The sequence below is a fragment of the Devosia sp. MDV22-iso42 genome (genome assembly GCF_058629155.1).
Genome location: NZ_JBZVWR010000015.1, coordinates 1 through 55255, shown reverse-complemented (window position 1 = coordinate 55255; position 55255 = coordinate 1). Strand labels below are relative to the sequence as shown.

The following is a 55255-nucleotide window of genomic DNA, read 5'->3' as shown; positions in this document are numbered from 1 at the left end:
CGCCCGTCCCAATGGCGATCGTGGCAAGACGCTGGGCGTGGCCTTTCTCGTCGCCCTGGTCTGCGGCCTTGCCATCTCGACCGCGGCCGTGAGCCTGCGTCCGCTGATCGCCGCCAATGTCGACGCCGAGCGGCAGGCCCGTATGGCCGCCATGCTGGCCGACCTGCCCGGCATTGGCGACATCCTGGCCGAGACCGGCGCCGGGGCGGTCGATCTGCAACTGGTCGACCTGGCCAGCGGCACCCTGGTCAGCGACCGCGACCCGGCCAGCTATGACCCGCTGGCCGCCGCCGCCGATCCCGCCATGAGCACGGAACTATCGCGGGCCGAGGACTTTGCCGGGCTCGGGCGGCGCGAAAACATTGCCCCGGTCTATATCGTGCGCCGCGACGGGGCGCTGGCTCTGCTCGTGCTGCCGGTGCGCGGCGCCGGCTATGGCGGCATGATCAAGGCCTATCTGGCGCTGGAGGGTGACCTCGATACCGTGGCGGCCTTCACCGTCTATGAGCAGAGCGAAACCCCCGGCCTGGGCGGCCGCATCACCGAGCCGGACTGGCAGGCCCAGTGGGCCGGCAAGCAGCTTGCCCAGGATGGCGCGGTGGTCATCGAAGTGGTGCGCGGCGACGCCAGCGGCCCCCATGAGGTTGCGGGCATTTCGGGCGCCTCGGTCACCGGCTATGCCGTCACCGACATGGTCCAGTTCTGGCTCGGCCCGGCCGGCTATGGTCCTTTTCTCGAACGCCTGCGGGCAGGAGACACGCCATGATCAAGAGTCTGCGCACGCTCACCGATCCGCTCGTCGAGAACAATCCCGTCACCGTCCATATTCTGGGCATCTGCTCGGCGCTGGCCGTCACCACCGCGATGTCGACGGCCCTGACCATGTCGATCGCCCTGACCCTGGTGCTGGTTGCCGCGGCCGGCATCATCAGCCTGATCCGCGCGCATATTCCTGGCGCCATCAGGCTGATCGTCCAGATCACCATCATCGCCGCCCTGGTCATCGTCGCCGACCAGCTGTTGCGCGCCTTTGCCTATGAGATGAGCCAGCGGCTGACGGTCTTCGTCTCGCTGATCGCCACCAATTGCATCGTGCTCGGCCGCACCGAGGCCTTTGCCCTGCACAACCCGCCCGGCCCCAGCATGCTCGACGCCCTGGGCAATGGCCTGGGCTACAGCGCCGTGCTGCTGCTGGTCGCCTTCATCCGCGAACTGTTCGGCTCGGGGAGCCTGTTCGGCATCAACCTGCTGCCCCTGGTGGCCGATGGCGGCTGGTACCAGCCGCTGCGCCTGATGCTGCTGGCGCCCAGCGCCTTCATCATCCTGGGCCTGCTGATCTGGGCCATACGCAGCCTGCGGCCGCACCTGGCTGAAGGGCGCGAATTCGTGCTGCGTCATGCGCCGCGGGAGACCCGCACATGATCGAGCTCTTCCAGCGGTCGATCTTTGAGGAAAATCTGGCGCTGTCCTTCTTCCTGGGCATGTGCACCTTTCTGGCGGTGTCGCGGCGCATCGAGACTGCCTTTGGCGTCGGCCTGGCGCTTATCGTCGTGCAGGCCATCAGCGTGCCGCTCAACAACCTGCTCTATACCCATATCCTGGCCGATGGCGCGCTGGCCTGGCTGGGCCTGCCCGATACCGATCTGGGCTTCATGCGCCTGATCACCTTCATCGCCATCGTCGCCGCCCTGGTGCAGGTGCTCGAAATGCTGCTCGACCGCTTCGTGCCGGGCCTGCATCGCGCGCTGGGCATCTACCTGCCGCTGCTGACGGTCAACTGCGCCATTCTGGGGGGCAGCCTGTTCATGGTCGAGCGCCAGCTCGACCTGCCCGAAAGCGTGGTCTTTGGCCTCGGCACCGGCATCGGCTGGGCCCTCGCCATCGTCACCCTGGCGGCCATCCGCGAGCGCCTGCGCTATGCCAATGTGCCCAGGGGGCTCGAAGGGCTGGGCATTGCCTTCATCGTCGCCGGTCTCATGTCCATGGGCTTTTCCGCCTTTGTCGGCGTGCGGGTGCTGTGATGGAGATTCTTGTCGCCGCCGGGTTCACCGTCCTGCTCATCGTCATTCTGGCCGCCCTGCTGCTGCTGGTGCGCGCCGTGCTGCTGCCGTCCCGCCCGGTGACCATCACCCTCAATGGCGACCGTCCGATCGAGACGCTGACCAATCTGCACTTGCTCGAGGCGCTCAATGCCAATGGCATAGCCGTACCCTCCGCCTGCGCCGGCGCCGGCAGCTGCGGCCTGTGCCGGGTCACGGTGACGGGCGCCGAGCCGGCTTTGCCGACCGAACTGGCACTGCTGTCGCGCCAGGAGCTCCGGGACAATGTCCGGCTGGCCTGCCAGGTGGTGGTGCGCGGCCCGCTCGCCGTCACCGTGCCCGACGACATCCTCAATGTGACGCGCTTTGACTGCACGGTGGTCTCGAGCATCAGCCTCACGCCGCTGATCAAGGAAATCGTGCTGGCGCCGCCGGCGGGACTGGATTTTGCCCTGCGTCCGGGCGGCTTCGTGCAGGTGACCGCGCCGCCCTACCGGCTCGACTTTGCCGATATCGCCCTGGCGCCGCCGCACGCCGCCCATTGGGAGCGCCTCGGCCTGCGCCGGCTTGCCGTCCACAGTACCGAACCGGTGACCCGCGCCTATTCGGTGGCCAACCGGCCGCAGGACCAGGGCAGGATCGTGCTCAATATCCGCCTGGCCGAGCCGCCCCCGGCCCGCCCGGACGTGATGCCGGGCATCGTCTCGTCCTACCTGTTCGGCCTGGCCGCGGGCGACAGCGTCGCCATCTCCGGCCCCTATGGGCATTTCGGCGCCACCGACACCAGCAAGGAAATGATCTTCATCGGCGGCGGCGTCGGCATGGCGCCGCTGCGGGCCATCATCCACGATCAGCTCGAAGCCCGCGCCTCGGGGCGCACCATCAGCTTCTGGTATGGCGCCCGCAGCCGCAGCGAGCTCTATTATGCCGACCAGTTCGAGGAGCTGGCCCGCCGCCACGCCAATTTCCGCTTCGTGCCGGCGCTCTCCGAGCCGAGCCCGGCCGACCTCTGGGACGGCCAGGTCGGCTTCATCCACGATGTCGTGCTGCGCGCCTATCTCAGGGATCACCCGGCCCCCGAAGACTGCGAATATTACCTCTGCGGCCCGCCCCTGATGATCGGCGCCGTCTATGCCATGCTCGATGCCTGCGGCGTCGAGCGCACCGCCATCTTCAACGACGATTTCGGGAGCTAGCCATGTCTTTGACCCGACGCCGCCTGCTGCTGGGAGCCGCCGCCACGCTGCTGCTCCCCGCTCTGCCCGGCCAGGCCGACGAAATCCGCCTTTCCGGCCGCGCCTATGGCACGTCCTGGCAGGTCCGTCTGCATCTGGCCGGCGATGTCACGGCCCTGGCGCATGAGCTCAAGGCCCTGCTCGACCGGGTGGACGCCGCCATGAGCCCGTTCCGCCCCGACAGCGCCCTCTCCCGCTTCAATCGCGCCCCGGCCGGCTGGCATGAGGTCGATCCCGATCTGGCCTTGGTCACCGCCGAGGCGCTGCGCATTGCCGCCCTCACCGCGGGCGCCTTTGACCCCAGCGTCGGCCCCGATGTCGGCCGCTACGGCTTCGGCCCGATCCTGGGCACACGCAGCGGCACTTTTGCCGATTTTGCTGTCGCCGGCACGGCCATCCACAAAAGCCGGCCCGACCTGACCCTCGACCTCTGCGGCATCGCCAAGGGCTATGCGCTCGACCTCATGGCGCAGTGCATTGCCGCTGCCGGCTTCCCCGCTTTCGTCGCTGAACTGGGCGGCGAGGTCATCGCCCGCGGCGCCGATCCCACGGGCGCGCCCTGGCGCATCGGCATCAGCGATCCGCTGGGCGGCAAGCTGCGCGCCGTGGTCGATACAGGCGGCCTGGCCCTGGCCACCTCCGGCGACGCCATCAATGCCTATGAGGTTGCCGGCCGGCGCTATAGCCACATCATCGACCCGGGCACCGACCAGCCGCTGCACAACACCGTGGCCTCGGTCTCGGTCTTTGCCGACAGCGCCATGACCGCCGACGCACTGGCCACCGCCCTGATGGTGATGGGCACCGGGCCCGGCCTGCGCTTTGCCGATGCCCAGGGCCTGGCCGCCCTCTATCTCGACCGCGTGCCGACCGGCCTGCATGCCACCGGCAGCCGCGCCTATGCCCGTCACGTCAGCAGCTGAGGAGCGCCGCCATGTCCACCATCCTTGCCGCCATCGTCCTTGTCGCGCTCGCCATGCTGGGCCTGGCCATCGGGCTGGCTTTCGGCAAGCCGCCGCTGCAGCGCGACTGCGGTGGCCAGGACTGCCAGAAGGCCTGCGCCGGCTGCGACCGGATCAAGGAGGCGCTGTCTCATGACTGAACCGCTGCTCACCGTGGGCGATTGCATGAAGGTCGATCTGGTGACCCTCTCGCCCGGCACCGAAATCGTGCGTGCCGTCGCCATTCTGCTCGACAACAAGGTATCGGGCGCCTGCGTGCTGGATGAGGCTGGCACGCTGCTGGGCGTGCTGTCCAAGCGCGATTGCCTCAAGGCGGCGCTCAATGCCTCCTATTACAAGCAATGGGGCGGCGTCGTCGCCGACTATATGTCGCCCGATCCGACCACGCTGGATGCCGAGCTCGATCTGGTGGATGCCGCCGAGGCCATGATCGCCAGTTCCTTCCGCCGCTTCCCCGTGCTGCGCGAGGGCCGCTTTGTCGGCCAGATCAGCCGCACCGACGTGCTGGCCGCCCTCAGCGCGCAGTGGCGCTGACGCCTGCGGTTTTTTTCGCCCTGGCGGGTTCGCTGCGGCGCCTGGGGCGTTGTGTCCGGCTGGCAGCGACGCCGGGGCCCGGCTGGACAAGCCGCGCCGCCCCTGCCAGGCATGAGACAACAGGATGGAGATCAGCCGTGAGTGTAGCGTTCACCAAGGAAGACAGTGCCGAGACGGCGGCCGAAACCATGCTGCCCGACCGCCCCATTTCGGCGGCGCCCAACCTGGTCACCGCCGCCGGGCTGACCGCCCTGCAGGAGCAGTTCGATGCCGCGCGCGCCGCTTATGACGCCGCCAGCGCCATCGAGGATGTCAATGAGCGGCGTCGCCAGGGGGCCGGGCCGCTGCGCGACCTGCGCTATTTCGCCGAACGGCTGCGCACCGCCCAGCTCATGCCGCATCCGGCGACGACCGATGTGGTGGCCTTCGGCCACAGCGTGACCTATCGCCGCGACGACGGCGTGGTGCAGACTTATCGCATCGTCGGCGAGGACGAGGCCGACCCGGCTTCGGGTTCGATGTCCTATGTGGCTCCGGTGGCCCAGCGCCTGACCGGCAAGGCGGTCGGCGACATCGTCGAGCTGGGCGACCGCGAGCTCGAGATCATCGCCATTGCCTAGAGCGACTGCAGCAAGACTGGCGCCGCTTTTGCGGTTCGAACACGCCACAAACCAACAGCCAGAGCTATTGAGCCGTTTCACAGCAACGGTGAGACGATCTGGCGCAGGCCTGCCGTGATCGGCCGGCCGGTCCTGTCAGGCGCTCTGGTGAATATCGCCGGCCGGGGCGGACCGGCGCTTTTCCACCTTCTGGTCCAGCGCAGTGCGCAACTGGGCGCTGGGCGTGAACACCACCGTGCTGCGCGGCAGGATGCGGTGTTCCGTGCCGGTGCGCGGATTGCGGCCCAGCCGCTCGGCGCGTTCGCGCACCTGCAGCGAACCGAACGCCGTCAGTTTGACATTTTCACCGGCCATCAGGGCCTCGCCCATCATGGTGAACATCGCCTCGGCCACCGTGGCGACGTCGGCCTTGGCCAATCCTGTGCTTCGCGCTGCAGCCTCGACAAGCGCAGCACGCGTAATGGTCTGGGTCACGCTGCTATTCTCCTCCGTTCTTAAATTCATAGGAAGAATTTAAGCCGCTGTCCAGAGTTTGGCTACGCGAAGAAACATGAACCGACCCATCATGTTTATTGACATATCTTAGAATGATTATAAGCTGGCGCCACATTCTGATCCCGTGATTCAGCTATCGGACAGCGGCACAGTCCCGCCGCCGCCCTTAGAAAGGTCCAAAGTGCGCCTGACCCGCCAGTCCAACTATGCGATCCGTGCCCTGGTCTACTGTGCCGTCAACGAGCCCGGGCTCAGCCGCGTGGCCGATATCGCGCGCGCCTACAATATTTCCGAGCTGTTCCTGTTCAAACTGATCAAGCCGCTGGTGGAAAATGGCCTGCTGGCCACGGTGCGCGGCCGCCATGGCGGCATCAAGCTGGGCAAGCCGGCCGAAGACATCACCCTGCTCGATACCATTCGCCTGACCGAGGAGAACTTCGCGCTGGCCGAGTGCTTCGAGGACGGCGCCGATTGCCCGCTGATCGGCGAATGCGATCTCAATGGAGCGCTGCGCGAAGCCCTGGGCGCCTTCTTTGAGGTCCTGGCCGGCTATACCATTGCCGACCTGGCCAGCAAGAAGCGCTCGATTCGCGACCGCCTCGGCCTCACCACCATGGCCGCGGTGATGGAGCCGGCCCACTAAGGCCGCTGCGCCATCGCGTCCGGGCGATCATCGCCCGGTTTAATATGAGTTTGACACTCATGATTGTTTGTGGTTCTCTGTCTTCATCAGAGGCGACGCCGTGGTTGAATTCTCGACCGCCCCAGTCGCCGCCGAGTTGACGGGGCTTGCTGCTACCGTCTTCCCCGGCTGGTCAGGGTCCTCAACGCCCTGGCCAGCCTTTTTGCTTGCCGGCGATGCAGGGCAGGGCGGCAGCAAACCAGCCTTCCCTTTGTTCCTGTCCTGTGCTCTATCCGCGCCATGGCTGCAGCACCCCTTCTTTCGCTTCAAAATATCAAACTGACCTTCGGTGGCACGACCCTGCTCGAGGGCGCCGAACTGATTGTGTCGCCCGGCCAGCGCATCGCGCTGGTGGGCCGCAACGGCTCGGGCAAGTCGACCTTGCTCAAGATCGCCTCGGGCGATGTGGCGCATGACTCCGGCCTGCGCTTTGTCGAGCCCAGTGCCACCCTGCGCTACCTGCCGCAGGAGCCCGATCTCTCCGCCTATGCCACCACGCTCGACTATGTCGAAGGCGGTCTCGGACCCGGCGATGACGAATATCGCGCGCAATATCTGCTGAGCTCGCTCGGCCTCACCGGCGCCGAGGATCCCAAGACCCTCTCGGGTGGCGAAGGCCGCCGCGCTGCCTTGGCGCGCGTGCTTGCCCCCAAGCCCGATATCCTGCTGCTCGACGAGCCCACCAACCATCTCGACCTGCCCGTCATCGAATGGCTGCAGTCCGAACTCGATTCCATGCGCTCGGCCATGGTGCTGATCAGCCATGACCGTCGCTTCCTCAGCGACCTGACGCGCTCGACCGTCTGGCTCGACCGCGGCGTCACGCGTCGCCTCGACAAGGGCTTCGGCCATTTCGAGGAATGGCGCGATACCGTGCTCGAGGAAGAAGAGCGCGACCGCCACAAGCTCGACCGTCAGATCGTCCGCGAGGAGCACTGGGTGCGCTATGGCGTCACCGCCCGCCGCAAGCGCAATGTCGGCCGCATGGAGCGCCTGGCCGGCCTGCGTACCGATCGCCGCGAGCAGCGCAAGGTCACCGGCTCGGTCAATATGCAGGTTGCCGAGGGCCGCACCTCGGGCGCCCTGGTGGTGGAAGCCGAAAACATTTCCAAGACCTATGGCGACCGCACCATTGTCGGCGATTTCTCGACCCGCGTGCTGCGCGGCGACCGCATCGGCATTGTCGGCCCCAATGGCGCCGGCAAGACCACGCTGATCAAGATGCTGACCGGCTCGCTCAAGCCCGACACCGGCACCATCAAGCTGGGCTCCGCCCTGGAGCTGGCCATGCTCGACCAGGGCCGCGCCAAGCTCGATCCCGATACGCGGCTGCGCGATGCGCTGACCGGCGGCGGCTCCGATACGCTGCAGATCAACGGCCAGCCCAAGCATGTCGTGGGCTATATGAAGGACTTCCTGTTCAACCCCGAACAGGCCAATACCCCGATCGGCAAGCTCAGTGGCGGCGAACGCGCCCGCGTCGCCTTGGCCCGGGCTCTGTCATTGCCGTCGAACTTCCTCGTGCTCGACGAGCCGACCAACGATCTCGATCTGGAAACCCTCGACCTGCTCGAGGAAATGGTCTCCGAATATGCCGGCACCGTCGTCGTGGTCAGCCATGATCGTGACTTCCTCGACCGCGTCGCCACCTCGGTCATCATTGCCGAGGGCAATGGCGGCTGGACCGAATATGCCGGCGGCTATTCCGACATGGTGATCCAGCGGGGCGAGGGCGTGCAGGCCCGTAGCGTCGCCAAGGCGCACCGCCCCGGCAAGACGTCGATGGCGCCCATTGCCGCAGCAACGCCCATGGCCAAGCGCAAGATGAGCTTCAAGGAAAAGCATGCCCTTGAAACCCTGCCCAAGCAGATCGAGGACATCGAGGCCCAGATCGCCGCCATCAATGCGACGCTGAGTGGCCGCGATTTCTATACCAGGGACCCCGAGGGCTTTGCCCAGAAGTCCAAGGATCTGCTCGCCGCCGAAGCCAAGCGGGCCAAGGCCGAAGAGCGCTGGATGGAACTTGAGCTGCTGCGCGAGGAACTCGAAGGCTAGGGCTTAGCGTCCCAGTCGAATACCGGCTCGAGCAGCGCCTGCAGCCCCTCGGTTTCTCCGCCGATGCGCCGCAGCAGCAGCGAGCCGAGCAGCCTTCCGGCGCCGGCAAAGTCCTCGAACACGGTCTCGGCGCCCGGCCGGAACTGCGCAAACAGCTGCGATGACTGCTTGGTCACCACATGCACGTCGCGGCCCACCGTCCGGCCGGCCTCGGTAATGCCGCTCAGCACGGCCAGGGCCGAGACTTCCGAGGCGCAGACCCAGCCATCCGGACCGTCCGGGCGCTTGGTGCGCTTGATCACATAGCTGCGGATGGCGTCGGTCGGGCTGCCCAGATTGACGTCGGCGGCAAACTGATGCTCGATGCCCGCAGCGGCGGCGGCCCGGGCCACCCCGGCCTTGAGATGCTCGGTATAGGTCAGGGCGCTGTCGGGCAGCACGATGGAAACGCGTCGGCAGCCCTTTTCCACCAGCCGCTGCACCGCGCCATAGGCATAGGCCTCATTGTCGAAATCGACATAGGGATGGGCCTCCGGCCAGTTGCTGCGGCCATGGCTGACAAAGGGAAAGTCACTGTCGATCAGGAAGCGGATGCGCTCGTCAAACGCTTCCGACTTGGAAAAGATCACCCCGTCGGCCATGCGGTTGCGCACGATATGCTTGATCGGCTCGATCGGCGCCACATTGCGGAACAGCGGGGTGATGACCAGGTGAAAGGCGGTGCCGCGCAGCGCCTCGGTCAGCCCGCTCACGATGGAGCTGCCAAAGCCATAGATCTGCTCGTCCGGTTCGAGCACCAGGGCAATCACATTGGTGCGGCCGGTCTTGAGCCGCAGGGCGGCGCGGTCGGGCAGGTAGCCCACTTCGGCGGCGACCTTCTGCACCCGGTCGCGCGTTTCCTGGCTCAGTTCGGGCGCATTGTTGAGGGCGCGCGAAATGGTGGTGACGGCAAAGCCGGTCATCTGTGCAATCGTCTTGAGCGTTGGCTTGCCCGATGGCTTGACGCCGCGCGAACCCTTGTCGGCGGGTATATCGTCTTCAGACACTCTCGATTCCCCTCGGCTCGCCTTGCCCGGCGAGACATATTCTGAGCCACGACATCACCAGATTGTGCAGCCCAGCACAAGCGTTTGCAACGTTTGCATATGCCCGGCGCCATTGTGGCGAAACATGAGCCAATGTGTCCGGTTTGCGTTCTGCGACGAAAGTCGAGCAGGTTTTTTCCGCTTTTGTGCTTTCTGCGGCGCGTGGAGTGCTAGCTTTGCCGCGCAAACGGGCTTATGTTTTGCCCATTGCATCGGTAACCACCGATGTTGTGTCGACGCCAACCCGCAGGAAAGGAATGAAGATGACCCCATCCAATACCTTCACCATCCATGCTGGTACCTCGCGCGTACGCACCCACCTGCAAAGCGTAAAACGCTGGCAAGGGTTCTGTCTCAGCAAACGAATGTAACGCGTCACGCATTCGTCTCACTAATCCGATAGACCCCAAGCGTCGCCGGCCCGGATGGAGCACCAGCTGCCCATTCCGCCTCGTCGTCCCGACACGCAAGTAGAGATTCTACCATGCAGGAAAGCAAGTTAGACCGGGCCAAGGCCCACAAGCCCATCGTCATTGCAGTGGCCGGCGAGCCGCTCGGTGTCGTGGTTCCCCATGAGAGCGGCTATCGGTTTCTCGCCGTCAAGCTGCCCGCCTTTGCCATCGATGGCCAGGTCTTTGCCACCGTCGAGCAGGCCCATCTTGCTGTGTCCCAGGCCGTCGGCCAGACCGGCACGGCCGCCTGAGCGCAGGCACAAATAGCAACGCCGGAACCCAGGGGTTCCGGCGCGCTTTCAGTCATCATTGGTCGAATTGAGCTCGCTGGGCCGCTTGCCCTCCGCCATGGGCGGCGGCGGGTCGAGCGCCACCTCGACCGCATCGGCCAGGGCGTCGATATCGATCGCCCCGTCCTGGCCCTGCCGCTGCAACTCGGCGGCCAGCGCCGTCGCTATGGCCTGTCGGCGCAGGCCCGGTTCGCTATCCATTGCCATCGATGGAAATTCCCTGTTCGTTCATGCGGATCTCAACGCCCGGCTGGGCCTGCTGCTGCTGGTAAGAGTAGATGGCAAAGCCGACGATCGCGATCAGCAGGATGGCGATCACGGCATATAGTCCATTGCGGGTCATTGAGAACTCCTGACGCTTGTTCGAAAAGGAACAACGCTCCGATCACGCTTTGGTTCATCCCCGCCGCGTTGGTCATCATGCGTTCATACTTGTGACGAAATGGCGACCAAAGCCATGACAAAGGCGGTCACGCCAATGGCCAGCCGGCCGGAATTGTCGATGATGATCGGATCTATCCCCCGCGGGACGGCCGGGCTCTCGCGCGCCAGCCGGGCGGTGATCTGGTCGCCGCCTTCCCGGCCCAGCCCGATCAGCCTTTGCGCCCGCAGCGAGATTTCTGCCGTCACCAGCACCACCGCGCAGCCGGGATATTTGGCACAGGCCTCGGCGACGGCATGGCGCGCCACGCTGGCCACCACCACCTTGCCCAGGCTGAGATCGGTATCGACACTGATCGGCAGGCCGTAGCGCCGGTTATGCGCATCCCAACACAGGCAGAACCGCCCGCCGAGCTCGGCTCTGGCAAAGTCCTCCGGCGCCATGCCGTCATGCTCGTCGGCATCTGTTCCCGCCGGCCGGGCCACCACGCGCTGCACGAAGACAAAGCGCTTGTCATTGTTCAGGGCGTTTCGTGCCCCCTCGATGATCGTCTTCTTGCCAACCCCCGAAGGGCCAACCACCAGCACCAGTGAACCGAGGGGTCGCGCCATGGACTAGCTGACCCTCTGGCCTTGTCGCCACACGCCGCGCACCATCGGCAGCCCGCCGATCACCCGCACCCGCACCAGATCGGCGCGCTTGCCTACGGCGATCTCGCCCCGGTCATGCAGGCCCGCCGCCCGGGCCGGATTGACCGTCACCGTCGCCAGCGCCGCCGGCAGGCCAAGCCCGTCCACCCGCGCGGGCAGCACGAAGGCAGCCTGCAGCAGGGCATAGGGCACATAATCTGAACTCAGAATGTCCAATAGTCCCGCCCGCACCAGATCGGTCGCCGAGATATTGCCAGAATGCGACTTGCCGCGCACCACATTTGGCGCGCCCATCAGAATGGCCAGGCCCCCGTCATGGGCGGCGGCAGCAGCCTCGAGCGTGGTGGGGAATTCGGCAATGGCGACGCCGTCGTTGATGCCTTCTTCGACATGGGCCAGGGTGGCATCGTCATGGCTGGCCATGGCCAGGCCCAGTTCCCGCGCCCGCGCCACCAAAGCCCGCCGATTGGGGCCGGCATAGCGCTCGTGCTGGGCCAGGGCGGCGGCCAGATAGCGCTCGGTTTCCTCCGGCGTGACGCCCAGCTGCTTGGCGTAAAACAGCTTGTAGGCATCCATCGAGGTAAACTGCCGCTGGCCCGGCGTATGGTCCATCAGCGAGATCAGCCGCGTCGTGGGGTGGTCGCTCAGCGCTTCAAAATGCTCGACCACATCGGCGCTGGGCAGTTCGCAGCGCAGGTGGATCAGGTGCTCGGCCCGCAGCCAGCCGGCATCGCGCGCTCCGCGTACCGCTTCGACCATGCCCCGGGCATGGCCGAACATGTCGGGCAGGTCGAGATCCGAGCCGATGCGCACCGCATCGAACACCGTGGTGATGCCCGAGCCGGCAATCTGCACGTCATGGGCATGCAGCGCCGCCATCGGATCCCAGAACACCCCCGGCCGCGGCCGATAGTGATTTTCCAGGTGATCGGTATGCAGCTCGACAAGGCCCGGGATCAGGTAATCGCCCTCGAAATCCTCGCCCTGCGCCATGGCGCCGCCGGAAATGTCGGCGATGACGCCGTCGGCAAGGCTGAGGCTGCCCTCGATCATGCGGTCGGCCAGCACGATGCGGGCATTGCGGAAGACGGCCTGGCTCATGGCGCGCTGCCCAGCTTGAAATCGGCAATGCGGTTGAACGGCGTGCCGGCATCGGGCTCGTGATAGAGCACCAGCCGGTCCAGCAGCAGCGGTGCGTCGAGCACCGGGGCGAACCAGGTGGTGGCGGCCTGGGTAATCTCGGCTGCCGCCGCGGGATCGAGCCGGTCGCTCAGTGTCATGTGAAAGCGGAACTCGTCGAATATATAGGGATAGCCATAGGCATCGAGCAGCTCTGTCTGGCGCGCACTGAGATTGCGGCTCGCCCTTGCGGCGCGATCCTTGCTCGACATCGGCGCGCGGAACAGGTCGAACCGCTCCACCACATGGGCGGCCAGATCCTGCAGCCCGTCATTGTCATCGACCAGCAGCGCCAGAAAGCCGTCCAGCCCGGCCAGCCGGGGTTTGCCCAGATTGACCGGCTCATGTTCGCTGGCGAATTTATTCAGTTCGGCGCGCAGGTCGGCCTCGCTGGCGCCCTCGACCAGCGCCATTGGCGCCTTGAGCGTGGCGTGGAAACCATAGCGATTGGCCGATTGGGTGAGGTTGAGCAGCCGGTCGCGGTCGATGCCGGCCACCGGCCCGGCGAACAGCTCGCCGGTGCTGCAATCGCGGCCCAGCCAGGTGGCGGCGCGTTCCCACAGGTCGCTGGTCGCGGACGGGGCATAGTAGATTGCGAATCGTTCTGTCATCGGAACTCCTTGACCTGCCGCTAGCCATAGTATGTGTCGGCCGTTTGACACAGGCCATGCTCTTGCTGCTGGCTAGACCTGCCCGCGCCGAATCGCAAGCCGAGAGAGATCATGGACACTACCCTGCTCGAGCAGATGTTCCACGCCGCCGTCGCCCAGGCCCAGCCGGCGCTTGCCGTGGCGCAGAACCTGCCGCCGCGCCCACGGGGCCGCACGGTGGTCATCGGCGCCGGCAAGGCATCGGCGCAGATGGCGCGGGCCTTCGAGCTGGCCTGGACCGGCCCGATCTCGGGCCTGGTCGTCACCCGCTACGGCTATGCCGAACCCTGCGAGCGCATCGAAATCGTCGAGGCGGCCCATCCGGTCCCCGACGAGGCCGGCTTTCTGGCCGCGCGCCGCATCATGGAAACCGTCTCGGGCCTGGGGCCCGATGACCTCGTCGTGGCGCTGATCTCGGGCGGCGGCTCCAGCCTGCTGCCCGCCCCGGCGCCGGGGCTGACGCTCGATGACGAGCAGGCCATCAACCGCGCCTTGCTCGCTTCGGGCGCGCCCATTGCGGTGATGAACCTGATCCGCAACCAGTTCTCCACCATCAAGGGCGGGCGCCTCGCCGCGCGCTGTAGCCCGGCGCGCGTGGCAACGCTGGTGGTGTCCGATGTGCCGGGCGACGATCCGGCCCTCGTCGCGTCCGGCCCCACCATTCCCCTTTCCGGCACCCGCTCGCTCGCGCGCAAATATGTCTCGCTCTATCGCATCGACCTGCCAGCCAGCGCCCAGACGCTGCTGGCGGGCGAGGACAATCCGGCGCCCCTGGCCGGCGACCCGGTGCTGGCGCGCAACACTGTGCGCACCATTGCCTCGGCGGCCCTGTCGCTCGAAGCCGCCGCCACGCTGGCGCGCAGCAGGGGGATCGAGGCGGCCATACTGTCGGATTCCATCGAGGGCGAGGCGCGCGACGTCGCCCAGGTCCATGCCGCCATGGCCAAGGAAATCCTCACCCGCAACCGCCCCTTCACCAAGCCGGTCGTGCTGCTGTCCGGCGGGGAGACGACCGTGACCCTGCGAGGCAAGGGCCGGGGTGGGCGCAATGGCGAATTCCTGCTGGCGCTGGCCATTGCCATCGACGGCGCCGAGGGCATTTCCGCCCTGGCCGCCGACACCGACGGCATTGATGGCTCGGAGGACAATGCCGGCGCCTTTGTCGATGGCGGCACGGCCACGCGTCTGCGCCATGCCGGCATCGACCCGCTGGCGGCTTTGGCCAATAACGACGCCTATACCGCCTTCAAGGCCATTGGCGACCTGCTGCTCACCGGGCCCACCGGCACCAATGTCAACGACTTCCGCGCCATAATCGTGCGCTGATCCGGGCACTCGAAAAAATCATACAAATCCCCTTGGCAGAGCGGGGCTCGCTCTGTTCTATACGCCCGACTTTTCCCCGAGGAGCCAGACCATGGCCAAACGCAAGATCGCCGTCATTGGTGTGGGCAAGATAGCGCAGGACCAGCACCTGCCAGTGATCGAGAACTCGGCCGATTTCGAGCTGGCCGCAACCGTCTCGACCCGCGGCATCGCCCATAACGGCCTGCCGGTGTTCAAGACACCTGCCGAGCTCTATGCCGCCATGCCCGAGATTGGCCTCGTGTCGATCTGCACCCCGCCCGGCATCCGCCATCAATATGTCCGTGAGGCACTCGATGCCGGCAAGGATGTGATGATGGAAAAGCCCCCCACCACCACGATTTCCGAACTCGACGACCTGATCGCCCATGCCAGCCGGCTCGATCGCGTGCTCTACCAGACCTGGCACAGCCAATATAACCCCGCCGTCGACCGGGCCAAGGCGATCCTGGCCGAGCAGGGCGTCACGGCGGCCCGCATTGACTGGCGCGAAAGCGTGCGCAAATGGCATCCCGGCCAGGACTGGGTCTGGGAGCCGGGCGGCTTCGGCGTCTGCGATCCCGGCATCAATGCCCTGTCGATTTTCACCAAGGTCATGCCCTATCCGGTCTTCGTCGCGGCCAGCAAGCTGACCTTCCCGGCCAACCGGCAGACCCCCATCGACGCCGAAATCACCTTCAAGTCCGGCCAGGCGCATCAGCCGGCTTTGTCGGCGGGCTTCAACTGGCTCGAGGAGAATGGCGAGATCTGGACCATCCGCTTCGAGACCGGCACGGGCGACGTCGTCCGGCTCGAGGGCGGCGGGCGCACACTGCGCATCAATGATGAAGTCGTGCTGCAGCATGGCGATGGCGAATACGCCGCCATGTATGACCACTTCGCCGATCTCCTCGACCGGCATGAGACCGATGTCGACGCCGCGCCGCTGCGGCTGATGGCCGACGTCTTCCTGATGGGCGCCCGGGTGAACGGGCCGGACTTCGAATGGTAGGTACCTGATGTTGCAGTCGTCTCCCTCCCCTTGTGGGGAGGGGTCAAGGGTGGGGGGATTTCTCCGGCCATTGCCTATGCGGGAGCATACCCCCACCCTGCTCGATTGAACGGACCCAGCCTGCGCTAAGTCCTATCTCGCTTCCCTCCCCACAAGGGGGAGGGAGGGCCCGGTGCATGGGCTTCTATGGATCACTGACCAGCGTCGGTCAGCAGTTTGAGTTCGTCATCGGCCAGCTTGAGCCGCACGCCCTTGGCCAGGCTCAGCACCTGTTCGACCGATGTGGCCGAGGCGATGGGGGCGCTGACGCCCTTCTGGGCCACCAGCCAGGCCAGCGACACTTCGGCAGGCGTGGCGTCATGGGCCGCCGCGACCGTGTCGAGCGCGGCCAGGATCGCCAGACCCTTGGCGTCGAGATATTTCTCGGCTCCGCCACCGCGCGGCGATTTGCCGAGATCGGCCTTGCTGCGATACTTGCCGGTCAGAAAGCCGGCGGCGAGGCTGTAATAGACCACCGTGCCGAGTTCCTGTTCGGCCACGACATCGGCCAGGGCCGCGAATTCGGCGCGATCATAGAGGTTGAAGCGCGGCTGCAGCACATCGTAACGCGGCAGGGTCTTGATGATGGCGGTCTGCTGCGCATCGCGCACCATCTGGGCGGTATAGTTGGAGGCGCCGAGCACCCGCACCCGGCCAGAGCGGACCAGCGGATCATAGGCGCCCAGCGTCTCCTCATGGCTGGTCTGGGTATCCGGCCAGTGGCTGAAATAGAGGTCGATATAATCGGTCTGCAGCCGCGCCAGCGAGGCTTCGACGCCATCGTGAATGGACTGGGCGCTGAGCCCGCCCGGCTTGTTGGCCGAGTTGACCTTGGTGAAGATATGCAGCGCCTCGCGATTGCCGCGCGCTTTCATCCATTTGCCGATAATGGTCTCGCTCATGCCGGGCGGATTGCCCGGGACCCAGTTGGGATAGCCTTCGGCCGTATCGATGGCGGTGAAGCCGGCATCGACATAGGCGTCCAGTATCCTGAAGCCTTCGGCCTCATCCACGGTCCAGCCGAAGACATTGCCCCCCAGCACCAGCGGTTCGATGACAAGTTCACTGCGTCCGAGCGGTCGGCGGTCCATGAGGGGTCTCCATTTGGCTATTGCTGGGTCTCAACGTCTGGCGCCGTGATCGGTTCGGTTGCCGGCACGCGCGGGGCGCACCAGGCCAGCGCCCGATTGATGGCGTAAAGCGAGCCGTCGAGCGCAATGTGATTGGCTGGCACAGGCGTGCCATCGGCGGGCTCAAGATAGGCTACGGCACCATTGCGCAGATTGTCCAGCACCCAGGTGGTGTCCCCGCTCAGCCGGGCGCCATAGGGCTGGCTGGGCAGGGCGACGAAGCTGCGCGTCTGCTTGTCCACGGTAATGGCCCATACAACCGCATCGCCCTCGATCCGGCTGGTATGGATATGGATGCCGGTCGAAAAATCATCTTCGCAGCGCACCGCCACACAGGCGAAAGCGGTGGGCGTGGAGGCCAGGGCGCAGCCCAGCGTGGCGCGATCACCTTCGCCGGGCAGGGGCGAATAGTGCCAGCCGGCCTCCTGCGCGGCCAGGGGCGTTCCCGCCAGCAGGCCGAGCAGCAGCACCGCGTTCAGCTTTTGGGTTCGATGAGATCCCATTTGTTCCCATAGAGGTCTGCAAACACCGCCACCCAGCCATAGGGCTCGTGCCGCGGCGCTTCGAGGAAGCTGACGTCCTGCGCGACCATTTCGGCATGACTGCGGGCAAAGTCGTTGGTCTCGATAAAGCCCATCACCCGTCCACCGGTCTGGTTGCCCACGGCTTGGCTCTGTTCTGCACCGACGGCTTTGGCCAGCAGCAGGCGTGCGCCGCTACCAGCGGCAGCGCCGATCACCACCCAGCGCTTGCCGCCGCCCATATCCATGTCGGTCAGCACGGCAAAGCCCAGCCGGTCACGGTAAAAAGTGATCGCCGCGTCATAATCGGCGACCACGAGGGTCATGGTTGCGATGGTTTTTGTCATGGGACTATGGATCATCAGGCTCGGCGGCGGGTCAAGCGCCATGCGTGGCGGTCGAACGGATCGGCAGAAAACCGTCCATTGTTGTGGATTCTTCTTCCAGGCGTCATCAGATTGACCAAATGGTCAAACTCCCCCATTGCGCTCCCCCGGATTCTAAGCTTTGTTGACGCCCAAGCCCCGGTTGGCAAGCCGGGTGCATAAAACTGTTCGGGAGACAACAATCATGAAATTGATGAAGACGCTGCTCACGGCGACCGCCATTATGGCGCTTGCTGCCGGCGCGGCCCAGGCCAAACAGCTGGTCTATTGCTCGGAAGCTTCCCCTGCCCATTTCGATCCCGGTCCGCTGACTGGCGGCAACGACTTCGACGCGAGCTCGCACACGATCTATAGCCGCCTGGTCGAATTTGCTCCCGGCGGTACCGAAGTGACCCCCGCCCTGGCCGAAAGCTGGGAAGTCTCGGCCGATGGCCTCGAGATCACCTTCAAGCTGCGTCCGGGCACCAAGTTCCAGACCACCGACTATTTTACCCCCACCCGCGACCTCAACGCTTCGGACGTGATCTTCACGTTCGAGCGCCAGTGGAAGGAAGACAACGCCTGGTTCGCCTATCTCGAAGGCATGACCTGGGACTACTTCCAGGGCATGGACATGCCCAAGTACCTCAAGGAAATCGTTGCGGTTGACGACCTGACGGTCAAGTTCGTGCTGAACGAACCAAACGCACCGATGCTGGCCAACCTGGCGATGGATTTCGCCTCGATCGTCTCCAAGGAATATGCCGACAAGCTCGAAGCTGAAGGCAATATGGCGGCGTTCTCGACCCAGCCGATCGGCAATGGTCCATTCCAGTTCGTTGATTACCAGCTCGATACCGTCATCCGCTATGCCGCCTTCCCCGACTACTGGGATGGCAAGCAGCCGATCGATGACCTGGTTTTCGCCATCACCACCGACCAGTCGGTTCGTGCCCAGCGCCTGCTGGCCGGCGAATGCGACATCATGGCCTACCCGGCGCCTGCCGATATCGCTACGCTCCAGGCTGATACCAACCTGACCGTCATGGAACAGGAAGGCCTCAACATCGGCTACTTGTCCTATAACGTGACCGAAGCCCCATTCGACAACGTCAAGGTCCGCAAGGCCCTGACCATGGCCATCGACAAGGCTGCGATCATCGAGGCCGTGTACCAGGGTGCTGGCCAGGACGCCAAGAACCTGATCCCGCCGACCATGTGGTCCTATGACGACGCCACCCCGGCTGACGTCTACGATCCCGAAGGTGCCAAAGCCCTGCTGGCCGAAGCCGGCGTGACCGAGCTGACCACCGACCTGTGGGCCATGCCCGTGTCGCGTCCATACAATCCCAACGCCCAGCGCGTTGCCGAACTGATCCAGGCTGACTGGGCCGCTGTCGGCGTCACCGCCAACATCGTCACCTACGAATGGACTGAATACCGCGAGCGCGGCAAGCAGACCGATCGCAAGGGTCCGTTCCAGATCGGCTGGACCGGCGACAATGGTGATCCGGACAACTTCTTCGCCACCCTGTTCTCCTGCTCGGCCATCGGCGTGTCCAACTACTCGATGTGGTGCAATGACGAGTTCGAAGCCCTGATCCAGGAAGCCAAGACCACCCCGGACCAGGCCAAGCGCACCGAGCTCTACACCAAGGCCCAGGAAATCTTCAAAGCTGAAGAGCCCGCCATGACCCTCGCTCATTCGCGCGTGTTCATGCCCATGAAGAAGACCATCACCGGCTATGCCATGAGCCCGCTGGGCAACCATAGCTTCAAGGGCGTCGACATCGCCGAGTAAGGCTTTGCGATAGTCTGCAAACAGGAGCCTCGATCCGTATCGCTCGGAACGAGGCTCCACTATTTCGAGCAAGGCCGTGAGGCGCCAGCAAATGGCGCCCGCCAAAGGGCCGAGCCACAACAGGAAACGCGAGCATTCTGGCCCCCATCGGTGGTCCATTGCTCAAGGGTAAGTCCCGCTCATGCTGAATTACATCCTGCGCAGAATTGCGCTGATCGTGCCGACCGTCATCGGCATTTCTCTTTGCGCCTTCTTTTTTGTCCGCGTGCTGCCGGGCGACCCGATCCTGGCTATGGCCGGACAACACGGCGTCACGCCTGAGCGCTACGAAGTGCTGCGCGAGCAATTCGGCTACAACCTGCCGATCTGGCAGCAATATCTCAATTACCTGGGCTCGGTGCTGCAGGGCAATTTCGGCATCTCGCTGGCCACCAAGCGCCCGGTGCTGACCGAGTTCATGACGCTGTTTCCCGCCACCATCGAACTGGCTCTCGTGGCCATGATCTTTGCCATTGTTGTGGGCATTCCCGCTGGTATCTTCGCCGCGGTCAAGCGCGGCTCCTGGTTCGATCAGGTCACCATGGGCGTGGCGCTCACCGGCTATTCGATGCCCATCTTCTGGTGGGGCCTGCTGCTGATCATCTTCTTTTCCGGCTATCTGGGCTGGACGCCGGTCTCGGGCCGCATCGCCCTGACCTTTTTCCTGCGGCCCATTACCGGCTTCATGCTGGTCGACACCCTGCTCTATGGCAACTGGCCCGCCTTCGTCTCGGCGCTGCGCCATCTGGTCCTGCCGGCGGTGGTCCTGGGGACCATCCCGCTGGCCGTGATCGCGCGCCAGACCCGGTCTGCCATGCTCGAAGTGCTGGGCGAGGACTATGTCCGCACGGCGCGGGCCAAGGGCCTGTCGCCGCGGCGCGTGGTCAACGTGCATGCCTTGCGCAATGCGCTGATCCCGGTGATCACCACGATCGGCCTGCAGGTCGGTCTGCTGCTGGGCGGCGCCATCCTCACCGAAACCATCTTCTCCTGGCCGGGCATCGGCAAGTGGATGATCGATTCCATCAGTAAGCGCGACTATGTCGTGGTGCAATCGGGCCTGTTGCTCATTGCGCTTATCGTCATGGCCGTCAACCTGCTCGTCGATGTGCTCTATGCCGTCATCAATCCGCGCATCAGGGTGAAATAAATGAGCGAGATCCAAGCCACCCCAGCGCCCGTGAAAGAAAATTTCGGCGCCGGCTTTCGTGAATTCTGGCACTATTTCGCCGTCAACCGCGGTGCGGTCATCGGGCTGGTCGTGTTTATGCTGCTGGTTCTGGTCGCCATCTTCGCGCCCTTGATCGCGCCGCACTCGCCCGACCAGCAATATCGCGACGCCATCCTGACGCCGCCCATCTGGGACGCGCTGGGCGATCCGCGCTTCCTGCTCGGCACCGACCCGGTCGGTCGCGACATGCTCAGTCGGCTGATCCACGGCGCCCGCTATTCGCTATTCATCGGCCTCTTCGTGGTGGTCGGCGCCGCCCTTGTCGGCGTCATCCTGGGCGTGCTGGCCGGCTATTTCGGCGGCTGGGTCGATGCCATGATCATGCGCGTCATGGACATCATCCTGGCCTTCCCCTCGCTGCTACTGGCGCTCGTGCTGGTCGCCATTCTGGGGCCGGGCCTGTTCAACGCCATGGTGGCCATCGCCATTGTCCTGCAGCCGCACTTTGCCAGACTGGTGCGCGCCGCCGTCATGGCCGAAAAGAGCCGTGAATATGTGACGGCCGCCAAACTCTCCGGCGCCAGCCATATCCGGCTGATGCTGATCACCATCCTGCCCAATTGCCTGGGCCCGCTGATCGTCCAGGCAACGCTGAGCTTTTCCAATGCCATTCTCGATGCCGCCGCCCTCGGCTTTCTCGGCATGGGTGCCCAGCCGCCCACGCCCGAATGGGGCACCATGCTGGCGACCGCCCGCGAATTCATCCTGCGCGCCCCCTGGGTGGTGACCTTTCCGGGTCTTGCCATCCTGATCACCGTGCTCGCCATCAACCTGATCGGCGACGGCATGCGTGACGCTCTCGATCCCAAGCTCAAGAGGAGCTGAGCCATGCCCCTGCTTGAAATCCGCAATCTGACTGTCTCCTTCGACACCTCCATCGGCCTGTTCAAGGCTGTCGATGGCATCGATGTCTCCGTCGATGCCCGCGAAGTGCTGGCCATTGTCGGGGAATCCGGTTCCGGCAAGTCCGTGGCCATGCTGGCGGTGATGGGGCTGCTGCCCTCGACCGCCACGGTCACCGCCGACAAGATGGAATTTGAAGGCCTCGACCTGCTCGCCATGAGCGCTGCCGACAAGCGCAGGATCATCGGCAAGGACATTGCCATGATCTTCCAGGAACCGGTGGCGAGCCTGAACCCCTGCTTCACCATCGGCTTCCAGATCGAGGAAGTGCTGGGCATGCATCTGGGCCTGCACGGCCGGGCCGCCCGCGACCGGGCCGTGGAGCTGCTCAGGCTGGTCGGCATCAACGATGGTGCCGATCGCCTCGGCGCCTTCCCGCACCAGATGAGCGGCGGACAGTGCCAGCGCGTCATGATCGCCATGGCCATTTCCTGCAATCCCAAGCTGCTGATCGCCGACGAGCCGACCACCGCGCTCGACGTAACCATCCAGAAGCAGATCCTGGACCTGCTGGTGCGGCTGCAGGCCGAGCACGGCATGGGGCTTATCATGATCACCCATGACATGGGCGTGGTGGCCGAGACGGCCGATCGCGTCATCGTCCAGTACAAGGGCCGCAAGATGGAGGAGGCCGACGTGCTTTCCCTGTTCGAAACCCCTCAATCCAACTACACGCGGGCCCTGCTGTCGGCGCTGCCGGAAAATGCCGTAGGCGATCGCCTGCCCACCGTTTCCGACTTCGTCTTCGAAGCGGCGCCGGGAGTACGCTGATGACCACTCCCGTTCTCGAAGTCCGCAACCTGACGCGTGACTATGTCTCTTCCGGCGGCTTCCTGCGGCCGGCCAAGGTGGTGCATGCCGTCAAGGGCGTGAACTTCACCCTGGCCAAGGGCAAGACGCTGGCAGTGGTCGGCGAAAGCGGCTGCGGCAAGTCTACGCTGGCGCGCATGATCACGCTGATCGATCCGGCCACCGCTGGCGATATCCTGATCGATGGCGTTTCTGTCGACACCAGGCATGTGAGCCGCGAGATGCGCCAGAAGGTGCAGATCGTCTTCCAGAACCCCTATGGCTCGCTCAATCCGCGCCAGAAGGTCGGCGATGTGCTGGCCGAGCCGCTGCTGCTCAATACCAAGCTGTCGGCCGCCGAGCGGCGCGACAAGGCCATGGCCATGCTGACCAAGGTCGGCCTGGGTCCCGAGCACTTCAACCGCTACCCGCACATGTTTTCGGGCGGCCAGCGCCAGCGCATTGCCATTGCCCGGGCGCTTATGCTCAATCCGAGTTTTCTCGTGCTCGACGAGCCGGTCTCGGCGCTCGACCTGTCGGTGCAGGCGCAGATCCTCAACCTGCTCAAGGACCTGCAGGACGAGTTCGGCCTGACCTATGTCTTCATCAGCCATGATCTCAGCGTGGTGCGCTACATCGCCGACGAGGTCATGGTGATGTATTATGGCGATGTCGTTGAACATGGCAGCCGCCAGGCGGTCTTCGACAATCCCCAGCACGCCTATACCCGGACCCTGTTTGCGGCGACGCCCAAGTCCGACGTGGCCAGCATTCGCCGCCGCGTCGAGGCCAAGGCCGCGCTTTCGGCATGAAGTCAGCCCGCGCATGGAGCCGCCCGGCGGCTTCATGCGTTGCGCTCCCATGACCGATGACAGCCAATTCCAGCGCGCCCTGCAGTCCGATCGCGGGCGCCACGCCTTTACGCCGTCGGCCATCCCCTGGCGGGGCTGGAAGGACATCGTCTATCGCCTCTATGTCGGCTTCAACGAGAACCGCATCCTGCTGACCGCCGCCGGCGTCAGCTTCTTCCTGCTGCTGGCGCTGGCCCCCTCGCTCAGCCTCTTCGTTTCGCTCTATGGCCTGCTCAACAATCCCGCCGGCGTGGTCGAGCAGCTCAACCTGCTCGTCGGCATCGTGCCCGATGGTGGCCTCGATATCGTGCGCGAACAACTGGTGCGGCTGACCACCCAGGACGAACGCTCGCTGGGGATTACCCTGCTGGTGTCGCTCGCCATTGCCCTCTGGGGGGCGGGCGCTGGCATCAAGGCGCTGTTTGAAGCCATGAACGTGGTCTATGGCGAGCAGGAAAAGCGCAACTTCTTTGCCGTCAACCTGCTGGCGCTGATCTTCCTGCTCGGTGGCCTGGTGCTCACCATCGTCATGCTGAGCGTCGTGCTGGTCCTGCCGGTGGTGCTCAGCCTGCTCTCGCTGTCACGCTATGACTGGATCGTGCAGCTGGGCGCCTATGCCGTCATGTTGCTGTTCCTGCTGCTGGCCGTCTCGGCGCTGTATCGCTGGGGCCCGAGCCGGCAGGAGGCGCGCTGGCGTTGGGTGACGCCGGGCAGTGCCTTTGCCGCTTTGGGCATCATGGCCGCCTCGGCGCTGTTCTCCTGGTATGCCGCCAATTTCTCCAACTACAGCGCCACCTATGGCTCGCTTGGGGCCGTGGTCGGCATGCTCACCTGGATCTGGCTGTCGGTCACCATCATCATTCTGGGCGGCTCGCTCAATTCCGAGATCGAGCACCAGACCGCCGAGGATTCCACCACCGGCGCGGCCCAGCCGCTCGGCGAGCGCGGCGCTTTCGTTGCCGACACGGTGGGCGAACGCTGGCCGGCGCGGGGTGGCGGTACCGTGTCCGAGGCGCCGGCGGCAGAGCAACCGCCCGAACCGACCGGCAGCGCCACCTGAGCTAGACGCTGACGCGTTTGCCTTCGCGCGAGGAGGCCAGCAGCGCCTCGATCAGGCGGTGCACATGCAGCGCCGTATGGCCGGTCGAGACCGGCTGCCGGCCCTGGCGCACGGCATCGGCAAATTCGGCGATCTGGGCCGCATGCCAGTCGAAGGGGAAGGCCATGGGATCGGCGCCGCCGCCGCCCTCGCTGGCCTCGCCCTCGGTGATGATGTCGCCATTGCGCAGGCGCACCGTCAGATTGCCGGCGGTCAGCGTGGCTGCGGCATCGGCGAAATTCAGCGTCAGGCTTTCCGGCCCGCCGGGGAAATTGGCGGTGGTCGCCATCATCGCCCCGACCGCGCCATTGGCAAATTCCAGGCCCGCCGACACGAAGTCCTCGGTCTCCATCTGGTGCAGCCGCGTCGTCCGGGCCATGGCGGTCACCGCCTCGACCGGGCCGCAGAGGCTGAGCATCAGGTCGAGCGAGTGAATGGCCTGGGTGATCAGCACCCCGCCGCCATCCTGGGCCAGCGTGCCGCGACCGGGCTGGTCGTAATAGCCCTGCTGCGGCCGCCACCACGGCACCACCAGATGCACGGTCTCGAGCGGGCCGTAGCGCCCGTCGGCGATGGCTTCGGCCAGGAAGCGCGAGGCGCGGCGGAAGCGGTGCTGGAAGATGACACCCAGGGTGACATTGGCGGCGTCGCACAGCCCGACAATGCGCTCGGCGGCGGCGACGCTGCGTTCGACGGGCTTTTCCAGCAGCACATGCTTGCCGGCCCGGGCTGCGGCGGCGACGATTTCCTCGCGCGCATTGGGCGGTGTCAGCACCAGCACGGCGTCGAGCCGTGGATCGGCCAACAGGGCCTCATAGCTCTCGGCGGCGGGGAAGCCATAGCTGGCGCAGAAGGCCTCCAGCTCGGCACGGTTGCGGCGATAGACGCCCAGCACGGCAATGCTGTCACCCAGCGACTGCAGGGCCAGTCCATGCGGCTTGGCCCCCATGCCCGCACCGATCACTCCAATGGCAAAGCGCCCCTGTTCGTCACTCATGCCGGCTTCCTCCATGCCAAGTTCTGGCGCGATCAATGGACCATGAGGGCCACTTTGAGAAGGGGTCAGGAGGCTTTGCGCCAGGATTGTGCGGTGAGAAAGGCTTCCAGGTCGGCAGCGCTGAGCGGCCGGGCGAAGGCGTAGCCCTGCAGGATGTCACAGCCCAGGTCGCACAGGATCGCCGCATGCTCCATGCTCTCGACGCCTTCGGCCACCACCTCGATACCCATGGCCTTGCCGATATCGATGATGGAGGTGAGCAGGCGGCGCTGCGGCAGATCGGTCAGAATGGGCATGATCAGCTGGCGATCGATCTTGAGCCTGTTCGGACGCAGTTTTTGCAGCGACACGATCGAGGCATAGCCGGTGCCGAAGTCATCGATCTCCACGTCAATGCCGAGGCCCTTGATCTGCTCGATATTCCAGCTGACGACGTCGTCGCCATCGTCCAGATAGATCGACTCCACCAGTTCAAAGGAGATGCGACCAGGCGCGATGTCGAGTTTGCGCAGGCTGGTGATCAGTTCTTCGTCATGCAGGCGGCGCTGGGAGACATTGACCGAGGCCCGCGGCACCACCAGGCCCATGTCATCCCAGCGGCGCAGGTCCGCCAGCGCCTGTTCCAGAATGAGCCGGTCGATGGTAGCCATGACATTGAGCTCTTCGGCGACCGGAATGAAGCTGTCGGGGGTCTTGATCCCCTCGATCGGGTGCCGCCAGCGGGCCAGGGCTTCCACGCCGACCAGGTCATGGTTGCGCGCGTCAAACTGTGGCTGGTAATAGGCGACGAATTCGTCGCGCTCCAGCCCGCTCAGGATCTCGTCGGCCACCCGCTTGGTGTTGATCACCTCGGACTGCAGCAGTTCGGAAAAGAATTCGTAGCAGTTGCGCCCGCGTCCCTTGGCCCGGTAGAGCGCGATGTCGGCATTGATCAGCAATTGCCTGCCCTCGAGCGTACCAACGCAGCCGCGGGCAATGCCGATGCTGACGCCGAACCGGCATTCGTGGCCTTCATAGCCCACCGGCTGGCGCATCCGCCAGACGATCCGGCCGGCCAGGGCCGCCAGGTCCTCCTGGCTGTCATTGGCGGTGGTGAGCACCACGAATTCATCGCCACCGACGCGGGCGACGAAATCGCCGTCCCGGCAGTTGGCGCGCAGTACCGCACTGGCATGCACCAGCATGGCATCGCCGGCTGCGTGTCCGAGCGTGTCATTGATCTGCTTGAAGCGGTCCAGGTCGATATGCAGCAGGGCGATGGACCGGTCGGTGCCAAACCCCCGGGCGGCCAGGCCCTGCAGCATTTCGTCCAGATAGCGTCGATTGGGCAGGCCGGTCAGGCTGTCATGCAGGGCATTGTGTTCGATGCGCACGCGCGCCGTTTCGAGTTCGGCATTGCGCGCCTGCGTCATCGCCGTGGCCTGCTGGAGCTCAAGGTTCAGTTCGACATCCGCCGTCACGTCCCAGTTGATGCCCAGGATGCGCGGATTGCAGCCCGGATCGCTGTAGACCGCGCCGATCGAGCGCAGATGGCGCACGGCGCCGTCGGCATGCACGGTGCGGAAGGTGGACTGGTATCGCCCGGTGGCAATGCCGTCGGCGAAGTCCTGCTCGGCCTGCGCCAGGTCCTCCGCCTGCAGCGCCCCGCGCCAATCCGGATAGGCGCGGGGGCCGCCATCGGTAGCCAGGCCATAGAGCTGGTTCATGCGGTCGTCCCACACCAGGTCCTTGGTCACCACATCCATTTCCCAGACGCCGATCCGCGATATGCCCAGGGCCAGATCAAGTCGTCGGGTCGCCCGCGTCAGCTCCGCCTCGCGCCCCTTGAGGGCCAGGAAATGCCGATTGCGTTCGCCCATCAGATGCGCGGTGATGACGATGGGCACCAGGATCAGGATGCCCGCGGCCAGAATTGCCAGCCGGAACAGCCAATTGTCGCTGGTGGCGGTCGCCCAGCCCCCCTTGGGCACGGCCGACATGATCCAGGTTTCATGCGGCAACGAGATCTCGGCCGTGACGGGCTCCATGTCGCTCAGGTCGGGGCCGAAAAAGGCGGGCATTCCCTGCGCGACAGCGCTCTTGCTGGTCAGGGAAACATCGATGTCCAGAACAGGATTGATCAAGCCGCTGTCGCTATAGAGCGCGTCGACATCGACCACCGCCGAGGCCAGCCCCCAGAACTGGCGGCCGTCCGGGCCATCGGTAAACACCGGGAAGCGGCCGACAAAGCCCCTGCCGCCCTGCACCAGATCGACCGGCCCTGCCAGCACCACGCGGCCCGTATCGCGCGCCAGCAGGGCGGCGTCCCGTTGCGCCGGGTTGGTCAGGTAGTTGAGCCCGATGACGCCTTCATTGCCGGCCAGCGGGTAGGTCATGGTAACGATCAGATCGGGCGCCAGCGCCACCGAGCGCAACTGGCTCTGCTCCTCGAACAGCCGGCTTGCCAGGGCATTGAAACGCTCCGGTGTCATGGTTGCCGGTTCGGTGGAAATGGTCGACACCAGGCCGCGCACCAGCTGGATATTGGCCGTGATATTGCCTTCAACCTTGGCCCGGATCAGCGCAAGTTCCCCCTGCACCCTGGCCTGAGCCCGCTCCCGGGCAATCGTGGAATTCTGCAGGTCCAGATAGACCCCCCCGGTCAGCAGGACGATCAGGGCCAGCAGCGCTGGCAGCATGGTGGCCCGCAGCCAGCCATGGTGTTCCCGCAAAGGAATTTGATCTTTGGTCACGGCTGCCCAGTTCTGAAACGGTCCTGATCTGGTTGCAGTGTGGGCCGGGCAGTTTTAAGATTAATAGCAGCCGCCGCGGAATGTTGTCAGGTTAGTTAATGCTGGGTTAATCCGGCAGGGCCGCGGTTTCGATCAGCGCGACCCCCGCCGCCTGGCACAGCTGGCGAAAGGGCGGGGACGGGCAATGGTCCGTGACGAAGCTGCCGATCTGGTCAATGCGGGCGATGCGCACTGGCGCCGTGCGGCTGAACTTGCCCTGGTCGGCGACCAAGATCACATGGCGCGCATTGGCGATAATGGCCTGGGCGACCTTGACCTCGCGATAGTCGAAATCGAGCAGGGCGCCCTCTTCGTCGAGCGCCGAGGCGCCGATCACCGCATAGTCCACCTTGAACTGCGAGAAGAAGCCGGCCGCCGCTTCGCCCACCACGCCGCCATCGGAAGGGCGCACCACGCCGCCGGCAATCACCACCTCGAAGCGCGGATAGACCCGCATGCGGTTGGCGACATTGATATTGTTGGTCACCACCATGAGCCCGGCATGGTCGAGCAGCGCCTGGCTCACCGCCTCCGTGGTGGTGCCGATATTGATGAACAGCGACGCATCATTGGGAATGAGCCGGGCCGCCGCCTGGCCGATGGCCTGCTTGGCCTCGGCGGCGATGCGGCGGCGCGCCTCATATTCGAGGTTCTCCACCCCCGAAGGCAGCCGCGCCCCGCCATGCACGCGGGTCAGCTGCCGCTGCTCGCAGAGCTGGTTGAGGTCCTTGCGGATGGTCTGCACCGAGACGGCGAAATGGCGCGCCAGCGCCTCGACGCTGACGCCGTGCTGCTGCCGGGCCAGATCCAGGATTTGCCGATGCCGCTCGCTGCTATCACTGACCATGTCAGGCCGGCTCGAAATCGTTCGGACGCGCCGTCACGTCCACGAGGCCCGCGGCAAAGCGCCGGGCATTGCGCACATAGCCATCGGCCGACTTGCGCAGCCGCTCGATGGCGGCTTCGTCGAGCGCGCGGATCACCTTGCCCGGCGCGCCCACCACCAGCGAGCCGTCGGGAATCTCCTTGCCCTCGGTGATCAAGGCGCCGGCGCCGATCAGGCAGTTCTTGCCGATCCGCGCGCCGTTGAGCACCGTGGCGCCCATGCCGATCAGCGTATTGTCGCCAATGGTGCAGCCATGCAGCATGGCCTTGTGGCCGATGGTGCAGCCTTCGCCGATGGTCAGGGGAAAGCCCATATCGGTATGCAGCACGGTGTCTTCCTGCACATTGCTGCGCGCGCCGATCGTGATGGGCTCATTGTCACCCCGCGCCACCACGCCGAACCAGATGCCGGCATCGGCATGCACGACCACCCTGCCGACCAGCACGGCGGTCGGGGCAATCCAGCCGACATCGGGGTCGATTTCCGGGGCCATGCCGTCCAGCGTATAGAGTGTCATCTCGTTCTCCTCATTTTATGCCATAGGCCTGGCGCATCTGGGCGATCTCGGCCAGCGTTTCGGCCAATGCCGTCCAGTCGTCACGCTCGGCAATCGGTGCCCAGATCGCCTCGACTTCGTCAATCAGCATGCTGCGTGGCTGTCGCCGCGCGAAATAGGGGTGTTCCAGATTGACATCGGCGCTGGGCCGATAGGCTTCAAGCCCGCCCGCCACCGGCCGGAAGGCGGTGCTGGCGTAATGCGCCGCCGATGGGCTGCGCGCCGCCCGTTCGGCGCTGAGGCCGCCGCCGCGCCAGTCGAACAGGAATTGCTCATAGGGCGCCTCTGATGCCGCCAGGAATTCGAACAGGCCCGTGACAAAGGCGCCGTCGACCTCGGTGTCGCGCGGCACGAGGCCCAGGCGTCGCAGCATCTGCCGCGGCAGTTCGGCCCGGAAGATGGGCCACACGGTGTTGAGCGCCGGCTCCAGCGCCTCGATGCTTGACAGCGGCACCAGGCACTCGGCCAGCCGGGTCAGGTTCCAGGCCAGCGCATCGGGCTGCCGGCCAAAGCTGTAGAGCCCGGTCTCGTCGAAATAGGCGGCGGTGAAATCGGGGTCATAAGTCGGGATGAAGCGCCACGGCCCATAGTCGAAGCTCTCCCCGGTAATGTTGATATTGTCGGTATTGAGCACGCCATGCACGAAGCCGGCGGCGACATATTGCGCGCCCAGCCGGGCGACATTGGCCACCACGGCACCCAGGAACGCCGCAGGCCGGTCGGCGGCGTCGGCGAGGTCGGGATAATAGGTAGCAATGGCATAATCGAGCAATTGCTGCAGCCCGGCCGTGTCCTCGAGAAAAGCCAGCCGCTGGAAACTGCCGATGCGGATGTGACTGTGACTGAGCCGCACCAGCACGGCCGAGCGGGTCGGGGAGGGTTCATCGCCGCGCTGGAGTTCTTCTCCGGTTTCCACCAGCGACAGGCTCTTGGACGTATAGACGCCCATAGCCTCGAGCATTTCGCTGGCGAGGATCTCGCGCACCCCGCCCTTGAGCGTCAGCCTGCCATCGCCGCCGCGCGACCAGGGCGTGCGCCCGCTGCCCTTGGTGCCCAGATCGAGCAGGCGACCATCCTGGTGGTCGAAGCCCTGAGCGAAGAGGAAGCCGCGGCCATCGCCCAGGTCGGGATTGTAGCTGCGGAACTGGTGGCCGTGATAGCGCAGCGCCAGCGGCACCGGCAGCGAGCCGGGCAGGGGCGCAAAGCGCCCGAAATGGCCCAGCCACTGGTCATCGCTCAGGCCATCGAGCCCGATGCGGCGGGCCCAGCGCTGGTCACGGTGGCGCAGCAGGGTTTGCGGGAAATCGGCTGGGGCGACGCGATCATAGAACGCATCGCCCAGCGTTTCGTGATGGCGGGCGGGCTTGAAATCAGTCATGGGCCAAGGCTATCACAGCCGCTCCTATTCGCCAGCGCGCAACCCTGCCTTTCCCGCAGGCGCCTAGCATCGCGCCGCAAATCGCCCTATATCCACCCATGATGACACTCCAGACCGAACTGCTGCACCTCACTCCGTTCCAGGCGGTGATCTTTGATATGGACGGCACGCTGCTCGATACCGAAGCCGTGTTCCGCACCATTGTCTTTGAGGTCTGCGACGAACTCGGCTTCCCCATGACCGACGATGTCCACCTCTCCATGGTCGGCGGCAGCCATGAGCGCACCAACCAGCTGCTGGTCGAGGCCTATGGCGTCGCCTTTCCCTATACCCTGTTCGACCAGCGCTGCCGCGTGATCATGGGCGAGCGCAGCCATGCCGGCGTGCCGGTCAAGCCCGGCGCCCGTGAACTGGTAGTCGAACTGCGCGCGCGCGGCATTCCCACGGCGGTGGCGACCTCCTCGCGCCAGCCCCATGCCCATACCCATCTGGGCGCCGCCGGGCTGCTGGAACTGTTCGACACCATCGTCACCCGCGATGACGTCACCAACCCCAAGCCGCATCCCGAACCCTATCTCACGGCGGCGAAACGCCTGGGCATCGAGCCGGTGCATTGCCTGGCGCTCGAGGACAGCCATGCCGGCGTGCGCGCCGCCCATGCCGCGGGCATGCAGACCGTCATGGTGCCCGACCTGGTCCATCCCAGCGAGGAGATTCGTGCCCTGGGCATTGCCGTCATGGAGAGCCTCAACCACGTCCGCCAGGCCGCTTTCCGCCACCGCTGAACTCCCCCATGATCGACTGTCGCCTCCCAAGCCCTGGCCCCCCGCCGGGGCTTTTGCCTGTCGGCAATTGTTAACCTCCTGTGCTCCCCACAAATCGTGCCGGGGCTCTGTAAACTTTTAGCTTTCCTGCCCACACCCCCTTCACCACGCAGCAAGGCCTTGTCTTTCAAGGGTTTTCATCTGCCGGCGGGTGGATTAACCCTAACTTAAGAAGCTAACGGCTATAGTTAACCAGTCGTAAATTCTGACTTCCCACCGCGCCCTGGCTTGGCTAGTGTGCGCGGGAAGTAACCAAGGGCCCGCCAAGCGGGTCCGGACGAAGGTGCACCGGATATGACCGGATGCGCCCAGGGGTAAGGACGGGGCATGACGAAATCCTGGCAGCTCAAAGCTGTACGTGCTCTCTCGCATGTACTTGCCCTCTGCGCCGTGGCGCTCGTGCTGTTCGTGACCCTCGTCCCTGCCCAGGCAGAATCGCTGAAACTGGCTGCCGTTTCCCCTCTGCCTGTCCCCGCCGACCTCGTCGCCGTACGGGCCCAGCCCGCCATCGGACCGACTTTGGTGCCGCTGGCCCCGGGCGAACAGGCCCTGACCCCCGCTTTGCTCACCAACTATGTCGCGCGTCAGCAGATGCTGCGGGCCGTAGACGTGCTCGGCATTGCTTCGCCCCGCCCGCTCAATGAGGATGTGCTGATGGGCTATATTGCCCGGGGCGCCCTCAACGACAACAGCGCCGTCTCGGCGCTTGCCAGCTTCGCCAGTGCGCCGGTTGCCGCCCAGCCCGCCCTCAACACCGCTTCGTTGGCCGCCTATATCGAAACCGGCTATCAGCCGATGAGCAAGCGTCTCGAACTGGCGGAAGCCGAGCGCAACTGCCTGGCCCAGGCCATCTACCACGAGGCACGCGGTGAAAGCGCTGCCGGCCAGCTGGCGGTGGCCAATGTCATCGTCAATCGCGCCCGCTCCAGCAAGTTCCCCTCGACCCTGTGTGGCGTGATCTACCAGAATGCCGAAAAGGGCTTCCACCGCTGCCAGTTCACCTTTGCCTGCGACGGCCGCACCGATGCGCCGGGTGAACGCAGCGCCTGGGCCCGCTCGGCCGCACTGGCCCAGACCGTCTATGCCGAATTCGCCACCGGCGAAGCGGTTGGCGCGGTGCCGCGCTCGGCCCTGTTCTACCACACCACCAATGTCCGGCCGAACTGGGCCAATACCTATAATGCCGTCGCCCAGATCGGCTCGCACATCTTCTATTCGCCCAACTAGGCGCTGTTTCCTGCTTTTGATGTGCTGAGGCGCCGCGCCGGCTTATGCCGCGCGGTTGCGTAAGAATGAGCGGACCCCGAGGCGGCTTTCGCCTCTGGTAAATTTATAAAATGAGACGGAAGCCGCCTCGGGGCGCCGGTTTTTGGAACTGGCCGGTCCTAGGGGTCGCTCGCCCTGTCGCAACCGAAGCGTGGAACCTGTGGAAGAGGCAAAACCTCCACCCGGCTCACCCCGCCACTGTTCGCCTGCAGGCCGCCCATGCGGGGTGATGGGCATGAGTTTAGCCGAGCCCGCGCCACCGGGGATAAGTCTTCTCCGCCCTGGCACGGGAAGGCCGCGCCAGGGCCATTGCCTTGTGCCGGCAAACCTACTCCGCCGCCTGTGCCAGCCGCGGTCCCGGCGCCGCATTGGCGGCCTCGCCGAACTTTTCGAAATTGGCGCGGAACAGGCCGGCCAGGTGCAGGGCCTGCCGGTCATAGGCTGCGGCATCGGCCCACGTGAGGCGCGGCGTCAAGAGCTTGGCCTCGATGCCCGGCACGGTGACCGGAACCTCAAAGCCAAACAGCTCGTCGGTCCGCATCTCGACCTTGTCCAGTTCGCCATTCAGCGCTGCGCTGAGCAGGCGCCGGGTCGAGGCGATGTCGATGCGCTTGCCCACGCCATAGCCGCCACCGGTCCAGCCGGTATTGATCAGCCAGGCCGAGGCACCGCTGCTGGAGAGTTTTTCGGCCAGCATGTCGCCATAGACCGTGGGGTGAAGCGGCATGAAGGGCGCGCCGAAGCAGGCCGAAAAGGTCGCCTGCGGCTCGGTGACGCCGCGCTCGGTGCCGGCCACCTTGGCGGTATAGCCCGAGAGGAAATGGTAGACCGCCTGTTCCGGCGTCAGCCGGGCAATCGGCGGCAGCACGCCGAAGGCGTCGGCGGTCAGGAACACCACGGTGCGTGGCGTGGCCCCCATGCTGCCCTTGGCAATGGCCGGCAACACATGGATGGGATAGGCGGCGCGGGTGTTCTCGGTCAGCGAGACATCGTCGAAATCGGGCACATGGGCCGTGTCGAGCACGACATTTTCCAGCACCGTGCCGAAGCGCTTGGTCGCGGCAAAGATTTCCGGCTCCGCCGTGGCGCTCAGCTTGATGGTCTTGGCGTAGCAGCCGCCTTCAAGGTTGAAGACGCCATCTTCGCTCCAGCCATGCTCGTCATCGCCGATCAGCGGGCGCGCCGGATCGTTGGAAAGCGTGGTCTTGCCGGTGCCCGACAGGCCGAAGAACAGGGCCGCCTCGCCGTCCTGGCCCAGATTGGCCGAGCAGTGCATGGGCAGCACGCCCTGGCGCGGCGCGTGGAAGTTGAACAGGGAGAAGACGCTCTTCTTGATCTCGCCCGCATAGGAGGTGCCGGCGATGATCACCAGGTTCCGGCTCATGTCGAGCGCGATCACCGTGGCGCTGCGGCTGCCATGGCGGGCCGGGTCGGCCTGGAATTCCGGGGCATGCACGATGGTGACAGGCGTGGGATTGCTGCCGGTCGGCACCATTTCGCCGGGCCGGATCAGCAGGTTGCGGATGAACAGGGCATGCCAGGCGCTGGGCGTCAGCACGGTGACGCCATATTGGTGGCGCGGATCGGCGCCGGCCAGCAGATCCTGCCGGAACAGGCCAAGTCCGCCCATGGCATCCACCACGTCCGCCAGCAGCACGTCGAAATGCTCCGGGCTCATGGCGCCGGCATTGTCCCACCACACGCTGGCACTGGTCAGGGCGTCGCGCACGATGAACTTGTCCTTGGGCGAGCGACCGGTAAAGGCGCCAGTGCGCACCGAAACCGCGCCATCGGCGGTCAGCACGCCTTCCTCGCCCTGCATGGCCCGTGCAACCAGAACCGGTGCGATGGCATTGTGGGACATCGAGCCGGCGCGTGCGGCTACCCTGCTTCTCAGGCTTTCATGATCGAACATGACCAACTCCGTCGCTCGCGAGCCTATTGCCGTCCGCTTTGGCCGGTAAAATAGCGGGGCAACCTCGTCGTCCACCATCGGGAAATCGGTCGTAAGACGGAAGTTGCATCGCGTCCTGGCCGGGCCTGTGCAGCAAGTCTAAGGTTGTGCGCTCCTTGGCCACGCCTTATTTAACGCGTAATTGTCGCCTGCAAGCAGCTATAACGGTCGCACTGATCGTCACGTTTGCTAGCGTCCAAACAGAAAGGCAGTTCATGCCCAAGATCGCCCTCGTCGATGACGACCGCAATATTCTCACCTCGGTGTCGCTGGCACTGGAGGCCGAAGGCTATCAGGTCGCCACCTATACCGACGGTGCATCGGGTCTGGAGGGTCTGACCACCGACCGGCCCGATCTGGCCATTCTCGATATCAAGATGCCACGCATGGATGGCATGGAACTGCTGCGCCGCCTGCGCCAGAAGTCCGACATCCCGGTCATCTTCCTGACCTCCAAGGACGAGGAAATCGACGAACTGTTCGGCCTCAAGATGGGCGCCGACGACTTCATTACCAAGCCGTTCAGCCAGCGCCTGCTGGTCGAGCGCGTCAAGGCCATCCTGCGCCGCTCCTCACCGCGCGATCCCACCGCGGCGGCCGGGACCTCGCTTGAGGCCGGGGGCGGCAAGGCGCTGATCGAGCGCGGCGCCCTGGTCATGGATGAAGAGCGCCATACCTGTACCTGGAATGGGCAGCGGGTGACCCTGACGGTCACCGAATTCCTCATCCTGCAGTCGCTGGCCCTGCGACCCGGCGTCGTCAAGTCGCGCAATGCCCTGATGGATGCGGCCTATGACGATCAGGTTTATGTCGATGACCGCACCATCGACAGCCACATCAAGCGCCTGCGCAAGAAGTTCAAGGCGACCGATGACGACTTCGAAATGATCGAGACGCTTTATGGCGTCGGTTACCGCTTCAAGGAGCAATAGGCACCGCTGTGGCCATTCTCGACTCCGAACGCCCGCACCAGCCCGACGCCGCCGCAGAATGGCGCGCGCCGGGCGCGGGCGAGGATGCGCCGCCGCCCGAGACGCCGCGTGCCGGTCATGGCTGGCGCCTGCTGGTGACCCCCTTCTACAAGCTGGGCGGGGCCATCAACCGCTTTCTCGACCTGACCATCTTTGCCAGCCTGACCCGCCGCATCATCGTGCTCAACATGGCCGGCCTGCTCGTCCTGGTGGTCGGGATTCTCTACCTCAACCAGTGGCGGGCCGGGCTGATCGACGCCCGCGTGCAGTCGCTGCGCGTCCAGGGCGAGATCATCGCCGCCGCCGTGGCCGCCTCGGCAACGGTGGATAGCGACGTCATCTCGATCAATCCCGACCGCCTGCTGCAATTGCAGGGCGACGGCTCGGTCTCTTCGCTGTCCTATTACGATCCGACGCTGGAATTTCCCATCAATCCCGAACGGGTGGCGCCGCTGCTGCGCAACCTGATCACGCCCACCCGGACCCGCGCCCGCATCTATGATCAGGGCGGGCTGATGATCCTGGACAGCGACAATATCTATGCGCGCGGCGAGGTCATGCGGCAAATCATCGAGACCAAACAGGGCGATGACTTCTTCCTGTGGGACTGGTGGAATGCCGTGCTCAACTGGGTGCCGGGCGACAATTTCCCGAAATACCAGGAATATGGCGTCGACGAAGGCGCCCGCTACCCCGAGGTCGCCTCGGCATTGCAGGGCGCCGCCGCCGATTTCGTCCGCGTCGACGGGCAGAACCAGTTGGTCGTCTCGGTCGCCGTGCCGGTGCAGCGCGTGCGCGCCGTGGTCGGTGCCATCCTGCTCTCGACCGCACCGGGCGACATCGATTCCATCGTCGCCCAGGAGCGCTGGAGCATTCTGCGCATCGCCCTGATTGCCGCTGCCGTGCAGATCGTGCTGTCCTTTGCTTTGGCCGGCACCATTGCCGGGCCGATGCGCCGGCTGTCGGAAGCCGCCGAGCGGGTGCAGACCGCCGGCAATGCCCGTGCCGAAATTCCCGATTTCACCGATCGCCCCGACGAAATCGGCCATCTCAGCGATGCCTTCCGCCGCATGACCGACGGGCTCTACAACCGCATCGAGGCCATCGAGCGCTTCGCCGCCGACGTCGCCCATGAGCTCAAGAACCCGCTGACATCTCTGCGCAGCGCCGTCGAGACCCTGCCGCTGGCCAAGCGCCCGGAAGACCGCGAGCGGCTCAACGCCATCATCCAGCACGACGTCAAGCGGCTCGACCGGCTGATCACCGACATCTCCAGCGCCAGCCGGCTGGACGCCGAACTGGCGCGTGAAAGCGCCGAACGCGTCGACGTCGAAAAGCTTGCCGAAGCCATCGTCTCGATCCAGAAGGACATGGCGCTTGGCCGCGGCGTCACCGTGACCATGGACAGGCGCAGCGGCAAGGGTGCGGCCATCACCAATGGCCATGAAAGCCGGCTGGCCCAGGTCTTTGCCAACCTGATCGACAATGCCGTCTCGTTCTCGCCCGAGGGCGGCGTGGTGCATGTGGCGCTCACCGTCGAGGCCGACGATATCCGCATCACCGTGACCGACGAGGGCCGCGGCATTACCGGCGACTTCAACAAGATCTTCCAGCGCTTCTATACCGATCGCCCCGACACCGAGAGCTTCGGCGATCATTCCGGCCTCGGCCTGTCGATCAGCAAGCAGATCGTCGATGCCCACAAGGGCACTATCAAGGCCGCGAACCGTACCGATCGTTCCGGCGCGGTGTTCGCGGTTGTGTTACCGCGCGCACGCAAATAGATTGCCCGCATGAATGAACCAAAAAACGTGCATGGCACGGGACTGTTGCTGGGGTCGTCCGGCGTCTTGCTGCGGGGGCCTTCGGGGGCGGGAAAATCGGTGCTGGCGCTGAGCCTGCTCGACCGCTGGTCCCTGCGCGGCCTGCCGGCTTTCCTCGTTTCGGACGACCGGGTGGACCTGGTCAGGACCCGCGAGCAGATCGTCATGCAGGCGCCGGACAATCTGGCCGGACTGATCGAACTGCGCGGCCGCGGCATCATCCGCCGGCCGCATCAGCGCCTGGCGCCACTGCGTCTGGTCATCGACATCGTGCCCGATCTGGTACGCATGCTTGAAGAAGAGGCACTCACCACCGATATCTTCGGGGTGGCCGTGCCGCGCGCACCGGTGCCGTCCAGCGCCGTTATCAGCCTTGGCCACCAGATGCTGCTGGTGATCGAGGCGCTGTCCGCGCTCGACACGCCGTGACAAAATACCACTTGAATCGCGCCCCTGACCGGACAAGACTGGCCCGCACTCGGCCAGTTGCAGGGTCGGCAGTCTGCCCGGACCGTGCAGCGTCAGGTTTGGGCATGGGGCAAATTATACTGGATAGCTGTCGGCGCCACGTCGCGGGCGCAGTTCGACACGCTGGGGATTTTGCATGATTGGTCTGGTTCTGGTGACGCACGGTGCGCTCGCCCATGAATTCAAGTCGGCGCTCGAGCATGTCGTGGGTCCGCAGGAGCACTGCGCGACCATCGCCATCGGGCCCGACGACAACATGGAAAATCGCCGCAACGACATCCTGGCGGCCGTCGATGAGGTCGACGAGGGGCAGGGGGTGATCATCCTCACCGACATGTTTGGCGGCACGCCCTCCAATCTGGCCATTTCGGTGATGCAGAACCGCGACGTCGAAGTGATTGCCGGGGTCAACCTGCCCATGCTGGTCAAGCTGGGCCGGGTGCGCAACGACATGACCATCAAGGACGCCGTCAAGCTGGCCCAGGAAGCGGGGCGAAAATACATTACCGTAGCCAATTCCATTCTGGGCGCGGATTGAGCATGATCGCCATGCCGCTGAACCGGGCGCTGTGGGGAGCATGAACGGATGGATGCCAGCCGCGCCGTCGCGCAGCAACTGACCATCGTCAATCGCAAGGGCCTGCATGCGCGGGCCTCGGCCCGTTTCGTGCGCACCGCCGAATGCTTCGATGCCGCCGTCAGCGTCATCAAGGACGGCACCGCGGTCAACGGCAATTCCATCATGGGCCTGATGATGCTCGGCGCCGGCCCCGGCAGCACCATTCTCGTCCAGGCCAGCGGCAAGCAGGCGCGCGAGGCGCTCGAAGCCATCGTCGAACTGGTCAATAACGGCTTTGACGAGGACGTCGAGGGCATGGCGGGTTAGGGCTGGTGGAACGGCACCTGCGGCCCGGCGTTGACCCCCGAACCGGGCACGACCCGTGCCTCGGCAGGACGGAGAGCGATGCATGCGGCGGATGATTGCCGGAATCGGCGGCGCGGCGCTGGCCGTCATGCTCAGCCAGTTTCCCGAATATGCCCAGCAATATACCCAGCGCCTGGGCGGCGCGGTCGATGAATTGCGCGTCATCACCTAGGATTTCGACCGCAGCGCCCGTGTCGGCGGTCTCGATCGGATGCAGGCGCTGCAGCGCTATGGCGTGTCCAATGACACGTTCCTGGCCGAGCGCGGCACCGCCATGGCGGCCACTTTTGTGCGCTATGAGCAGCTCAGCGCCACCCTACTGCGCATCCAGAATGCCGATCCGGTGACCCGCCTGCAGTCGCTGCCCGCCTATCTCGACAGCGATATCGGCCGCCGCACGCTGGAAAACTACCAGCCCGCCGTGCCGGTGACCGCCGAGGGCATTCTCTATGCCGGGGGCGGTTTTCTCCTGGGCTATCTGGTGCTGTCGGCGCTTTGGCGCTTCTGCACCCTGCCGTTTCGCCGCCGCCGCCCGGTCTATCGAACCCTGGACTGAAAGGGGATATAAACGTATCTTTATGTCTCTGGTTGATCCGGCGGCCCGCCTTGCGTATAGCAGAGGCAACGCTAAACCCCCGGAGTCCACCCATGACCAGCCCATCGACCGACTATTCGGTCAAGGATATGTCCCTTGCCGCCTTTGGCCGCAAGGAACTCGATATCGCCGAGATCGAAATGCCCGGCCTGATGGCCATTCGTGCTGAATATGCAGCAAGCCAGCCGCTCAAGGGCGCCCGCATTGCCGGCAGCCTGCACATGACCGTCCAGACCGCCGTGCTGATCGAGACGCTGGTCGCGCTCGGCGCCCAGGTGCGCTGGGTCAGCTGCAACATTTTCTCGACCCAGGATCACGCTGCCGCGGCCATCGCCGCCGCCGGCATTCCGGTCTTTGCCCATAAGGGCGAGACACTGGAAGAATACTGGGACTTCACCGACCGCATGATGGATTGGCCGGGCACCACGCCCAACATGATCCTCGACGATGGCGGCGACGCCACCATGTATATCCTCAATGGCGCCAAGGCCGAGGTGGATCCGTCCTTCCTCGAAAAGCCCACCAATGAGGAAGAGGAAATCTTCTTTGCCACCATCAAGCGGCGCCTGGCCAAGTCGCCCGGCTTCTTCACCAAGATCCGCGACGCCATCCGCGGCGTGTCGGAAGAGACCACCACGGGCGTGATGCGCCTCTATCAGCTGCACGCCAAGGGCGAGCTGCCCTTCCCCGCCATCAACGTCAATGACTCGGTCACCAAGTCCAAGTTCGACAACAAGTATGGCACGCGTGAATCGCTGGTCGACGCCATCCGCCGCGGCACCGACGTCATGCTGGCCGGCAAGGTGGCCATCGTCTGCGGCTTTGGCGATGTCGGCAAGGGCAGCGCGGAATCGCTGCGCGGCGCCGGCGCCCGCGTGCTGGTCACCGAAGTCGACCCGATCTGCGCCCTGCAGGCCGCCATGGAAGGCTTTGAGGTCGTCACCCTGGCCGAAGCTGCCCACCGCGCCGACATCGTCGTCACCGCCACCGGCAACCGCGACGTGCTGATGGTCGATGACATGCGCAAGCTCAAGGACATGGCCATTGTCTGCAATATCGGCCATTTCGACAATGAGATCGACGTGCTCGGCCTGCGCAACTTCAAGTGGACCAACGTCAAGCCCCAGGTCGACCTGATCGAAAAGCCCGATGGCAGCCGCCTGATCCTGCTGTCGGAAGGCCGCCTGGTCAATCTGGGCAATGCCACCGGCCACCCCAGCTTTGTCATGAGCGCTTCCTTCGCCAACCAGACCCTGGCGCAGATCGAACTCTGGACCAATGGCCAGAACCTCGAAAAGAAGGTGCATGTGCTGCCCAAGCACCTCGACGAAAAGGTCGCCGAACTGCACCTGGCCAAGCTGGGCGCCAAGCTCACCGTGCTGACCAAGGAACAGGCGGACTATATCGGCGTCAGCCAGACCGGCCCGTTCAAGTCGGGCGAATACCGCTACTAGGCGCCGCCTGGCCTGCCTGTCTATTGGTGCCCGCGACTTCGGTCGCGGGCACATCTGTTGTGGCATATTCTTCCTGCCATTCGGGCATAGCCCTCATGGCCTTCTCGCCTCAAATCGCTCCACCGGAGCGATTTTCCAGTGACGGCTCGAAGTTGCTGTTTCGTTCTCCGGTCAAGCCCCGATATCGATAGTTTGCCTATCAAGCTTGGGCATTAAGACTCTTTTAGGCGATTCCCCGTGCCGCTATGGTCAAGGTGATTCGGCTGGTGGGGGACACACAGTCGATCCGGAAATGACCAGGCCTGATTTTGGCCGTTTACGTCCTTCCGTTGTAGTGATGCGTACCGGCTCTTTGCGGCGCCGGACTGGCAACAAATCAACTTGACCTAGAGGGCAGCGCATGGCGCCGGATCACTTCCGGAAGCATTGGGGATTCGCACTACTCGCGACAGCCCCTCTTACCTTGCTCACGGCGGTTCCCGCTTTGGCCCAGGGTACACAGGCGGCAAGCTTCGCCGGTGCAGCCCCTCTCGCCATCGCCGCCGGTGCCGGAGCCTTCGCCCTGCTCGCCATGGCTGTCATTCGCACCACCCTGGCCGACGGCAAGGCCGCCCGCCGCAAGGCCGCCGAACAGATTGCCGGCCTGCGCGCTTTGGTCGATGAATATGAAGCCCTGCTGTCGGGCACGCGGGAAGTCACCGTGCTTTGGGCCGACGAGAGTGAACCCAAGCTGCTGGGCCAGGCGGCATCCGTGCTGCCCGTTGGCCGGCAGCCCGAAAGCGTGCTCAATTTCCAGAGCTGGCTCATCGATGCCGATGCCGACCGGCTGGCCCGCCTGCTCGAAGACCTGCGCGTCTATGGCCATGCCTTTACCGTCAGCCTCACCGCGCTGGACGGAAGGCTGATCCGCGCCAATGGCTGGGTGCTGGGCGGCGGCACGGCCATGCGCCTGCGCCCCGCCTATCTGCAGCCGGGGGCCGAGCCCAATCTGGTCGCGGCGGCCGCCACCGGCGATCTCTCCAGTGTCCGCGCCATTCTGGCCACGCTGACCAAGCCGGCCTTTGCCCGCGATGCCCAGGACCGGCTGGTCTATGCCAACCAGGCCTATCTTGAGCTGGCTCATGCCTTGGGCAAGTCCGGCACCGAGACGGCGCCGCCCGAACTGCTCGAGCCGGCCAGACTGCGCGAACACCTGCGCGCCTGCGATGCCACCGACCAGCCCGTGCCGATGCCGCTGGCCTGGGAGCGCCACGGCGCCTATGAACTGGTCGAATTTCCCGTCACCGGCGGTCGTGCCGGCCTGCTGCGCCCGACCCAGGATCAGGCGGGCAGCGCCGGCGCCGATGCGCTGGCCCATATCAGCGGCATCATCGATACGCTGGCCACCCCAATTGCCATTTTCAACGCCCGGCGCGAGCTGATCCAGTTCAACCAGGCCTATGTGAACCTGTGGAACCTCAGCAGCGGCTTCCTGACGCTGGGGCTGGACGAGCGGGCCATTCTCGACAAGCTGCGCACCGAGGGCATGCTGCCGGCCCAGGTCAATTACCACACCTGGCGCGACACCCATCTGGAAGCCTATAGCCGTACCGAGCCCTTCGAGGACGAGCCCTGGCATCTGCCCGATGGTCGCACCATCAAGGTGATCTCGGCCCCCGCCGGCTCGACCGGCGGCGTCATCTACGTCTTTGACGACATTACCGAGCGCCTCAAGCTGGAATCGACCAACAAGGCCTTCTCCAATGTGCAGCGCGAAACCATCAATTCGCTCTCCGAGGCCGTGGCCGTGTTTGGCACCAATGGCAGGCTGACCCTGTCCAATCCGCGGCTGTCGGCGCTGTGGAAACTGCCCATGAACGAGCTGGGCAAGAACCCCCATATCGACCAGATCGCCGAGGCCAGCGGCAAGGCCATTCCCGAGGACGGCGCCAGCATCTGGCGTGACCTCAAGCGCGGCATCATCGACCTCAATCCCACCCGCTCCGACCAGACCGGGCGCATCAACCGCTCTGACGGCCGCCTGCTCGACTATGCCATTACCCGCCTGCCCGACGGGCAGACCATGATGACCTTTCTCGACGTCACCGAAAGCGCCTCCTATTCGCGCGTGCTCAAGGAGCGCAATGACGCCCTGGTCGCCGCCGACGTGCTCAAGGACGCCTTCGTGGAAAACGTCTCCTATGAGCTGCGCTCGCCCCTGACCAATATCATCGGCTTTGCCGAAATGCTGGCCACCGATGCCGGCCCGCTCAACCAGCGCCAGAGCGCCTATGTCGACTATATCCGCGCCTCCTCGGTGACGCTGGGCGTGCTGATCGACAATATCCTGGACCTCGCCTCGGTCGATGCCGGCATTGCCGAACTGCGCCCCGAACGGCTCGACGTGCACAAGCTGGTCGACAATGCCCGGGCGGGGCTCTCGGCCAGTTTCCCTGAAATCTCGGGCGAAAAGCCGATCAACCTGGTGGTCGAGATCGATCCCGATCTGCCGCCCTTCATCGCCGACGGCACCCGTATCGTGCAGGTGCTCTACAACCTGCTTTCCAATGCCGCCCGCTTCTCCCCGCCCGGCGGCGAGATCAAGCTGACCATTGCCCCGCGCGGCGATCGCATGCTGTTCGTCATCGAGGATGAGGGCCCGGGCCTCACCGACGAGATGAAATCGGCCATCCTGACCCGGCTCGACAATACCGGCGCCAGCGGCGGCCGCCAGCGCGGCGCCGGCCTGGGCCTGGCCATCGTCAAGACCTTCGTCAACCTGCATGGCGGCACCATCAGCGCCGAACGCCGCGAACCACGCGGGTCGCGTATCACCGTCAACCTGCCGCGTGACAGCTCGATGTCCGCCGTTGCCGAATAATGCCGGGCATCTTCCTGCCCGATGACGACGCCACCGCAGCGCTCGGCGCCACGCTGGCGGCCGAACTGCAGCCCGGCGACCTGGTGCTGCTCGAGGGTGATCTGGGGGCTGGCAAGTCAGCCCTGGCGCGCGCCATCATCCGCAGCCTGGCCGGCGATCCCGACCTTGAGGTCCCCTCGCCGACCTTTGCCTTGGTGCAACCCTATGAAACCGCAAAAGGCCCGGTGCTGCATGCCGATCTCTACCGGCTGGGCGATGCCCGCGAGATCGACGAGCTCGGGCTGCGCGACAATCCGGCCGCCATCGTGCTGGTCGAATGGGCCACCCGCGCCCCCGAACTGGCGGCAGACGCCACGCTGGTGGTGAGCCTGGCCATACCGCCCGGCGGGCAAGGGCGGCTGGCGACGGTGCGCCAGCCCTAGACCCAGGCGCCGGCTACAGCGCCCGGTCCGGCACGGCCATGCGGCGCAGCACGCCGGTGCGGAACCAGAACTGCTGCACCAGCGCCCCGGCGACATGCAGGCCGATCAGCGGCAGGAAGGCCAGCTGGATATAGACATGAGCCACGGCGGCGGGACCGACCTGACCGAACCAGGCGGCCAGGCCGCTCAGCGGCAGGATGAACAGCAGCGCGTAAAACACCAGATGGACGCCATTGGCGAGGGCTGTCAGCAGCGGCGGCTGTCCGGCCGGATGGGCGGGCGCGCCATGGCGCAGCCGGAGCACCACGCGCCAGATCGCCAGCACCAGGATGGCGATGCCGGCTAGGATATGGGGCAGGGGATTGGCGCCCTCGGCCACCCCGCCCTGACTGACGATCCAGGCATTTTCCATGCCGGTATGCACAAAGAGCTGGAACAGCACCAGGGCGGCGATGACCCAGTGCAGGATGATATGGGTACGGGAATATCCCGCGGTTTGGCTGGCCATGCTGACGCTCCGGTCCAAGCGGCACGACGCGCCGCATCCCCTTTACATGGCGATCTGCATGCAATCCTGCAAGGCGGCCCCGGCTTGTCAGAGTGCGCTACAGCCGGGCGGCGGCCGCCCGCACATCGGCCATGCCCGGCGCATCGACATGGCGATACAGCCCCTGGATGATCGAATAGGCGCCAAAGGCCACCAGACCCAGGGCCAGCAGCCCATAGAGCCAGGCGCCGAAGGGCAGGCCGCGCATATAGGCCAGTGCCTCGGCCGTGCCGCCGGCCTGTTCGGGCGAGACGGTAAACGCCGCATAGAGCAGAAAGCCTCCCACAATGGCGAACACCACGCCGCGCGCCGCCAGGCCAAACATGCAGACCTTGTCCATCCAGCCGGCCTGGGCCGGTGGCAGCGCCAGGCGCTTGCGATAGCCATGGCTGGCGCCATACCAGATCTGCGTGACCCCCGCGGCGATCACCCCCAGACCGACAAGGCCCAGCAGCCAGACGCCGAACGGCTGCTGCAGCAGCCAGGCCGAAGCTTCTTCCTCGCCGCTGCCACCCTCCCCGCCGCCGCCCATAGGCAAGGCCAGCCGCGCGGCGCTGAGGGCGAGGAAAAGATTGCCGCCGGCGCTGATCAGCTGGCCGACCCGCGGGCCAAAACCCTTGATATTGTCGGGTCGATTGTCGGCATTGAGCAGGCCCTGCGCCAGCTTCCAGCCGACATAGCCAAACAGCCCCACCGCCACCAGCCCCAGCAATATCCGCCCGAAGGGCAGACCCAGCAGGCTCGACAGGGCGTCCGATGAGCCCTCGGCATCGCTGCCGCCCCAGAGCGAAGAGGCCAAAGCCAGCCCGCCCAGCAGCAGATAGACGACGCCGCGCGCCATATAGCCGCCGCGGGCCAGGGTTTCGAACTTGTTGGCAGGCATGGGGGCGCTCCTTGTTGGCAAGGCAACGGTCGGAAGCGCTGTCGCGTTCCCGCCACCGGCCCGCCCCGCGCGCGCGGCGCACGCTGTCCCGCTCTGGCACGCCGGTTAACCCCGCCTTAACCATGCCGGCAGCGCCACGGATCGAACCATCAGGCCGGTGCATTGGATTTGTCTCAAATGCGAGGCAATGCCATGTCCATCCCCAACGCCGTCTCCAACCAGACCATGCCCGACGATCTTGTCGCCGAATTCCTCGATCTGGCGCGCTCGGCCAATATCCATTTCGACATCGTCAACGACCGGCTGCATATGCGGGCGGTCAATCCCAACTGGGTGATGTGGAAACCCTGCCGGCACCTGCTCGACGAGATCGGCCAGGCCCGCATCGAGGCTTTTGTCCGCAGCCAGGCCACCGAGCAGCAGGCCGTGGCCCGCTGGACCCATGCCAGCGCCGAACGGCTGCACCTGGCGGTCGAGGCCATGCGCTAAACCCTGCCCGCAGGCCAAGGCCCCGGCCGGCGCTGGGCGCCACCGGTTTCGGACCTAAGGGCAGACGCTGCGTGGGCGAGGGTTTCCCCGCGCGGTTGGTCCGCAGGTCAAAGGGTGAGGATAGCCTCGCCCACGCGCCGGGTGTGGCGCGCCGCGGCCGGAAGGGGCGGGCTTATCGACGCAAGGGTCGCCCGTCACCGCTGAGGCCCCTGTTTGCTGACGCTTCCCGCCGCACATGGCGAGAGGGAAAGTCGGGCCCCGTCAGTCACCAGGCGCAACAGCACCCGGCGGCGGTCAATTCAGCCTGCTGCCCACCTTGGAAACAGCAGACCCCATCCGGCCGGGCCCGGCGGACGGCGACCCGTCCTGCCACCCGGCCTGTCCCGGCTTCACTCGTCATGATCGCGTCCCGCCGGGGCAATGGCGCCATTATGCGCCCCGGCCCGGGGGCGGGGATTAATCTTTGGCGCGGCGCGTTCAGCCAGATGCCACAATTGTCAGTCAACGGTCACCACTATGAACCCATGATGTTGGATTCCTGAACGCGGCGAGCCGTGATGAACGGTTCTTGCCGTCACATAGGATTCGATCTCTCGCCGCCGATTGGGCCAATTGGTTAGCATCTGGTGACCCGTTTCGGTCGCCGGCGGCGTCCCCCTGTCCTCAGCCCCGCGCCACCGTGCCGGTAAGGCTGACGGCGCCGGCCAGGGTGTTGGAAATGGTGCCATATTTGCGCACATTGGTATGCAGCAGCTCCAGCCGATGGTCGCTCTCTGGCGTGACCACGACCAGTTCATAGCTTATGGCGGTGAGTTTTGGCGGCGCATCCTGCCGCTCGGCGACCAGCGTCACCGTCACCCCGGAAAAATCGAACTTCAGCATCGGCGCCGACCGCTCCACCCCCTTGATGATGCAGGCGGCAAGGCTGGCCAGCAGCAGTTCCACCGGATTGAGCGCATCCGTGCGCCCCGCCAGCGAGGTATCCAGCACCACCAGCGCCTCGCGAACCCCGGCAATGCTGCCATTGGCGTCATCGCGGCGGGCGGAAATGGTGTAGCTGCGCATAGTGGGTCTCCCGGTGGTGGTGAGGGGAGATTAGCGCGGCGGGAGGGGGAGGGTGTTGATCGAGCGCAAGGATGGCGCTTGCGCGTTATTCCTTCGCTAATCTGCCTTGACCGCTCAGGACACCGTGTGCCTGGATCAGCGTACAAATCAAAGCGCAGGTCTCATATTTTAAGAGCTACTAGATTCGGAGCTCGGGAAGCCAATCAACAAGAGAGTTTGTGATCGTCGGATCAAAATTCCGAGATGTACAAATAACGTGTGCCAGTTCAGACCCGTCGCTCAATAATATCCCATTGTCGCGGGCGTAATCTACAGACCCAGACTGAAAGCCATGCAGGCCAAGCACCCAACCAGATATTGTTCCGTCAGCTGACCAAAACCAGTCAGGTATGAGGCTGGATATCCTGCTCGACCTAGTGCGCACCAAATTCAAAGTGTCACACATGACCTGTATCTTATCTCTAGATACCTTTGTCTCGTACTTCTTCGCCTGAATTATAACTTTGTGATTTAAGTCATTTCTTCTGAACAGACCAAAGCTCGAATAACTGTCAAAAATAGCCAGACCATCAATCCCAAAATCGTTGGATCTCTCCGTTACATGAAACTTCGGTACCCTCCCGTAGCGACTAAGGGCTACGATGAGCCTCTCAAACTGGTCATCCTTCAATGCTTGCATTTGCCGAAAAATCTCTGGTCGACGACGCAACCTGATTTTTCTCCACCGTTCCGCATGTCCGTCTGTCGCTTTAATTTTTAGCTCGGACCAAGTAATTTCCTGATTGATATCATCGAAACGAAAATATGGGGTGACGCCAGAATATCCCCATTTTTCCGACCGAACCTTCAACTTGGCGCCATATCCATTTGACCTCGATGCGGCCTTTTTCTCTGCAACGGATGCGTCGTCGCCGCAAACGGTAACGAAATACTCCGTTAGAAACTCAATGAAAGGCTTCGGCTCCTCTTGGAAATCCAATGAAGTAATAAATCTAACGATATCTTCAATATCTGACACGCGCTTGTCCGCTAGCTCGCAAATTCGATCGCTTCTTTCAGGGACTTAATTAGGGTGTCAAATCTAGCTTTAAGTTCTGCATCCCGTACAATTTTGATGGGCAAATTGAGAAGAACATCAGAGCACTTTTCGATCTGGGAGAATATCTCGTCAGAGGTCGCTGATTTCTTCTCCTTTTCATACTCCTCGTAGATTGCAGCGTTATAAGCGCCTTCCACATCCGCGCTACCAGATCGAAAGCGCATGAAGTTAGCATTGCTGTTCCCAATCAAATAACTCAGTTGCCTCAAGTCGTCGCGTGTTGAGATTCTTCTCTTCTCCCAGTCTCCGAATTCAGGAGTTTCATCGGGAAGGCCTTCTGTCTCTTTACCTCTTGGGTAAAACCAGCCAATAAATTCGTTAAGATTGCTGGAATTCTCAAATTTTTGCTTATTTTCCGACCATCCCAGCCAGTCCTTCATCGCGATACTGCTTCTACCAAATAATTCCTGTAAATACGGATATATTTGTTCGTTTATTTCTTGTGTGTAGTCTGTTTCTTCGGTCGCTTGCATGAAGGCACGATAACCTCTAGCCCATTGCCCTGCGCCGTGAGGAGTTAGGCCGAACCGTTTTCCAACTTCCGTAAGCGAGAGGCCGCCTTCTTCCATTTGTTCGACCAGCAAGCGAGCCTTGTGGTAGGATGACCAGTCGTTAATTCCAGAAATATGCCTAAGTCCCTGAAATAGCCAAGAAGCATCGGTGTCTGTCCCAGTATAGACTAGGCAGGGTATATCTACCAAGCTGTCCTTCACGTCTACAGAGACGTTAAACCCCGACAGTATCTGCTCACTCAAAGATTTGGCGGCCGCTATTCTTCGGTTGCCCTCAAGCACAATAAATTGTGTATCGTCAATTCGTCTCACAACAATGCGGTCGATGGGCAGATATCCATTAATTTCCATATTTAGTCGAAGTTTGTCGGCGCCGTGAGCTTTAAGCAAATTATCAGCAATTTTCTTCTGAAAAACCTCGTCACTTGCTCCGGAATCAGGAATGGTTAGTGATTTTTTCGTGATAAACCTGGGGTTATTTGGGTCGAGTAGAAGGTCTGTCAGCTTAATTTCACTGGCGGTAAGATATTTGCCGATCGCTTCCAATTTCATGCCCCATTGTTCGCAGTAGTGCAGTAGAGTTAGTGCGCCTTCTCCCAGTCCCCGGTTAGGCGCACGACTGGCAAGACGCCGCAAATAAGCTGCAACATCGCCAGTATAGAGCCCTCGGGTCAAGCCCGAGGGTGACGCTCGGTGGGGGTGGAGCTATTTTGCCTCTTGTATCAGGCCTAACAGTGACGCGCGGTGGGTGGGTTAGACGGGTGACGCTGCCCTCCCTCACGATGTGCGAGCTTCTGCGCTACCTTTCTCGCTGAGCTCAGTTAGCAACGCGGTCGCCGTTGGTGCTGCACGACATTCAGTGCTTTGCTCTTCTTTCCCAAAACCCCCAGATCGTCACCCTCGGGCTTGACCCGAGGGCTCTGCACTTTCAGGATTTGGGCATGGGTGGATATACCTACATCATGGCCGACATGCGCAGGGGACGGACCTATATTGGCGTCACCAATGATGTGGCGCGCCGGGCCTATGAGCATCGCGAGGGCCTGGTCGAGGGCTATACCAAGAAGAACAAGCTCAAGCGGCTCGTCTATTACGAATTCCACGACGACATCAGAAATGCCATCCAGCGCGAGAAGTCGCTCAAGCGCTGGTTTCGCCAATGGAAGGACGCGCTGATCGAGGAGCGTAATCCGGACTGGGATGATCTCTGGGATGAGGTCAGCCGGTTGTGAGGGGAGGCGACATCGTTAGTGTAGAGCCCTCGGGTCAAGCCCGAGGGTGACGAGCGGTGGGTGGGTGACACCGAGGTGCCACCCCGCACACAGCTAGTGCGCTTCGTCCCAGTTCCCCGCCGCATGGGCATCCACCTGGATCGGCACGGTCAGGCGCACGGCCGGCTCCGCCGCGCCTTCCATCACCCGCTTGATCACGGGAATCGCGTCATTCTCCGTCCCCAGCGGCACTTCGAAGATCAGTTCGTCATGCACCTGGAGCAGCATGTCGGCCTCGATGCCTGCTTTCTTCAGTTCCGGCTCCATGCGGATCATGGCGCGGCGGATGATGTCGGCGGCTGAGCCCTGGATGGGGGCGTTGATGGAGGCGCGTTCGACAAAGGCGCGTTCGCTCGGATTGTGCGACTTGGCATTGGGGAAGTTGATGCGGCGACCAAAGAGCGTCGTCACATGGCCGTCTTCCTTCACCTTGCGGCGCTGCTCGGCCATGTAGTCGGCAATGCCGGGGAAGCGCTCGAAATAGGTCTTGATATAGTCGCCCGCCTCGCCGCGGCCGATGCCCAGCTGATTGGCAAGGCCAAAGGCGGAAATGCCATAGATGATGCCGAAATTGATCGCCTTGGCGCGGCGGCGCACATCGCTGGGCATGCCCTCCACGGGCACGCCGAACATTTCCGATGCCGTCATGGCATGAATGTCGAGGCCCTCCTCGAAAGCGTCTTTCAGCGCCTGGATATCGGCAATATGGGCGAGGACGCGCAGCTCGATCTGGCTGTAATCGGCTGAGACCAGGATCTTGCCGGGCGCGGCGACAAAGGCGGAGCGGATTTTGCGCCCGTCTTCGGTGCGGACGGGAATGTTCTGCAGGTTGGGATCGTTGGAGCTGAGGCGACCGGTGAGCACCGAATGCTGGGAATAGGTGGTGTGGACCCGGCCGGTGCGCGCATTGATATAGGCGGGCAGGGCATCGGTATAGGTGCTGCGCAGCTTGTTGAGCTGGCGCCAGTCGACAATGGTGCGCGCCAGCGGCACGCCCTTGAGCGCGAGGTCTTCGAGCACATCGGCGCCGGTGGCCCAGGCGCCGGTCTTGGTCTTGGTGCCGCCCTCGAGCCCCATCTTGTCAAAGAGGATTTCGCCCAGCTGCTTGGGGGAGCCGAGGTTGAAGCTCTGCCCGGCCAGCTCATAGGCCTCGGCCTCAAAGCCCGCGGCGCGCTGGGCGAACTCACCGGACAGGCGGCTGAGGATGGAGCGATCGACATTGACGCCGCGCGCTTCCATGCGGGCCAGCACGGGCGCCAAAGGCCGCTCGATGGTTTCGTAGAGCGCCGTCATGTTTTCGGCGACGAGGCGCGGCTTGAGCACCTGCCAGAGGCGCATGGTCATGTCGGCGTCCTCGGCGGCATAGCGCGCCGCCTCGGCAATCGGCACCTGGGCGAAGGTGCGCTGGCTCTTGCCCGAGCCGAGCAGCTCGCGGATCGACTGGCCGGCAAAGCCCAGCCAGTGCTCGCCCAGCTCGCCCATGGTGTTGAACTGCGGCCCGTCCAGCGCATAGCTCAGGAGAAGCGTGTCATCGATGGATTTGACCGGCACGTCATAGCGCGCCAGCATCCCGAGGTCATATTTGCCATTGTGGAAGATCTTGAGGATCGACGGATCGGCAAAGAGGGGCTTCAGCATGTTGAGCGCGAGCCGGATATCCATCTGGCCCTCGCTGGGACCGCCGCCGCCAAAGATATCGGCCGCGCCCTCATTGTGGCCGAGCGGCAGATAGGCGCCGGTGCCCGGGGCGATGGAGAAGGAGAGACCGACGAGGTCCGCGGTCTGGTTGTCGAGCCCGGTGGTCTCGGTATCGGTGGCGACAAAGCCGGTCATCTCGATGGCGTCGATCCAGCGCTGCAGCGCCGGTGCGTCGCGGATGATCTCGTAATCTTCCGGCTTGAAGGCAATGGCGCGCACCCGGGCATGCTCGGCGGCCGCATGGGCGACCGGGGCGGCATTGGACCGGCCGGAAGCCTCGTGGCGGGCAGCGCGGCTTTCGGCGCGGGCGGCATTGTCAAAGCCCACCGCGCCCGGCGCCACCTTGGCGGCATGGGCCGGATCGGCCGGGAAATCGTCGGGATTGGCGTCGAGCAGCCCGGCCAGCCGCTTGGTGATGGTGGCGAACTCCATCGCCTTGAGGAAGGGGAAGAGGTTGCCCGGCTCCATCGGCTGGCGCAGCAGGGCGTCGAGATCGAGCTCGACCGGCACATCCTGGCTGAGGGTGACGAGGCGTTTCGAGACCAGCGCCAGTTCCGCATTGGCCTTGAGCTTTTCGCGCCGGGCATTCTGCTTGATCTCGTCGGCATGGGCGAGGAGGTTTTCCACCGTGCCATATTGATTGATCAGCTCGGCCGCCGTCTTGACGCCGATGCCGGGCACGCCGGGGACATTGTCGACGCTGTCGCCGCACAGCGCCTGCACCTCGATGACCTTGTCGGGCGTGACGCCGAACTTGGTGAAGACCTCCTCCATGCCGATCCAGCGCAAAGGCGGCTGGCCGGGGCGCGGAATGGTGTCGAGCATGCGGATGGAGCCATCCGGCTCGATCAGCTGCATCATGTCCTTGTCGGAGGAGACGATGGTGGCCTTGCCGCCGGCTTTTTTGGCCATGGAGGCGTAGGTGGCGATGATATCATCGGCCTCCCAGCCCTCCATTTCGATCGAGGGAATGGAAAAGGCGCGGGTGGCGGCGCGGGTCAGCGGAAATTGCGGCACCAGCTCCACCGGCGCCGGCGGGCGCTGCGCCTTGTAGTCGGGATAGAAATCGTCGCGAAAGGTCTTGCCGGAATGATCGAAGATCACCGCCATATGGGTGGGCGCGTCCTCGCCCTTGAGGTCTTCGGTCAGCTTGAACAGCATGTTGCAGAAGCCCTGCACGCAGCCCACGGGCAGCCCGTCCGACTTGCGGTTGAGCTGGGGCAGGGCATGGAAGGCGCGGAAGATATAGGCCGAGCCGTCGACGAGCAGCAGATGCATGTGGGGCGATTCCAAGCGGGTGAGTGGCGCCGACTTTAGGCCAGTTTGCCCGCCGCCAAAAGACCTCGCTGCCCGGAACCGGGGCACAAGCTGCCGCGTTGTGGGGGCAATCGTTGACGTTGGGCCGCTCTGTGCCTGCGACCCATCGTAATTGGGCCGTTATTTTGCGTTACGCGCGTCCGGAGAATGAGAGTGCCGCCAGAGGGTTTGCCGATGAACAGTCCCACCAGCAAGGCCGCCACGATTCTGGTGGTCGATGACGATGCGCTGATCAACATGAACGCTGTCGACATGCTCGAGCAGCTGGGCCACACCGCCATCGAGGCCTATTCCGGCGCCGAGGCGCTCAAGATCCTTGCCAGCGACCGGGCCATCGACCTGCTGATCACCGACTATGCCATGCCCGGCATGAACGGGGTGGAACTGGCCGAGCAGGCGCGCCAGCTGCGGCCAGGCCTCGCCGTGGTGCTGGCCACCGGCTATTCCGAACTGCCCAGCGGCGCCCAGATCGACCTGCCGCGCCTCAGCAAACCCTATCAGCAGGCGGACCTGGCCAACCAGCTGCTGCTGCTGCTCAACGAGCAGGCGCCGGCCACCAGCTAGCGCAGGCCGGCTTTCTGCAACAGGCCGGCGCGCTTGGCGTCGTAATAGTAGCCGCTGGCATAAAAGCGCACCGAGCGATCGTAATTGCCGCCGGCCGTGACATAGGCGCCGGCGAGATAGCGCACGGCATAGCGCAGATTGGTTTCAGCATCGAGCAGGCCGCCCGGCGCGCCGCGATAGCCCATGCCGCTGGCGGTGGCGTGGCTGATCTGCATCAGCCCGTAATAGGGCCCGTTGCGGGCGCCCGCATTGTAATTGCTCTCGCGCACGATGATGCGCCGCACCAGGTCCTCCGGCACGGCATATTCATGCGCGTAATGCCGGATCAGGCTGTCCATCGAGCCTTCGGTATAGCCCAAAGCCGAGGCAGCCATCGGCACTGCGCTGGCCTTGGGCACATGGCCGGCCGGTGTGCTGGGCGCAGCAAAGGCGGCCAAAGCCGCGCTGGCGCCGCCGGGCGCCGGCTTGATGCCGCTCATCGAGCAGCCCGAAACCAGCAGGGCCAGCACCAGGCTCGCGCCGAGCCCCAGCGGAGCCCGATATCGTGTGGTGTGCGTTGTCATGGCCCAGCCTTACGCTATTTTCACTGCTGGCGCGATAGGGCCCAATCGGGGCAGCTTGATGGCAGAGCCGGCGAGGGCGGCGCTTTGGCCCGGAGGCGGGCCGGCTTGCGGCGGGAACGGCTGCCAAGGGGTGGCCCGCGGTGAGCAAGAGAACCGGGTTTTCCCGCCCGGCAAACAAAACGTGCCAACCCCGTTGCGCGGATCACCGGCTTTGGCTAGTTTGCGCCCGTTCAGCCGGGGGCCTCGCCCCCGCTTCACGGATGCACCCGTAGCTCAGCTGGATAGAGCGCTGCCCTCCGAAGGCAGAGGCCGGGGGTTCGAATCTCTCCGGGTGCACCAATAATCTCAACGGTTTGGCCGTTTCCCTCAGAACGGAGGGTATCGGAAGCTCACAAGTTTCTCACAGCCACAAAACTGAGGGCTGGCGACATTGGGTACGGTGCAGGCCGTAAAGCTTGGGCGGGCGCCAGCCCTTTGGATCGGCGTCGGCACTGACACTTCGGGGCGCTGTTCAACCTTTTCTCGTGAAGCTGCCAGCCTGCCACCGGCCCCATTTCCGCCATCCAGCAGGATCCGATGAACGGCCGAAACGGGGCCGCTTGCGGACGGGCAGCTTCTCTATCGCGGTTTGTGTCAAGGGGCGCGCCGCGTCATCTGCCGCCG

At 64.4% G+C, this 55255-nt stretch carries 55 protein-coding genes, 1 tRNA gene and 1 pseudogene (1 of these 57 cut by a window edge); 34 read left to right on the top strand and 23 right to left on the bottom strand.

The window, feature by feature from the left end:
* The 8 genes from nqrC to greA all read left to right on the top strand — a co-directional run.
* Positions 1-766, top strand: partial view of an NADH:ubiquinone reductase (Na(+)-transporting) subunit C gene (gene nqrC, locus AC4NN3_RS18090; protein WP_491928485.1) — the 3' portion only. It extends 41 nt beyond the left edge of the window; only the last 766 of its 807 coding nucleotides appear in the window; its start codon lies off the left edge, out of view; the stop codon is at positions 764-766.
* Entirely contained in the window at positions 763-1422 is a 660-nt protein-coding gene (locus tag AC4NN3_RS18085) for an NADH:ubiquinone reductase (Na(+)-transporting) subunit D (protein ID WP_491928484.1), read from the top strand. Before nqrC ends, AC4NN3_RS18085 begins: the two co-directional genes overlap by 4 nt.
* On the top strand, positions 1419-2021 hold the full coding sequence (gene nqrE / locus AC4NN3_RS18080; RefSeq protein WP_491928483.1) for an NADH:ubiquinone reductase (Na(+)-transporting) subunit E: 603 nt from the start codon (positions 1419-1421) through the stop codon (positions 2019-2021). Before AC4NN3_RS18085 ends, nqrE begins: the two co-directional genes overlap by 4 nt.
* Complete coding sequence (nqrF, locus tag AC4NN3_RS18075; protein ID WP_491928482.1) at positions 2021-3235, top strand: NADH:ubiquinone reductase (Na(+)-transporting) subunit F; 1215 nt, start codon at positions 2021-2023, stop codon at positions 3233-3235. The genes nqrE and nqrF overlap by 1 nt, the downstream gene beginning before the upstream one ends.
* Before the next feature lie 2 nt (positions 3236-3237).
* Positions 3238-4197: an FAD:protein FMN transferase gene (locus AC4NN3_RS18070; protein WP_491928481.1), complete on the top strand. Its 960-nt coding sequence runs from the start codon at positions 3238-3240 to the stop codon at positions 4195-4197.
* An 11-nt stretch (positions 4198-4208) separates the two neighbouring features.
* Complete coding sequence (locus AC4NN3_RS18065; RefSeq protein WP_491928480.1) at positions 4209-4376, top strand: hypothetical protein; 168 nt, start codon at positions 4209-4211, stop codon at positions 4374-4376.
* A complete protein-coding gene (locus AC4NN3_RS18060; RefSeq protein WP_491928479.1) occupies positions 4369-4770 on the top strand; it encodes a CBS domain-containing protein in 402 nt (133 codons plus the stop codon). The genes AC4NN3_RS18065 and AC4NN3_RS18060 overlap by 8 nt, the downstream gene beginning before the upstream one ends.
* A gap of 137 nt (positions 4771-4907) precedes the next feature.
* Positions 4908-5390, top strand: a complete 483-nt coding sequence (gene greA, locus AC4NN3_RS18055) for a transcription elongation factor GreA (protein WP_491928478.1) — start codon at positions 4908-4910, stop codon at positions 5388-5390.
* 135 nt (positions 5391-5525) lie between these two features.
* On the opposite strand, the gene AC4NN3_RS18050 is transcribed toward greA, so the two are convergent.
* Complete coding sequence (locus AC4NN3_RS18050) at positions 5526-5864, bottom strand: HU family DNA-binding protein (protein ID WP_491928477.1); 339 nt, start codon at positions 5862-5864, stop codon at positions 5526-5528.
* Between the two features lie 202 nt (positions 5865-6066).
* Here AC4NN3_RS18050 and rirA point away from each other — a divergent pair, with 202 nt between their 5' ends.
* Positions 6067-6528, top strand: coding sequence for an iron-responsive transcriptional regulator RirA (rirA, locus tag AC4NN3_RS18045; RefSeq protein ID WP_491928476.1), 462 nt, complete (start codon positions 6067-6069; stop codon positions 6526-6528).
* A 279-nt stretch (positions 6529-6807) separates the two neighbouring features.
* Positions 6808-8622: an ABC-F family ATP-binding cassette domain-containing protein gene (locus AC4NN3_RS18040; RefSeq protein ID WP_491928475.1), complete on the top strand. Its 1815-nt coding sequence runs from the start codon at positions 6808-6810 to the stop codon at positions 8620-8622.
* Here AC4NN3_RS18040 and AC4NN3_RS18035 read toward each other — a convergent pair.
* A complete protein-coding gene (locus AC4NN3_RS18035) occupies positions 8619-9668 on the bottom strand; it encodes a LacI family transcriptional regulator (protein ID WP_491928474.1) in 1050 nt (349 codons plus the stop codon). The genes AC4NN3_RS18040 and AC4NN3_RS18035 overlap by 4 nt on opposite strands.
* A gap of 523 nt (positions 9669-10191) precedes the next feature.
* Here AC4NN3_RS18035 and AC4NN3_RS18030 point away from each other — a divergent pair.
* Positions 10192-10410, top strand: a complete 219-nt coding sequence (locus tag AC4NN3_RS18030) for a hypothetical protein (protein WP_491928473.1) — start codon at positions 10192-10194, stop codon at positions 10408-10410.
* Between the two features lie 48 nt (positions 10411-10458).
* Here the strand turns inward: AC4NN3_RS18030 and AC4NN3_RS18025 are convergent, their stop codons facing one another.
* The 5 genes from AC4NN3_RS18025 to AC4NN3_RS18005 form a co-directional block, all read right to left on the bottom strand.
* On the bottom strand, positions 10459-10656 hold the full coding sequence (locus tag AC4NN3_RS18025; RefSeq protein ID WP_491928472.1) for a hypothetical protein: 198 nt from the start codon (positions 10654-10656) through the stop codon (positions 10459-10461).
* Entirely contained in the window at positions 10643-10792 is a 150-nt protein-coding gene (locus AC4NN3_RS18020; RefSeq protein ID WP_491928471.1) for a hypothetical protein, read from the bottom strand. The genes AC4NN3_RS18025 and AC4NN3_RS18020 overlap by 14 nt, the downstream gene beginning before the upstream one ends.
* A gap of 83 nt (positions 10793-10875) precedes the next feature.
* On the bottom strand, positions 10876-11442 hold the full coding sequence (locus AC4NN3_RS18015; protein ID WP_491928470.1) for a ribose 1,5-bisphosphate phosphokinase PhnN: 567 nt from the start codon (positions 11440-11442) through the stop codon (positions 10876-10878).
* Between the two features lie 3 nt (positions 11443-11445).
* Positions 11446-12582: an alpha-D-ribose 1-methylphosphonate 5-triphosphate diphosphatase gene (locus AC4NN3_RS18010; RefSeq protein WP_491928469.1), complete on the bottom strand. Its 1137-nt coding sequence runs from the start codon at positions 12580-12582 to the stop codon at positions 11446-11448.
* Entirely contained in the window at positions 12579-13271 is a 693-nt protein-coding gene (locus tag AC4NN3_RS18005; protein ID WP_491928468.1) for a DUF1045 domain-containing protein, read from the bottom strand. Before AC4NN3_RS18005 ends, AC4NN3_RS18010 begins: the two co-directional genes overlap by 4 nt.
* A gap of 111 nt (positions 13272-13382) precedes the next feature.
* Here AC4NN3_RS18005 and AC4NN3_RS18000 point away from each other — a divergent pair, with 111 nt between their 5' ends.
* Positions 13383-14636 carry a glycerate kinase type-2 family protein gene (locus AC4NN3_RS18000; protein WP_491928467.1) on the top strand — a complete coding sequence of 418 codons (1254 nt, stop codon included), beginning with the start codon at positions 13383-13385 and terminating at the stop codon, positions 14634-14636.
* A gap of 91 nt (positions 14637-14727) precedes the next feature.
* On the top strand, positions 14728-15666 hold the full coding sequence (locus tag AC4NN3_RS17995) for a Gfo/Idh/MocA family protein (protein WP_491928466.1): 939 nt from the start codon (positions 14728-14730) through the stop codon (positions 15664-15666).
* 191 nt (positions 15667-15857) lie between these two features.
* On the opposite strand, the gene AC4NN3_RS17990 is transcribed toward AC4NN3_RS17995, so the two are convergent.
* Genes AC4NN3_RS17990 through AC4NN3_RS17980 form a run of 3 tightly spaced genes read right to left on the bottom strand, consistent with a single transcriptional unit; the run spans position 15858 to position 17703 of the window.
* Positions 15858-16796 carry an aldo/keto reductase gene (locus AC4NN3_RS17990; RefSeq protein WP_491928465.1) on the bottom strand — a complete coding sequence of 313 codons (939 nt, stop codon included), beginning with the start codon at positions 16794-16796 and terminating at the stop codon, positions 15858-15860.
* A 17-nt stretch (positions 16797-16813) separates the two neighbouring features.
* Positions 16814-17338 (bottom strand): hypothetical protein, encoded by a 525-nt coding sequence (locus tag AC4NN3_RS17985; protein WP_491928464.1) that lies wholly within the window; start codon positions 17336-17338, stop codon positions 16814-16816.
* The gene (locus tag AC4NN3_RS17980; protein WP_491928463.1) at positions 17311-17703 is read right to left on the bottom strand and encodes a VOC family protein; all 393 of its coding nucleotides are present in this window, start codon (positions 17701-17703) and stop codon (positions 17311-17313) included. Before AC4NN3_RS17980 ends, AC4NN3_RS17985 begins: the two co-directional genes overlap by 28 nt.
* A gap of 223 nt (positions 17704-17926) precedes the next feature.
* Here AC4NN3_RS17980 and AC4NN3_RS17975 point away from each other — a divergent pair, with 223 nt between their 5' ends.
* The 6 genes from AC4NN3_RS17975 to AC4NN3_RS17950 all read left to right on the top strand — a co-directional run bounded on the left by AC4NN3_RS17975 (position 17927) and on the right by AC4NN3_RS17950 (position 24395).
* Entirely contained in the window at positions 17927-19522 is a 1596-nt protein-coding gene (locus tag AC4NN3_RS17975; protein WP_491928462.1) for an ABC transporter substrate-binding protein, read from the top strand.
* Between the two features lie 181 nt (positions 19523-19703).
* Positions 19704-20711, top strand: a complete 1008-nt coding sequence (locus AC4NN3_RS17970) for an ABC transporter permease subunit (RefSeq protein ID WP_491928461.1) — start codon at positions 19704-19706, stop codon at positions 20709-20711.
* Positions 20712-21617 carry an ABC transporter permease subunit gene (locus tag AC4NN3_RS17965; RefSeq protein ID WP_491928460.1) on the top strand — a complete coding sequence of 302 codons (906 nt, stop codon included), beginning with the start codon at positions 20712-20714 and terminating at the stop codon, positions 21615-21617.
* Positions 21618-21620: 3 nt separating this feature from the next.
* Positions 21621-22466, top strand: a complete 846-nt coding sequence (locus AC4NN3_RS17960; protein WP_491928459.1) for an ABC transporter ATP-binding protein — start codon at positions 21621-21623, stop codon at positions 22464-22466.
* Positions 22466-23296 carry an ABC transporter ATP-binding protein gene (locus AC4NN3_RS17955; protein ID WP_491928458.1) on the top strand — a complete coding sequence of 277 codons (831 nt, stop codon included), beginning with the start codon at positions 22466-22468 and terminating at the stop codon, positions 23294-23296. The genes AC4NN3_RS17960 and AC4NN3_RS17955 overlap by 1 nt, the downstream gene beginning before the upstream one ends.
* A gap of 49 nt (positions 23297-23345) precedes the next feature.
* Positions 23346-24395 carry a YihY/virulence factor BrkB family protein gene (locus AC4NN3_RS17950; RefSeq protein WP_491928457.1) on the top strand — a complete coding sequence of 350 codons (1050 nt, stop codon included), beginning with the start codon at positions 23346-23348 and terminating at the stop codon, positions 24393-24395.
* Between the two features lies 1 nt (position 24396).
* Here AC4NN3_RS17950 and AC4NN3_RS17945 read toward each other — a convergent pair whose 3' ends face one another.
* From AC4NN3_RS17945 to AC4NN3_RS17925, 5 genes are all read right to left on the bottom strand, one after another.
* Positions 24397-25431: a Gfo/Idh/MocA family protein gene (locus AC4NN3_RS17945; protein ID WP_491928456.1), complete on the bottom strand. Its 1035-nt coding sequence runs from the start codon at positions 25429-25431 to the stop codon at positions 24397-24399.
* A gap of 65 nt (positions 25432-25496) precedes the next feature.
* Positions 25497-28163, bottom strand: coding sequence for a bifunctional diguanylate cyclase/phosphodiesterase (locus AC4NN3_RS17940; RefSeq protein WP_491928455.1), 2667 nt, complete (start codon positions 28161-28163; stop codon positions 25497-25499).
* A 106-nt stretch (positions 28164-28269) separates the two neighbouring features.
* Positions 28270-29049 (bottom strand): DeoR/GlpR family DNA-binding transcription regulator, encoded by a 780-nt coding sequence (locus tag AC4NN3_RS17935; RefSeq protein WP_491928454.1) that lies wholly within the window; start codon positions 29047-29049, stop codon positions 28270-28272.
* A gap of 1 nt (position 29050) precedes the next feature.
* A complete protein-coding gene (locus AC4NN3_RS17930) occupies positions 29051-29605 on the bottom strand; it encodes a gamma carbonic anhydrase family protein (RefSeq protein ID WP_491928453.1) in 555 nt (184 codons plus the stop codon).
* 10 nt (positions 29606-29615) lie between these two features.
* Complete coding sequence (locus AC4NN3_RS17925; protein ID WP_491928452.1) at positions 29616-31022, bottom strand: protein adenylyltransferase SelO; 1407 nt, start codon at positions 31020-31022, stop codon at positions 29616-29618.
* Positions 31023-31120: 98 nt separating this feature from the next.
* Here AC4NN3_RS17925 and AC4NN3_RS17920 point away from each other — a divergent pair, with 98 nt between their 5' ends.
* Positions 31121-31807 (top strand): HAD family hydrolase, encoded by a 687-nt coding sequence (locus AC4NN3_RS17920; RefSeq protein ID WP_491928451.1) that lies wholly within the window; start codon positions 31121-31123, stop codon positions 31805-31807.
* A gap of 366 nt (positions 31808-32173) precedes the next feature.
* Positions 32174-33073 (top strand): cell wall hydrolase, encoded by a 900-nt coding sequence (locus tag AC4NN3_RS17915; RefSeq protein ID WP_491928450.1) that lies wholly within the window; start codon positions 32174-32176, stop codon positions 33071-33073.
* Between the two features lie 367 nt (positions 33074-33440).
* Here AC4NN3_RS17915 and pckA read toward each other — a convergent pair whose 3' ends face one another.
* A complete protein-coding gene (pckA, locus tag AC4NN3_RS17910) occupies positions 33441-35027 on the bottom strand; it encodes a phosphoenolpyruvate carboxykinase (ATP) (RefSeq protein ID WP_491928449.1) in 1587 nt (528 codons plus the stop codon).
* Between the two features lie 254 nt (positions 35028-35281).
* Between pckA and AC4NN3_RS17905 the strand changes: the two genes are divergently transcribed.
* From AC4NN3_RS17905 to tsaE, 9 genes and pseudogenes are all read left to right on the top strand, one after another.
* Positions 35282-35998, top strand: a complete 717-nt coding sequence (locus tag AC4NN3_RS17905) for a response regulator transcription factor (protein WP_491928448.1) — start codon at positions 35282-35284, stop codon at positions 35996-35998.
* Between the two features lie 8 nt (positions 35999-36006).
* The gene (locus AC4NN3_RS17900) at positions 36007-37821 is read left to right on the top strand and encodes a stimulus-sensing domain-containing protein (RefSeq protein WP_491928447.1); all 1815 of its coding nucleotides are present in this window, start codon (positions 36007-36009) and stop codon (positions 37819-37821) included.
* Positions 37822-37830: 9 nt separating this feature from the next.
* Positions 37831-38289, top strand: coding sequence for an HPr kinase/phosphorylase (locus tag AC4NN3_RS17895; RefSeq protein WP_491928446.1), 459 nt, complete (start codon positions 37831-37833; stop codon positions 38287-38289).
* 175 nt (positions 38290-38464) lie between these two features.
* Positions 38465-38866: a PTS sugar transporter subunit IIA gene (locus AC4NN3_RS17890; RefSeq protein ID WP_491928445.1), complete on the top strand. Its 402-nt coding sequence runs from the start codon at positions 38465-38467 to the stop codon at positions 38864-38866.
* A gap of 48 nt (positions 38867-38914) precedes the next feature.
* Positions 38915-39214: an HPr family phosphocarrier protein gene (locus tag AC4NN3_RS17885; RefSeq protein WP_491928444.1), complete on the top strand. Its 300-nt coding sequence runs from the start codon at positions 38915-38917 to the stop codon at positions 39212-39214.
* Positions 39215-39296: 82 nt separating this feature from the next.
* A pseudogene (locus AC4NN3_RS17880) lies at positions 39297-39809 on the top strand (DUF2937 family protein).
* A 92-nt stretch (positions 39810-39901) separates the two neighbouring features.
* Positions 39902-41302 (top strand): adenosylhomocysteinase, encoded by a 1401-nt coding sequence (ahcY, locus tag AC4NN3_RS17875; protein ID WP_491928443.1) that lies wholly within the window; start codon positions 39902-39904, stop codon positions 41300-41302.
* Between the two features lie 484 nt (positions 41303-41786).
* Positions 41787-44162 carry a sensor histidine kinase gene (locus AC4NN3_RS17870; RefSeq protein WP_491928442.1) on the top strand — a complete coding sequence of 792 codons (2376 nt, stop codon included), beginning with the start codon at positions 41787-41789 and terminating at the stop codon, positions 44160-44162.
* Complete coding sequence (gene tsaE / locus AC4NN3_RS17865; protein WP_491928441.1) at positions 44162-44584, top strand: tRNA (adenosine(37)-N6)-threonylcarbamoyltransferase complex ATPase subunit type 1 TsaE; 423 nt, start codon at positions 44162-44164, stop codon at positions 44582-44584. Before AC4NN3_RS17870 ends, tsaE begins: the two co-directional genes overlap by 1 nt.
* A gap of 13 nt (positions 44585-44597) precedes the next feature.
* On the opposite strand, the gene AC4NN3_RS17860 is transcribed toward tsaE, so the two are convergent.
* Complete coding sequence (locus AC4NN3_RS17860) at positions 44598-45092, bottom strand: cytochrome b (RefSeq protein WP_491928440.1); 495 nt, start codon at positions 45090-45092, stop codon at positions 44598-44600.
* Positions 45093-45189: 97 nt separating this feature from the next.
* On the bottom strand, positions 45190-46014 hold the full coding sequence (locus AC4NN3_RS17855) for a DUF1206 domain-containing protein (RefSeq protein ID WP_491928439.1): 825 nt from the start codon (positions 46012-46014) through the stop codon (positions 45190-45192).
* 192 nt (positions 46015-46206) lie between these two features.
* On the opposite strand from AC4NN3_RS17855, the gene AC4NN3_RS17850 reads away from it, so the two are divergent.
* Positions 46207-46503, top strand: coding sequence for a hypothetical protein (locus AC4NN3_RS17850; RefSeq protein WP_491928438.1), 297 nt, complete (start codon positions 46207-46209; stop codon positions 46501-46503).
* Positions 46504-47166: 663 nt separating this feature from the next.
* Here AC4NN3_RS17850 and AC4NN3_RS17845 read toward each other — a convergent pair.
* From AC4NN3_RS17845 to AC4NN3_RS17835, 3 genes are all read right to left on the bottom strand, one after another.
* Positions 47167-47568 (bottom strand): OsmC family protein, encoded by a 402-nt coding sequence (locus tag AC4NN3_RS17845; protein ID WP_491928437.1) that lies wholly within the window; start codon positions 47566-47568, stop codon positions 47167-47169.
* Between the two features lie 178 nt (positions 47569-47746).
* A complete protein-coding gene (locus tag AC4NN3_RS17840) occupies positions 47747-48586 on the bottom strand; it encodes a restriction endonuclease (protein ID WP_491928436.1) in 840 nt (279 codons plus the stop codon).
* An 11-nt stretch (positions 48587-48597) separates the two neighbouring features.
* Positions 48598-49731 (bottom strand): hypothetical protein, encoded by a 1134-nt coding sequence (locus AC4NN3_RS17835; protein ID WP_491928435.1) that lies wholly within the window; start codon positions 49729-49731, stop codon positions 48598-48600.
* Positions 49732-50120: 389 nt separating this feature from the next.
* Here AC4NN3_RS17835 and AC4NN3_RS17830 point away from each other — a divergent pair, with 389 nt between their 5' ends.
* Positions 50121-50411 (top strand): GIY-YIG nuclease family protein, encoded by a 291-nt coding sequence (locus tag AC4NN3_RS17830; RefSeq protein WP_491928434.1) that lies wholly within the window; start codon positions 50121-50123, stop codon positions 50409-50411.
* Between the two features lie 93 nt (positions 50412-50504).
* Here AC4NN3_RS17830 and polA read toward each other — a convergent pair whose 3' ends face one another.
* Positions 50505-53426 (bottom strand): DNA polymerase I, encoded by a 2922-nt coding sequence (polA, locus tag AC4NN3_RS17825; protein WP_491928433.1) that lies wholly within the window; start codon positions 53424-53426, stop codon positions 50505-50507.
* A gap of 213 nt (positions 53427-53639) precedes the next feature.
* On the opposite strand from polA, the gene AC4NN3_RS17820 reads away from it, so the two are divergent.
* The gene (locus tag AC4NN3_RS17820; RefSeq protein WP_491928432.1) at positions 53640-54029 is read left to right on the top strand and encodes a response regulator; all 390 of its coding nucleotides are present in this window, start codon (positions 53640-53642) and stop codon (positions 54027-54029) included.
* On the opposite strand, the gene AC4NN3_RS17815 is transcribed toward AC4NN3_RS17820, so the two are convergent.
* Positions 54026-54592 carry a transglycosylase SLT domain-containing protein gene (locus AC4NN3_RS17815; protein WP_491928431.1) on the bottom strand — a complete coding sequence of 189 codons (567 nt, stop codon included), beginning with the start codon at positions 54590-54592 and terminating at the stop codon, positions 54026-54028. The two genes, AC4NN3_RS17820 and AC4NN3_RS17815, sit on opposite strands and share 4 nt — an antisense overlap.
* A 262-nt stretch (positions 54593-54854) precedes the next feature.
* Between AC4NN3_RS17815 and AC4NN3_RS17810 the strand changes: the two genes are divergently transcribed.
* Positions 54855-54931: transfer RNA gene (locus AC4NN3_RS17810), tRNA-Arg, on the top strand.
* Positions 54932-55255: the final 324 nt, after the last annotated feature.

Bases quoted from the DNA above. Each gene is read 5' to 3' on its own strand.
- AC4NN3_RS17890 (WP_491928445.1), top strand. From the start codon at position 38,465: ATGATTGGTCTGGTTCTGGTGACGCACGGTGCGCTCGCCCATGAATTC.
- polA (WP_491928433.1), bottom strand. From the start codon at position 53,426: ATGCATCTGCTGCTCGTCGACGGCTCGGCCTATATCTTCCGCGCCTTC.
- AC4NN3_RS17930 (WP_491928453.1), bottom strand. From the start codon at position 29,605: ATGACACTCTATACGCTGGACGGCATGGCCCCGGAAATCGACCCCGAT.
- AC4NN3_RS17920 (WP_491928451.1), top strand. From the start codon at position 31,121: ATGATGACACTCCAGACCGAACTGCTGCACCTCACTCCGTTCCAGGCG.
- AC4NN3_RS17985 (WP_491928464.1), bottom strand. From the start codon at position 17,338: ATGGGATCTCATCGAACCCAAAAGCTGAACGCGGTGCTGCTGCTCGGC.
- nqrF (WP_491928482.1), top strand. From the start codon at position 2,021: ATGGAGATTCTTGTCGCCGCCGGGTTCACCGTCCTGCTCATCGTCATT.
- AC4NN3_RS17895 (WP_491928446.1), top strand. From the start codon at position 37,831: ATGAATGAACCAAAAAACGTGCATGGCACGGGACTGTTGCTGGGGTCG.
- AC4NN3_RS17915 (WP_491928450.1), top strand. From the start codon at position 32,174: ATGACGAAATCCTGGCAGCTCAAAGCTGTACGTGCTCTCTCGCATGTA.
- pckA (WP_491928449.1), bottom strand. From the start codon at position 35,027: ATGTTCGATCATGAAAGCCTGAGAAGCAGGGTAGCCGCACGCGCCGGC.
- AC4NN3_RS18040 (WP_491928475.1), top strand. From the start codon at position 6,808: ATGGCTGCAGCACCCCTTCTTTCGCTTCAAAATATCAAACTGACCTTC.
- AC4NN3_RS17965 (WP_491928460.1), top strand. From the start codon at position 20,712: ATGAGCGAGATCCAAGCCACCCCAGCGCCCGTGAAAGAAAATTTCGGC.
- AC4NN3_RS18000 (WP_491928467.1), top strand. From the start codon at position 13,383: ATGGACACTACCCTGCTCGAGCAGATGTTCCACGCCGCCGTCGCCCAG.
- AC4NN3_RS17955 (WP_491928458.1), top strand. From the start codon at position 22,466: ATGACCACTCCCGTTCTCGAAGTCCGCAACCTGACGCGTGACTATGTC.
- tsaE (WP_491928441.1), top strand. From the start codon at position 44,162: ATGCCGGGCATCTTCCTGCCCGATGACGACGCCACCGCAGCGCTCGGC.
- nqrE (WP_491928483.1), top strand. From the start codon at position 1,419: ATGATCGAGCTCTTCCAGCGGTCGATCTTTGAGGAAAATCTGGCGCTG.
- AC4NN3_RS17820 (WP_491928432.1), top strand. From the start codon at position 53,640: ATGAACAGTCCCACCAGCAAGGCCGCCACGATTCTGGTGGTCGATGAC.
- AC4NN3_RS17850 (WP_491928438.1), top strand. From the start codon at position 46,207: ATGTCCATCCCCAACGCCGTCTCCAACCAGACCATGCCCGACGATCTT.
- AC4NN3_RS17995 (WP_491928466.1), top strand. From the start codon at position 14,728: ATGGCCAAACGCAAGATCGCCGTCATTGGTGTGGGCAAGATAGCGCAG.
- AC4NN3_RS17970 (WP_491928461.1), top strand. From the start codon at position 19,704: ATGCTGAATTACATCCTGCGCAGAATTGCGCTGATCGTGCCGACCGTC.
- AC4NN3_RS17830 (WP_491928434.1), top strand. From the start codon at position 50,121: ATGGGTGGATATACCTACATCATGGCCGACATGCGCAGGGGACGGACC.
- AC4NN3_RS17845 (WP_491928437.1), bottom strand. From the start codon at position 47,568: ATGCGCAGCTACACCATTTCCGCCCGCCGCGATGACGCCAATGGCAGC.
- AC4NN3_RS17860 (WP_491928440.1), bottom strand. From the start codon at position 45,092: ATGGCCAGCCAAACCGCGGGATATTCCCGTACCCATATCATCCTGCAC.
- AC4NN3_RS17980 (WP_491928463.1), bottom strand. From the start codon at position 17,703: ATGACAAAAACCATCGCAACCATGACCCTCGTGGTCGCCGATTATGAC.
- AC4NN3_RS18085 (WP_491928484.1), top strand. From the start codon at position 763: ATGATCAAGAGTCTGCGCACGCTCACCGATCCGCTCGTCGAGAACAAT.
- AC4NN3_RS17855 (WP_491928439.1), bottom strand. From the start codon at position 46,014: ATGCCTGCCAACAAGTTCGAAACCCTGGCCCGCGGCGGCTATATGGCG.
- AC4NN3_RS17815 (WP_491928431.1), bottom strand. From the start codon at position 54,592: ATGACAACGCACACCACACGATATCGGGCTCCGCTGGGGCTCGGCGCG.
- ahcY (WP_491928443.1), top strand. From the start codon at position 39,902: ATGACCAGCCCATCGACCGACTATTCGGTCAAGGATATGTCCCTTGCC.
- AC4NN3_RS17835 (WP_491928435.1), bottom strand. From the start codon at position 49,731: ATGAAATTGGAAGCGATCGGCAAATATCTTACCGCCAGTGAAATTAAG.
- AC4NN3_RS17905 (WP_491928448.1), top strand. From the start codon at position 35,282: ATGCCCAAGATCGCCCTCGTCGATGACGACCGCAATATTCTCACCTCG.
- AC4NN3_RS18020 (WP_491928471.1), bottom strand. From the start codon at position 10,792: ATGACCCGCAATGGACTATATGCCGTGATCGCCATCCTGCTGATCGCG.
- AC4NN3_RS17945 (WP_491928456.1), bottom strand. From the start codon at position 25,431: ATGAGTGACGAACAGGGGCGCTTTGCCATTGGAGTGATCGGTGCGGGC.
- AC4NN3_RS17935 (WP_491928454.1), bottom strand. From the start codon at position 29,049: ATGGTCAGTGATAGCAGCGAGCGGCATCGGCAAATCCTGGATCTGGCC.
- AC4NN3_RS18005 (WP_491928468.1), bottom strand. From the start codon at position 13,271: ATGACAGAACGATTCGCAATCTACTATGCCCCGTCCGCGACCAGCGAC.
- AC4NN3_RS17990 (WP_491928465.1), bottom strand. From the start codon at position 16,796: ATGGACCGCCGACCGCTCGGACGCAGTGAACTTGTCATCGAACCGCTG.
- AC4NN3_RS18025 (WP_491928472.1), bottom strand. From the start codon at position 10,656: ATGGCAATGGATAGCGAACCGGGCCTGCGCCGACAGGCCATAGCGACG.
- AC4NN3_RS17925 (WP_491928452.1), bottom strand. From the start codon at position 31,022: ATGACTGATTTCAAGCCCGCCCGCCATCACGAAACGCTGGGCGATGCG.
- AC4NN3_RS18070 (WP_491928481.1), top strand. From the start codon at position 3,238: ATGTCTTTGACCCGACGCCGCCTGCTGCTGGGAGCCGCCGCCACGCTG.
- AC4NN3_RS18030 (WP_491928473.1), top strand. From the start codon at position 10,192: ATGCAGGAAAGCAAGTTAGACCGGGCCAAGGCCCACAAGCCCATCGTC.
- AC4NN3_RS18065 (WP_491928480.1), top strand. From the start codon at position 4,209: ATGTCCACCATCCTTGCCGCCATCGTCCTTGTCGCGCTCGCCATGCTG.
- AC4NN3_RS17960 (WP_491928459.1), top strand. From the start codon at position 21,621: ATGCCCCTGCTTGAAATCCGCAATCTGACTGTCTCCTTCGACACCTCC.
- AC4NN3_RS17950 (WP_491928457.1), top strand. From the start codon at position 23,346: ATGACCGATGACAGCCAATTCCAGCGCGCCCTGCAGTCCGATCGCGGG.
- AC4NN3_RS18010 (WP_491928469.1), bottom strand. From the start codon at position 12,582: ATGAGCCAGGCCGTCTTCCGCAATGCCCGCATCGTGCTGGCCGACCGC.
- AC4NN3_RS17975 (WP_491928462.1), top strand. From the start codon at position 17,927: ATGAAATTGATGAAGACGCTGCTCACGGCGACCGCCATTATGGCGCTT.
- AC4NN3_RS18015 (WP_491928470.1), bottom strand. From the start codon at position 11,442: ATGGCGCGACCCCTCGGTTCACTGGTGCTGGTGGTTGGCCCTTCGGGG.
- AC4NN3_RS18060 (WP_491928479.1), top strand. From the start codon at position 4,369: ATGACTGAACCGCTGCTCACCGTGGGCGATTGCATGAAGGTCGATCTG.
- AC4NN3_RS17885 (WP_491928444.1), top strand. From the start codon at position 38,915: ATGGATGCCAGCCGCGCCGTCGCGCAGCAACTGACCATCGTCAATCGC.